55 protein-coding genes and 1 pseudogene (1 of these 56 only partly in view) are annotated in these 55884 nt (G+C 58.1%); 34 read left to right on the top strand and 22 right to left on the bottom strand.

All coding sequences use genetic code 11. The features are described from left to right. The 5 genes in view from HMPREF3096_RS13160 to HMPREF3096_RS13140 are tightly spaced (at most 53 nt apart) and all read right to left on the bottom strand, a layout consistent with a single transcriptional unit that may run on beyond the window. On the bottom strand, window positions 1-658 hold the 5' portion of the coding sequence (locus HMPREF3096_RS13160; RefSeq protein ID WP_012540523.1) for an MIP/aquaporin family protein. It extends 146 nt beyond the left edge of the window; only the first 658 of its 804 coding nucleotides appear in the window; its start codon is at window positions 656-658; its stop codon lies beyond the left edge, outside the window. A 53-nt stretch (window positions 659-711) separates the two neighbouring features. After that, window positions 712-2535 carry a diol dehydratase reactivase subunit alpha gene (locus HMPREF3096_RS13155; protein ID WP_008806552.1) on the bottom strand — a complete coding sequence of 608 codons (1824 nt, stop codon included), beginning with the start codon at window positions 2533-2535 and terminating at the stop codon, window positions 712-714. 12 nt (window positions 2536-2547) lie between these two features. Next, on the bottom strand, window positions 2548-2973 hold the full coding sequence (locus HMPREF3096_RS13150; RefSeq protein ID WP_002917670.1) for a glycerol dehydratase small subunit DhaB3: 426 nt from the start codon (window positions 2971-2973) through the stop codon (window positions 2548-2550). A 2-nt stretch (window positions 2974-2975) separates the two neighbouring features. Beyond that, window positions 2976-3560 (bottom strand): propanediol/glycerol family dehydratase medium subunit, encoded by a 585-nt coding sequence (locus tag HMPREF3096_RS13145; protein WP_070544503.1) that lies wholly within the window; start codon window positions 3558-3560, stop codon window positions 2976-2978. 12 nt (window positions 3561-3572) lie between these two features. Continuing rightward, the gene (locus HMPREF3096_RS13140) at window positions 3573-5240 is read right to left on the bottom strand and encodes a propanediol/glycerol family dehydratase large subunit (protein WP_002917676.1); all 1668 of its coding nucleotides are present in this window, start codon (window positions 5238-5240) and stop codon (window positions 3573-3575) included. A 413-nt stretch (window positions 5241-5653) separates the two neighbouring features. Here HMPREF3096_RS13140 and HMPREF3096_RS13135 point away from each other — a divergent pair, with 413 nt between their 5' ends. From HMPREF3096_RS13135 to HMPREF3096_RS13120, 4 genes are read left to right on the top strand one after another with little or no spacing between them, the layout of a single operon-like run. Then, entirely contained in the window at window positions 5654-6082 is a 429-nt protein-coding gene (locus HMPREF3096_RS13135; RefSeq protein ID WP_022065621.1) for a GlcG/HbpS family heme-binding protein, read from the top strand. A gap of 21 nt (window positions 6083-6103) precedes the next feature. Then, on the top strand, window positions 6104-7267 hold the full coding sequence (gene dhaT / locus HMPREF3096_RS13130) for a 1,3-propanediol dehydrogenase (protein ID WP_032731283.1): 1164 nt from the start codon (window positions 6104-6106) through the stop codon (window positions 7265-7267). Window positions 7268-7287: 20 nt separating this feature from the next. After that, entirely contained in the window at window positions 7288-7641 is a 354-nt protein-coding gene (locus HMPREF3096_RS13125) for a glycerol dehydratase reactivase beta/small subunit family protein (protein ID WP_032731284.1), read from the top strand. Further along, a complete protein-coding gene (locus HMPREF3096_RS13120; protein WP_032731285.1) occupies window positions 7642-8172 on the top strand; it encodes a cob(I)yrinic acid a,c-diamide adenosyltransferase in 531 nt (176 codons plus the stop codon). Here the strand turns inward: HMPREF3096_RS13120 and dhaR are convergent. Further along, entirely contained in the window at window positions 8150-10075 is a 1926-nt protein-coding gene (gene dhaR / locus HMPREF3096_RS13115) for a dihydroxyacetone kinase operon transcriptional regulator DhaR (protein ID WP_032731286.1), read from the bottom strand. The genes HMPREF3096_RS13120 and dhaR overlap by 23 nt on opposite strands. Before the next feature lie 101 nt (window positions 10076-10176). Next, on the bottom strand, window positions 10177-11274 hold the full coding sequence (locus HMPREF3096_RS13110) for a glycerol dehydrogenase (protein ID WP_023298237.1): 1098 nt from the start codon (window positions 11272-11274) through the stop codon (window positions 10177-10179). A gap of 251 nt (window positions 11275-11525) precedes the next feature. Here HMPREF3096_RS13110 and HMPREF3096_RS29255 point away from each other — a divergent pair. The 5 genes and pseudogenes from HMPREF3096_RS29255 (at window position 11526) to HMPREF3096_RS13090 (ending at window position 16754) form a co-directional block, all read left to right on the top strand. Further along, window positions 11526-11728: pseudogene (locus HMPREF3096_RS29255) on the top strand (hypothetical protein). A gap of 155 nt (window positions 11729-11883) precedes the next feature. Further along, entirely contained in the window at window positions 11884-12954 is a 1071-nt protein-coding gene (gene dhaK, locus HMPREF3096_RS13105) for a dihydroxyacetone kinase subunit DhaK (protein ID WP_070544502.1), read from the top strand. Between the two features lie 10 nt (window positions 12955-12964). Then, window positions 12965-13597 carry a dihydroxyacetone kinase subunit DhaL gene (gene dhaL, locus HMPREF3096_RS13100; RefSeq protein ID WP_008806558.1) on the top strand — a complete coding sequence of 211 codons (633 nt, stop codon included), beginning with the start codon at window positions 12965-12967 and terminating at the stop codon, window positions 13595-13597. Between the two features lie 10 nt (window positions 13598-13607). Further along, window positions 13608-15029 carry a dihydroxyacetone kinase phosphoryl donor subunit DhaM gene (gene dhaM, locus HMPREF3096_RS13095; RefSeq protein WP_032731287.1) on the top strand — a complete coding sequence of 474 codons (1422 nt, stop codon included), beginning with the start codon at window positions 13608-13610 and terminating at the stop codon, window positions 15027-15029. 75 nt (window positions 15030-15104) lie between these two features. Next, window positions 15105-16754, top strand: coding sequence for a glycerone kinase (locus HMPREF3096_RS13090; protein WP_070544501.1), 1650 nt, complete (start codon window positions 15105-15107; stop codon window positions 16752-16754). 215 nt (window positions 16755-16969) lie between these two features. On the opposite strand, the gene HMPREF3096_RS13085 is transcribed toward HMPREF3096_RS13090, so the two are convergent. After that, entirely contained in the window at window positions 16970-17746 is a 777-nt protein-coding gene (locus HMPREF3096_RS13085; RefSeq protein ID WP_162822787.1) for a siderophore-interacting protein, read from the bottom strand. Window positions 17747-17983: 237 nt separating this feature from the next. Here HMPREF3096_RS13085 and HMPREF3096_RS13080 point away from each other — a divergent pair, with 237 nt between their 5' ends. Together HMPREF3096_RS13080 and ygjG are read left to right on the top strand one after the other, a co-directional pair. Further along, window positions 17984-18538 (top strand): PadR family transcriptional regulator, encoded by a 555-nt coding sequence (locus HMPREF3096_RS13080; protein ID WP_008806562.1) that lies wholly within the window; start codon window positions 17984-17986, stop codon window positions 18536-18538. Window positions 18539-18795: 257 nt separating this feature from the next. Next, window positions 18796-20175 (top strand): putrescine aminotransferase, encoded by a 1380-nt coding sequence (ygjG, locus tag HMPREF3096_RS13075; RefSeq protein ID WP_012540512.1) that lies wholly within the window; start codon window positions 18796-18798, stop codon window positions 20173-20175. A 47-nt stretch (window positions 20176-20222) separates the two neighbouring features. On the opposite strand, the gene lsrG is transcribed toward ygjG, so the two are convergent. From lsrG to lsrA, 6 genes are read right to left on the bottom strand one after another with little or no spacing between them, the layout of a single operon-like run. Next, window positions 20223-20519 carry a (4S)-4-hydroxy-5-phosphonooxypentane-2,3-dione isomerase gene (gene lsrG, locus HMPREF3096_RS13070; protein WP_002917723.1) on the bottom strand — a complete coding sequence of 99 codons (297 nt, stop codon included), beginning with the start codon at window positions 20517-20519 and terminating at the stop codon, window positions 20223-20225. Continuing rightward, window positions 20516-21403: a 3-hydroxy-5-phosphonooxypentane-2,4-dione thiolase gene (gene lsrF, locus HMPREF3096_RS13065; protein ID WP_012967199.1), complete on the bottom strand. Its 888-nt coding sequence runs from the start codon at window positions 21401-21403 to the stop codon at window positions 20516-20518. The genes lsrG and lsrF overlap by 4 nt, the downstream gene beginning before the upstream one ends. Window positions 21404-21414: 11 nt before the next feature. Beyond that, window positions 21415-22428 carry an autoinducer 2 ABC transporter substrate-binding protein LsrB gene (gene lsrB, locus HMPREF3096_RS13060; protein ID WP_008806564.1) on the bottom strand — a complete coding sequence of 338 codons (1014 nt, stop codon included), beginning with the start codon at window positions 22426-22428 and terminating at the stop codon, window positions 21415-21417. Next, entirely contained in the window at window positions 22425-23429 is a 1005-nt protein-coding gene (gene lsrD / locus HMPREF3096_RS13055) for an autoinducer 2 ABC transporter permease LsrD (protein WP_032731293.1), read from the bottom strand. The genes lsrB and lsrD overlap by 4 nt, the downstream gene beginning before the upstream one ends. Continuing rightward, a complete protein-coding gene (lsrC, locus tag HMPREF3096_RS13050) occupies window positions 23430-24464 on the bottom strand; it encodes an autoinducer 2 ABC transporter permease LsrC (protein ID WP_032731294.1) in 1035 nt (344 codons plus the stop codon). After that, the gene (gene lsrA / locus HMPREF3096_RS13045; protein ID WP_032731295.1) at window positions 24461-25948 is read right to left on the bottom strand and encodes an autoinducer 2 ABC transporter ATP-binding protein LsrA; all 1488 of its coding nucleotides are present in this window, start codon (window positions 25946-25948) and stop codon (window positions 24461-24463) included. Before lsrA ends, lsrC begins: the two co-directional genes overlap by 4 nt. Before the next feature lie 218 nt (window positions 25949-26166). Here lsrA and lsrR point away from each other — a divergent pair, with 218 nt between their 5' ends. The 3 genes from lsrR (at window position 26167) to HMPREF3096_RS13030 (ending at window position 30977) form a co-directional block, all read left to right on the top strand. Further along, the gene (gene lsrR / locus HMPREF3096_RS13040; RefSeq protein WP_012540508.1) at window positions 26167-27138 is read left to right on the top strand and encodes a transcriptional regulator LsrR; all 972 of its coding nucleotides are present in this window, start codon (window positions 26167-26169) and stop codon (window positions 27136-27138) included. A gap of 37 nt (window positions 27139-27175) precedes the next feature. Beyond that, on the top strand, window positions 27176-28774 hold the full coding sequence (gene lsrK, locus HMPREF3096_RS13035; protein ID WP_016161858.1) for an autoinducer-2 kinase: 1599 nt from the start codon (window positions 27176-27178) through the stop codon (window positions 28772-28774). A 181-nt stretch (window positions 28775-28955) separates the two neighbouring features. Then, window positions 28956-30977 carry an NADPH-dependent 2,4-dienoyl-CoA reductase gene (locus tag HMPREF3096_RS13030; protein ID WP_004181395.1) on the top strand — a complete coding sequence of 674 codons (2022 nt, stop codon included), beginning with the start codon at window positions 28956-28958 and terminating at the stop codon, window positions 30975-30977. 225 nt (window positions 30978-31202) lie between these two features. On the opposite strand, the gene rlmG is transcribed toward HMPREF3096_RS13030, so the two are convergent. Next, entirely contained in the window at window positions 31203-32333 is a 1131-nt protein-coding gene (gene rlmG, locus HMPREF3096_RS13025; RefSeq protein ID WP_012967193.1) for a 23S rRNA (guanine(1835)-N(2))-methyltransferase RlmG, read from the bottom strand. Window positions 32334-32409: 76 nt separating this feature from the next. Then, window positions 32410-33750 carry an MFS transporter gene (locus HMPREF3096_RS13020; protein ID WP_008806572.1) on the bottom strand — a complete coding sequence of 447 codons (1341 nt, stop codon included), beginning with the start codon at window positions 33748-33750 and terminating at the stop codon, window positions 32410-32412. Window positions 33751-33858: 108 nt separating this feature from the next. On the opposite strand from HMPREF3096_RS13020, the gene HMPREF3096_RS13015 reads away from it, so the two are divergent. The 6 genes from HMPREF3096_RS13015 to sstT all read left to right on the top strand — a co-directional run bounded on the left by HMPREF3096_RS13015 (window position 33859) and on the right by sstT (window position 40862). Then, window positions 33859-34725 (top strand): helix-turn-helix domain-containing protein, encoded by an 867-nt coding sequence (locus HMPREF3096_RS13015; protein ID WP_012540503.1) that lies wholly within the window; start codon window positions 33859-33861, stop codon window positions 34723-34725. A gap of 129 nt (window positions 34726-34854) precedes the next feature. Beyond that, window positions 34855-36498, top strand: a complete 1644-nt coding sequence (locus HMPREF3096_RS13010) for a glycoside hydrolase family 43 protein (protein ID WP_012967192.1) — start codon at window positions 34855-34857, stop codon at window positions 36496-36498. A gap of 78 nt (window positions 36499-36576) precedes the next feature. After that, window positions 36577-37077 carry a M48 metallopeptidase family protein gene (locus HMPREF3096_RS13005; protein WP_012540501.1) on the top strand — a complete coding sequence of 167 codons (501 nt, stop codon included), beginning with the start codon at window positions 36577-36579 and terminating at the stop codon, window positions 37075-37077. A 73-nt stretch (window positions 37078-37150) separates the two neighbouring features. Continuing rightward, window positions 37151-38140, top strand: a complete 990-nt coding sequence (locus HMPREF3096_RS13000) for a Gfo/Idh/MocA family protein (RefSeq protein ID WP_012967191.1) — start codon at window positions 37151-37153, stop codon at window positions 38138-38140. Between the two features lie 271 nt (window positions 38141-38411). Continuing rightward, entirely contained in the window at window positions 38412-39383 is a 972-nt protein-coding gene (locus HMPREF3096_RS12995; protein ID WP_008806577.1) for a TerC family protein, read from the top strand. A 231-nt stretch (window positions 39384-39614) separates the two neighbouring features. Then, window positions 39615-40862 carry a serine/threonine transporter SstT gene (sstT, locus tag HMPREF3096_RS12990; RefSeq protein ID WP_070544500.1) on the top strand — a complete coding sequence of 416 codons (1248 nt, stop codon included), beginning with the start codon at window positions 39615-39617 and terminating at the stop codon, window positions 40860-40862. A 15-nt stretch (window positions 40863-40877) separates the two neighbouring features. Here sstT and HMPREF3096_RS12985 read toward each other — a convergent pair whose 3' ends face one another. The 3 genes from HMPREF3096_RS12985 to uxaC form a co-directional block, all read right to left on the bottom strand. Then, a complete protein-coding gene (locus HMPREF3096_RS12985; RefSeq protein WP_008806579.1) occupies window positions 40878-41432 on the bottom strand; it encodes a YgjV family protein in 555 nt (184 codons plus the stop codon). A gap of 129 nt (window positions 41433-41561) precedes the next feature. Next, window positions 41562-43049 carry a UxaA family hydrolase gene (locus HMPREF3096_RS12980; RefSeq protein ID WP_008806580.1) on the bottom strand — a complete coding sequence of 496 codons (1488 nt, stop codon included), beginning with the start codon at window positions 43047-43049 and terminating at the stop codon, window positions 41562-41564. A gap of 18 nt (window positions 43050-43067) precedes the next feature. Beyond that, a complete protein-coding gene (uxaC, locus tag HMPREF3096_RS12975; RefSeq protein ID WP_012967190.1) occupies window positions 43068-44480 on the bottom strand; it encodes a glucuronate isomerase in 1413 nt (470 codons plus the stop codon). A 482-nt stretch (window positions 44481-44962) separates the two neighbouring features. Between uxaC and HMPREF3096_RS12970 the strand changes: the two genes are divergently transcribed. The 11 genes from HMPREF3096_RS12970 to HMPREF3096_RS12920 all read left to right on the top strand — a co-directional run bounded on the left by HMPREF3096_RS12970 (window position 44963) and on the right by HMPREF3096_RS12920 (window position 52427). Then, window positions 44963-46264, top strand: coding sequence for an MFS transporter (locus HMPREF3096_RS12970; protein WP_008806582.1), 1302 nt, complete (start codon window positions 44963-44965; stop codon window positions 46262-46264). Between the two features lie 127 nt (window positions 46265-46391). After that, window positions 46392-47168 carry a transcriptional regulator ExuR gene (exuR, locus tag HMPREF3096_RS12965; RefSeq protein WP_012967188.1) on the top strand — a complete coding sequence of 259 codons (777 nt, stop codon included), beginning with the start codon at window positions 46392-46394 and terminating at the stop codon, window positions 47166-47168. 341 nt (window positions 47169-47509) lie between these two features. Further along, window positions 47510-48172, top strand: coding sequence for a DedA family general envelope maintenance protein YqjA (gene yqjA / locus HMPREF3096_RS12960; protein WP_004206121.1), 663 nt, complete (start codon window positions 47510-47512; stop codon window positions 48170-48172). Between the two features lie 8 nt (window positions 48173-48180). After that, window positions 48181-48558, top strand: coding sequence for an EnvZ/OmpR regulon moderator MzrA (gene mzrA / locus HMPREF3096_RS12955; RefSeq protein ID WP_162493301.1), 378 nt, complete (start codon window positions 48181-48183; stop codon window positions 48556-48558). Between the two features lie 149 nt (window positions 48559-48707). Beyond that, window positions 48708-49076: a DUF1090 domain-containing protein gene (locus tag HMPREF3096_RS12950; RefSeq protein WP_008806585.1), complete on the top strand. Its 369-nt coding sequence runs from the start codon at window positions 48708-48710 to the stop codon at window positions 49074-49076. Between the two features lie 45 nt (window positions 49077-49121). Continuing rightward, entirely contained in the window at window positions 49122-49427 is a 306-nt protein-coding gene (locus HMPREF3096_RS12945) for an ElaB/YgaM/YqjD family protein (RefSeq protein ID WP_008806586.1), read from the top strand. 2 nt (window positions 49428-49429) lie between these two features. Further along, a complete protein-coding gene (locus HMPREF3096_RS12940; protein WP_008806587.1) occupies window positions 49430-49828 on the top strand; it encodes a phage holin family protein in 399 nt (132 codons plus the stop codon). Next, entirely contained in the window at window positions 49825-50121 is a 297-nt protein-coding gene (locus tag HMPREF3096_RS12935; protein WP_008806588.1) for a YqjK-like family protein, read from the top strand. Before HMPREF3096_RS12940 ends, HMPREF3096_RS12935 begins: the two co-directional genes overlap by 4 nt. Before the next feature lie 356 nt (window positions 50122-50477). After that, on the top strand, window positions 50478-50870 hold the full coding sequence (locus tag HMPREF3096_RS12930; RefSeq protein ID WP_002917920.1) for a DoxX family protein: 393 nt from the start codon (window positions 50478-50480) through the stop codon (window positions 50868-50870). Between the two features lie 75 nt (window positions 50871-50945). Continuing rightward, a complete protein-coding gene (locus tag HMPREF3096_RS12925) occupies window positions 50946-51932 on the top strand; it encodes a glutathione S-transferase family protein (RefSeq protein WP_008806589.1) in 987 nt (328 codons plus the stop codon). Between the two features lie 126 nt (window positions 51933-52058). After that, window positions 52059-52427 carry a DUF805 domain-containing protein gene (locus tag HMPREF3096_RS12920; protein ID WP_008806590.1) on the top strand — a complete coding sequence of 123 codons (369 nt, stop codon included), beginning with the start codon at window positions 52059-52061 and terminating at the stop codon, window positions 52425-52427. A gap of 41 nt (window positions 52428-52468) precedes the next feature. Here HMPREF3096_RS12920 and HMPREF3096_RS12915 read toward each other — a convergent pair whose 3' ends face one another. After that, window positions 52469-53365 carry a LysR family transcriptional regulator gene (locus HMPREF3096_RS12915; RefSeq protein WP_004144865.1) on the bottom strand — a complete coding sequence of 299 codons (897 nt, stop codon included), beginning with the start codon at window positions 53363-53365 and terminating at the stop codon, window positions 52469-52471. 104 nt (window positions 53366-53469) lie between these two features. Here HMPREF3096_RS12915 and HMPREF3096_RS12910 point away from each other — a divergent pair, with 104 nt between their 5' ends. Both HMPREF3096_RS12910 and HMPREF3096_RS30900 read left to right on the top strand, forming a co-directional pair. Then, complete coding sequence (locus HMPREF3096_RS12910; protein WP_008806591.1) at window positions 53470-54171, top strand: pirin family protein; 702 nt, start codon at window positions 53470-53472, stop codon at window positions 54169-54171. Window positions 54172-54195: 24 nt separating this feature from the next. After that, a complete protein-coding gene (locus HMPREF3096_RS30900) occupies window positions 54196-54363 on the top strand; it encodes a hypothetical protein (RefSeq protein ID WP_008806592.1) in 168 nt (55 codons plus the stop codon). Window positions 54364-54436: 73 nt separating this feature from the next. Here the strand turns inward: HMPREF3096_RS30900 and HMPREF3096_RS12905 are convergent, their stop codons facing one another. Then, entirely contained in the window at window positions 54437-54847 is a 411-nt protein-coding gene (locus HMPREF3096_RS12905; RefSeq protein ID WP_008806593.1) for a Spy/CpxP family protein refolding chaperone, read from the bottom strand. A 311-nt stretch (window positions 54848-55158) separates the two neighbouring features. Here HMPREF3096_RS12905 and HMPREF3096_RS12900 point away from each other — a divergent pair, with 311 nt between their 5' ends. Next, a complete protein-coding gene (locus HMPREF3096_RS12900) occupies window positions 55159-55623 on the top strand; it encodes an OB-fold putative lipoprotein (protein ID WP_012967186.1) in 465 nt (154 codons plus the stop codon). A gap of 53 nt (window positions 55624-55676) precedes the next feature. Here HMPREF3096_RS12900 and HMPREF3096_RS31205 read toward each other — a convergent pair. Beyond that, window positions 55677-55884: hypothetical protein (locus tag HMPREF3096_RS31205; RefSeq protein ID WP_218069937.1), on the bottom strand; the 208-nt coding region annotated here is incomplete at its 5' end.

The raw sequence follows: 55884 nt of genomic DNA, 5'->3' as shown, positions 1-55884 counted from the left end.
CCCAGCCGGCCAGACTGGTAAACAGTTTTGGGCCGAAGTCGCGCGCCGGATTCAGTGCAAAGCCGGTTAGCGGCCCCATCGACGCGCCGATCACGGCGATCAGCAAGCCAATCAGCAACGGCGCCAGCGGCCCGCGCGGAATTCCGTTGCCGTCGTCGGTCAGGGCCATGATCATCGCCATCAGGATTGCCGTGATGGTGGTCTCCACGGCAAACGCCTGTATAAAAGTGATATGTGAATGCGGGTACGTGGAAAAGACCCCGGCCAGGTTAAGGCTGGCGGCAGTGCCGCGCACGATATGCTGACTCTGTTCAAGATCGAGAAACAGCTGGCGATAGAGCCCATACACCAGCGCGGCGGCGCAGAAGGCCCCGGCCGTCTGGGCAACAATAAACGGCAGCACCTTGCGGCGTTCAAAACAGGCGAACAGCCACAGGGCAATGGTCACCGCCGGATTAAGGTGCGCGCCGGAGACACCGGCCGTCAGGTAGATGGCCATGGCGACGCCAAGGCCCCAGATAATACTGATCTCCCACTGACCAAAGCTGGCCCCGGCGACCCGCAGCGCAGCGACGCAGCCCGCGCCGAAGAAAATGAGCAATCCGGTGCCAAGAAACTCGGCCACGCACTGCCCGGTTAAGGTAGAAGTCTGGTTCATTATCGGCATCCTGAAATAGCACGTTAAAGAGAGAGGCTGGCGCGAGCGCCCGTTTAATTCGCCTGACCGGCCAGTACCAGCCCGGTGGCGACCGCATTGCGCGGCCCTTCTGTTCCCCGAATATTGCCCTGCCCGGCGACCACGCCATAGTGCGACAAGGCTTCCGTGATAAGCTGCGGGATCTCAAAGTCCAGCGATGAGCCGCCCACCAGCACCACAAAGGCGATATCGCGAATGGAACCGCCGGGTGAGACCTGGCGCAGCGCGCGCAGGCAGTTGGTGACAAACACTTTCTCTTTCGCCTGCCGGCGCACGAGACGAATTTTTTCCAGCGGGCTGGCGTTATCGATCGGCACCAGTTCGCCCTCCCTGATGTACACCACTTTGGCGAACACCGCCGGGCTGAGGGCTTCCCGAAAGAACTCCACCGCGCCATTCTCATGACGAATACTGAACAGGCTTTCCACTTTGGCCAGCGGGTATTTTTTAATCGCTTCCGCCAGCGAAAGATCCTCGAGGCCTAACTCGGTTTTAATCAACAGGCTGACCATATTCCCCGCCCCGGCGAGATGGACCGCCGTTATCTGCCCCTCCGCGTTGACGATCGCCGCATCCGTCGAGCCGGCACCGAGGTCGAGGATCGCCAGCGGCGCCGCACAGCCGGGAGTGGTTAACGCCCCGGCGATGGCCATGTTGGCCTCCACGCCGCCCACCACCACCTCGGTCTGCAGTCGGGCGCTCAGTTCGCGGGCGATAACCTGCATTTGCAGGCGATCCGCTTTCACCATCGCCGCCATCCCGACGGCATTCTCCATGGCGCACTCGCCGGCCATCCCGCCCTGCACCTTGCGCGGAATAAACGTATCCACTGCCAGCAGATCCTGGATATATATCGCGCTCATCTCATGGCCGGTCAGGGACGCCATTACCTTGCGCACCCGCTCAAGCATGCCGCCGGCGTGGGTGCCCGGTTCGCCGCGGATATCGCGTACCGGAGCGCAGGCGCTCATCGCCTGCATGATGGCTTCCGCGCCCTCGGCGACATCGGCCTCTCCGCGGCGCTTTTCGCCGCTAATGTAGAGGTTGCCCGCCGGGATCACCCGCGACTGTACGTCCCCCTGCGGGGTCTTGAGCACCACCGCTGAACGGTTGCCAATCAGGGCGCGGGCGATGGGGACGATGGCCTGGGTCTCTTCCGGGCTTAGCCCGAAGAAGGTGGCGATCCCGTAGGGATTCGACAGGATCCGCACCACCTGGCCCGGCGCAGCCACTTCCACCGCCGCCATCACCCCCTCGGGGACCTGCTCCAGCAGCGTCACTTCATCCACCACCGGCAGGGTTTTACGTAGGCGGTTGTTCACCAGCACGCCGTCGTCCTTTTTGAGGATCGCCGCCACCACGTTGATCCCCCGGTCGAGCGCCTCATTGAGCCACCACACGGCGTCAAGGAAATCGACGGCGTCGTCAATCAGTACGATCCACCCCTCGGCATACTGCGCCGCCGGCAGCGTCGCCAGCCGCCCGAGGGCGATAGTCGTCCCCACGCCAACGCCCACCCCGCCCGGAGTCTGCGGGTTATGACCGATCATGGTCGATTCGGTGATAATGGTCTCGGTGATGGTTTCCATCGCCACATCGCCAATCACCGGCGCGGCTTCGTTAAGATAGATGCGAGAGACATCGCTCATCGACCACGGTGTTTTCGCCAGGGCCTGCTCCAGCGCGGCGAGGGTCCCGGCGATATTGTCCCGCGTCCCTTTCATGCCCGTCGTCGCGACGATCCCGCTGGCAACAAACGCCCTCGCCTGCGGGTCGTCGGACGCCAGCGCCACCTCAGTGGTGGCGTTGCCGATATCAATCCCGGCTATTAACGGCATGCTGACCTCCGCTTAGCTTCCTTTACGCAGCTTATGCCGCTGCTGATACACTTCCGCCGACTCCCGGACAAAGGCGGCATTCACTGTCGCATGCCAGGTGTGCTCCAGCTCGTCGGCGATCGCCAGCAGCTCCGCCTGCGAGGAGCGGAACGGGCGCAGCGCGTTATAGATAGCCAGAATGCGCTCGTCAGGAATGGCGATAAGCTCCGCCGCGCGGCGAAAATTGCGCGCCACCGCATGGCGCTGCATCTGCTCGGCAATCTGCGCCTGGTACTCAAGGGTCTGGCGGGAGATCCGCACATCCTGCGGGCCCACCTCGCCAGAGAGCACCTTCTCGAGGGTAATATCGGTCAATGGTTTGCCGGTAGGCGTCAGGATATGCTCCGGGCAGCGGGTGGCTAACGGATAATCCTGCACGCGCATGGTTTTCTCGCTCATGGTCACTCCCTTACTAAGTCGACGTGCAGGGTGACGGGCTCGGCGTCCTGCACCATATGTTTGGTCTCTTTGATATGAAATAGCGCGGCTTTGGCCATAAATTTCGGCCGCACCATCTGATCGTTCACCACCGGCACCGGCGAAGGTGACTCTTTGCGCGCATAGCGCGCGGCGTTTTTGCCAATCTGCCGGTAGGTCTCCAGCCTCAGCAGCGGCGCCTGGGAGAACAGCTCCAGGTTGCTGAGCGGCAGCAGATCGCGCTGATGGATGACCGTGGTCCCCTTCGACTGGATACCGATGCCGATCCCCGAGCCGCTCAGGTTGGCCGCATCCCAGGCCATAAAGGAGACGTCGGACGTGCGCAGAATGCGCACCACCCGGGCGTGAAGCCCCTCTTCTTCCACCCCGGCAATCAGCTCTTTGAGGATCGCGCCATGGGGCATATCGATCAGCGTGTGATGCTGGTGTTTATCGAAGGCAGGGCCGACGCCGATCACCACTTCATCGGCACGTTCATCGGCAGAAGCCACCCCGCCCTCGCGGGTTTTCAGGGTAAAAGAGGGCTGAATTTGGGTTGTCTGTTGCACAGGAATACCGCCTTATTCAATGGTGTCAGGCTGAACCACGCCCGGAATATTTTTGATCTCCGCCCAGCGTTCGGCAGAGATGCGATAGCCGGTGCCCGGCCCCTGATAGTCATTGATGTCGTTGACCGCGCTCACCACCTCGAATTGCCGATCGAGAATGGCCGAGGTCTGCAGGTAATCGCCGGTGACCCGCTGGCGCAGCATATTGAGAATATTGCTGGCGATATCCTCAAAGCCGCTGCGGCTCAGCGCGCCGACAATATCGAGGCCGGTGATGTTGCGCTTCATCATCTCTTCCACCGCGCTCAGATCCTCCACCACGTTACGCGGCGGCATCTCGTTGCTGCCGTGCGCGTAGGTGGCGGCCTCCACCTCCTCGTCGGCGATCGGCGGCAGCCCCAGCTCGCGGAAAACCGCCTGGATCGCCCGCGCCGCTTTCTGGCGAATGGCAATGGTTTCCGCCTCGGTCACCGGACGCAGGCCGCCGTCAACCATCAGGTCACGCTGCAGGATGTTGTAATCATCAAAATCTTCCGCATCGAAGTTCGAGCCGGCGAACATGTTGTCGTAGTTCGGCACCGCGCTGTAGCCGGAGAAAATAAAGTCGGTGCCCGGCAACATCTGCATCAGGGTGCGCGCGGTGCGGCGAATATCCGAGTGGGAGAAAGTCTGGTCGTTGGCGGACGCCACTTCGAGGTCGAGCATAGAGGCAATCAGGTTTTCCGCCAGCACCGCCCGAATGCCCGACGGCACAGCACCGGTCATGCCGATACAGCTCACCGCGCCGTTTTGCAGTCCCTGAACCCCGGCGCCTTTGGTAATGAAGATGCAGCGCGATTCGAGGTAGAGCATCGACTTGCTCTCCGAATAGCCCATCAGCGCTTCGGATCCGGTGCCGGAGGTGTAGCGCATTTTCAACCCGCGGGAGGCGTAGGCCGAGGCGAGGAACGCCTTTGACCACGGCGTATCATCGCCGTCGGTAAATACCGCCTCGGTGCCGTAGACCGACACCGTCTCGGCGTAGCTGGTTAAGCCACGCATGCCCAGCTCCAGCTCGGTGGCCTCTTCCACCGAGCACTGCGTCAACACGCCGGGGCGGCCGCACTGCGAACCGACCAACAGCGCCAGGGCGTTAAACGGCGCGTAGCGCGCGATACCGACCGTGGTCTCCTGTTCTGAGAAGCCGCGGATCCCGGCCTCGGCGGCGTCAGCGGCAATCTGCACCGGATTATCTTTGAGATTGGTGACGTGGCACTGGTTGGAGGGGGTCCGGCGGGCACGCATCTTCTGCAGCGCCATCATCATCTCCACCACGTTCATCTGCGCCATCACCTCGACCGCTTTGGCCGGCGTGATGGCGGTAGTGATGGCAATGATCTCCTCCCGGCTGACGTGAATATCCACCAGCATGCGGGCTATTTCCACCGCCTCCAGGCGCATTGCCTGCTCTGTGCGCTCAACGTTGATCGCGTAATCGGCGATAAACCGGTCGATCATGTCAAACTGGTCCCGGCGTTTGCCGTCCAGTTCGACGATCAGACCGTTGTCCACTTTTACTGAAGAGACAGGGTCAAAGGGGCTGTCCATGGCGATCAGCCCCTCTTCAGGCCACTCGCCAATCAGCCCGTCCTGATTGACGGGGCGCTGGGCCAGTACTGCAAATCGTTTTGATCTTTTCATTGTTCATCGGCTCAAAAGGTGAAATCCGCAGACGGTAGCGAATACGCCGGGCCAGCGTCGTTGCCGCCCGGCCATTACCGGCAATAGCGGAACTTTAAATGAGCCAGTGGTGAAAAAAATAAATTTAATTTCGTTTCAATTTGGCACACGAAATCTACCGACAGTTTCACTATGAAACTTTACTCCGGCGGCAAAAATAAAAAATGTGATCGCCCGCAATGATGTAAATCAATTAATAAAAAACGCCCTTAATTACGTTTTGCCGACGCTATTTTAACCCTATTGACTAAATCATGGCGGGCGACAAAATAACGCTGACAAAAATAAAGCAAGCCAACCGAATGGTAATGGTTTTTTACTATCACCCCCTACTGACTATTCGCGCCAGCGTTATCCTGGTGCGGGAGAGAATGATGAACAAGAGCCAACAAGTTCAGACAATCACCCTGGCCGCCGCCCAGCAAATGGCGGCGGCGGTGGAAAAAAAAGCCACTGAGATCAAGGTGGCGGTGGTGTTTTCCGTGGTTGACCGCGGAGGCAACACGCTGCTTATCCAGCGGATGGACGAGGCCTTCGTCTCCAGCTGCGATATTTCCCTGAATAAAGCCTGGAGCGCCTGCAGCCTGAAGCAAGGTACCCATGAAATTACGTCAGCGGTCCAGCCAGGACAATCTCTGTATGGTCTTCAGCTAACCAACCAACAGCGAATTATTATTTTTGGCGGCGGCCTGCCAGTTATTTTTAATGAGCAGGTAATTGGCGCCGTCGGCGTTAGCGGAGGTACGGTCGAGCAGGATAAATTATTAGCCCAGTGCGCCCTGGATTGTTTTTCCGCATTATAACCTGAAGCGAGAAGGTATATTATGAGCTATCGTATGTTTGATTATCTGGTGCCAAACGTTAACTTTTTTGGCCCCAACGCCATTTCCGTAGTCGGCGAACGCTGCCAGCTGCTGGGGGGGAAAAAAGCCCTGCTGGTCACCGACAAAGGCCTGCGGGCAATTAAAGATGGCGCGGTGGACAAAACCCTGCATTATCTGCGGGAGGCCGGGATCGAGGTGGCGATCTTTGACGGCGTCGAGCCGAACCCGAAAGACACCAACGTGCGTGACGGCCTCGCCGTGTTTCGCCGCGAACAGTGCGACATCATCGTCACCGTGGGCGGCGGCAGCCCGCACGACTGCGGTAAAGGCATCGGCATCGCCGCCACCCATGAGGGCGATCTGTACCAGTATGCGGGAATCGAGACCCTGACCAACCCGCTGCCGCCTATCGTCGCGGTCAACACCACTGCCGGCACCGCCAGCGAGGTCACCCGCCACTGCGTCCTGACCAACACCCAAACCAAAGTGAAGTTTGTGATCGTCAGTTGGCGCAACCTGCCATCGGTCTCCATCAACGATCCGCTGCTGATGATCGGTAAACCGGCCGCCCTGACCGCGGCGACCGGGATGGATGCCCTGACCCACGCCGTAGAGGCCTATATCTCCAAAGACGCTAACCCGGTGACGGACGCCGCCGCCATGCAGGCGATCCGCCTCATCGCCCGCAACCTGCGCCAGGCCGTGGCCCTCGGCAGCAATCTGCAGGCGCGGGAAAACATGGCCTATGCCTCTCTGCTGGCCGGGATGGCTTTCAATAACGCCAACCTCGGCTACGTGCACGCCATGGCGCACCAGCTGGGCGGCCTGTACGACATGCCGCACGGCGTGGCCAACGCTGTCCTGCTGCCGCATGTGGCCCGCTACAACCTGATCGCCAATCCGGAGAAATTCGCCGATATCGCTGAACTGATGGGCGAAAATATCACCGGACTGTCCACCCTCGACGCGGCGGAAAAAGCCATCGCCGCTATCACGCGTTTGTCGATGGATATCGGTATTCCGCAGCATCTGCGCGATCTGGGAGTAAAAGAGGCCGACTTCCCCTACATGGCGGAGATGGCTCTGAAAGACGGCAATGCGTTCTCGAACCCGCGTAAAGGCAACGAGCAGGAGATTGCCGCGATTTTCCGCCTGGCATTCTGAGTGTTAACGAGGGGGCCGTCATGTCGCTTTCACCGCCAGGCGTACGCCTGTTTTACGATCCGCGCGGGCACCATGCCGGCGCCATCAATGAGCTGTGCTGGGGGCTGGAGGAGCAGGGGGTCCCCTGCCAGACCATAACCTATGACGGAGGCGGTGACGCCACTGCGCTGGGCGCCCTGGCGGCCAGAAGCTCGCCCCTGCGGGTGGGTATCGGGCTCAGCGCGTCCGGCGAGATAGCCCTCACTCATGCCCAGCTGCCGGCGGACGCGCCGCTGGCTACCGGACACGTCACCGATAGCGACGATCATCTGCGTACGCTCGGCGCCAACGCCGGGCAGCTGGTTAAAGTCCTGCCGTTAAGTGAGAGAAACTGAATGTACCGTATCTATACCCGCACCGGGGATAAAGGCACCACCGCCCTGTACGGCGGCAGCCGCATCGAGAAAGACCATATTCGCGTCGAGGCCTACGGCACCGTCGATGAACTGATATCCCAGCTGGGCGTCTGCTACGCCACGACCCGCGACGCCGGGCTGCGGGAAAGCCTGCACCATATTCAGCAGACGCTGTTTGTGCTGGGGGCTGAACTGGCCAGCGATGCGCGGGGCCTGACCCGCCTGAGCCAGACGATCGGCGAAGAGGAGATCACAGCCCTGGAGCGGCTTATCGACCGCAATATGGCCGAGAGCGGCCCGTTAAAACAGTTCGTGATCCCGGGGAAGAATCTCGCCTCTGCCCAGCTGCACGTGGCGCGCACCCAGTCCCGTCGGCTCGAACGCCTGCTGACGGCCATGGACCGCGTGCATCCGCTGCGCGACGCGCTCAAACGCTACAGCAATCGCCTGTCGGATGCCCTGTTCTCCATGGCGCGTATCGAGGAGACTAGGCCTGATGCTTGCGCTTGAACTGGCTGGCGTCAATATCGTACTGCTTCATTTTGCGCCACAGGGTGGTGCGGCCGATATTGAGCAGCTGCGACATCTCCTGCACCCGCCCGCTGGTCACCCGGGCGGCGTGAATAATAGCTTCCTTTTCGATGGCGCTAAAGGTCAGGCTGGCCGGCAGCAGCGATGACGTGCTATCCCCGCCCGGCCGCTCGGAAAAGAGATATTCCGGCAGATTACTCAGGCGAATGTGGCCGTTGTCGCTGCTGATGGCGATATTCTCAATGACGCTGTTGAGCTCAAAATCATTCCCCGGCCACGAGTAGGCCACCAGCTGCGCCAGCGCGTCATCGTCCACTTTCAGTCGCGAAGAGAAACGCTTCTCCAGGCTTTTCAGGCGGTTATGCACCAGCGACGGAATACTGTTGCGTCGGGCGCGCAGCGGCGGGATGACGATCTCGAACGAGTGCAGCGCATAGTACAGCTGGCGGCTAAAGCGGTTCTGCTCCACCAGGTTGGCCAGATCGACGGTGGTGGTGGCGATCACCTTCACATCCACCGGGATCAGGCGCCGGGCGTCAAGGCGGGTGAGCACTCCCTGCTTAATGACCTGCAGCAGAGCCGACTGCAGCTCCGGCGCCAGATACTCAATCTTTTCCAGAAACAGGGTGCCGCCGTTGGCCAGCTCAAGCCGGCTCAGGCGGCCATTCTCATCATCAGTGGGGGCGCTGCCCATAAAGTCCTGGCCCAACACGCTGTCGGCATACAGCTGGCAGTTGACGGCGATGTAGGGGCCGCCAGCCCGCTCGCTTTCATTGTGGATGGCCTGGCTCAGCAGCTCTTTCCCGACCCCCTCTTCGCCGCACAGCAGCACCGGGAAGCCGCCGCGCGCCGCCTGGCGGCCAAAGTGGATCAGGCGCCGGGTTTCCGGATCGTCAGCAGACATCTGCTCAAAGGTGTGGCTGACTTTACCGAGCTGGCTGGTCATCAGCTGCCGCATCTGCTCCACCGGGTGCAGGAGCAGGATAAAGCTGTTGCCTTGCGCCTCGACAATCGGTTTTAAGGTGATCACCGCGTCGACAAACTGATGCTGACTTTCAAAGGTGACTTCGACGTGATTCAGGCCGCGGGCGTGTTTGATGGCGCGGCGCAGCAGCGCCGGGAGGGTCACCAGATCGGCGATATTTTTCCCCTGGCTGGCCTGGGCATCAAGATGCAGCAGTCTCGCCGCCTGAACATTGAGAAACTGTAGTACGCCCTGTTCGTTCCACGCCATCACCCCATCGTCCATGCTCTCCAGCAGGCCGTACATCTGATTGAGGTGGCGGTTGGATTCCGCCAGCAGGCTGTCGGTGAGCAGTGAATTGCCCACCTCGCGGGCGATGGCCAGCGTCAGGGAAAGGTCGGCGCCGGATTGATTCTCCACCAGGCAACCGAGGGAGATGGAGCCGAATAGCCGCCCGTGATTATCAAACACCGGCGTCGAACAAAAGCTCCATGGCTGCAGGGCCTGCTTAAAATGCCGATCGCCGGCGGTGTTGATCGGCTGCCCCTGCATCGCGGCCAGCGACAGCGCGCAGGTGCCGATAATGCTCTCCGCGCAGTAGCTGCCGTCGCGAAATCCCAGGTCAGCCAGCTGCGCCAGCGTTTGCGGTTCGCCGCAGCGGCACAGGATGCAGGCGGTCTCATCAAGAATAAACAGCGCGCAGGGGCGACCGTCCATAAACTCCCAGGCGTCCTCCAGCGCCGCCTGACCGATGGTCAGCAGCGCGGTTTTACGCCGACAGATGGAGTCGAAGGTCAGGCCCTGGGCCTGGTGCGGCGTTTGCCAGGTTTCACGCTGCATAAACTTGCTGCAGCGATGCCATGACTGGGCGATGACGGCAGAGACCGCCTTCCCGGTATCCTGAGTCTGAACAGTCATACTGTTTTCCGCGTTTTACCATAGAGAACCCCTCCGGCAGCCACTGCCAGAGGGGAGAAAGAAAAACCGCCGACCGGCGCCAGCGGTTTAGCCACCGCGAATTAACGCGCCAGCCACTGCTGGCCTAACAGATCGGCGGTGAGGATAGCGGCGTGCACACTCTCCGGGGTCACCGCGAACGGCATATTGTGGATGGTCTCCCCTTCCGCGCAGGTGGCTTTCGCCACCGCGGCGATTTTCGCGTCGATCCCCTCTTTGACGCCCATCTGCGCGAGGGTCACCGGCAGGCCGACGCGCTGGCAGAAGCCCAGCACCGTTTCAATCTCATCCATCGGGCTGTTCTGCAGCACCAGCTGCGCCAGGGTACCGAAGGCCACTTTCTCACCGTGATACAGGTGGTGGCACTCTTCCAGAATGGTGAAACCGTTGTGGATCGCGTGGGCGGCGGCCAGGCCACTGCTTTCAAAGCCAATGCCGCTGAGGTAGGTGTTCGCCTCGATGATGCGCTCCAGCGCTTCGGTCACCACCCCGGCCTGCGCCGCCAGACGGGCCTTTTCGCCCTCCGCCAGCAGCGTATCATAGCACAGGCGGGCGAGGCTCAGCGCCGCCTCGGTGGACTGCCCCCCGGCCATGCTGGTGGCGCGCGCATCGTAGCAGGCCTTGGCCTCGAACCAGGTGGAGAGCGCATCGCCCATGCCGGAGACCAGCAGGCGTACCGGCGCTTTGGCGATAATCGCCGTGTCCATCACCACCATATCCGGGTTTTTCGGATAGATCAGATACTCTTCAAACTCGCCCGCTTCGGTGTAGATCACCGACAGCGCGCTGGTTGGCGCATCGGTCGAGGCGATGGTCGGGATCACCACCACCGGCAGCTTCTGGTAGTAACCGATCGCCTTCGCGGTATCGAGGGTTTTACCACCGCCGATGCCAACCACGCCGCGGCAGCCCTGTTTTTGCAAAATCGCCATCAGACGGTTAATTTCCGCATGGCTGCATTCACCGTTAAACCGTTCCGCATGGCAGCGAATATCGTGGCTCTGCAGACCATTCACCACTTTCTCTCCCGCCAGCTTCATCACGAAATCGTCGGCGATGACGAAGAAGCTATCCGCCAGGTTTTTGGCGTATTGACCGAACAGGACAGCAGCATCAGGACCCTGAAGATATTTGGCTGGAGATTGAATAACTTTTAGCATTCCTTTCACCCTCAAATAAGTGCGCATGTAGACATGAAGAGCCCTGGCGTTATCCGCGCCGGCCGGAAAACGCGGCCTGAACGGAACGGTACCGGAGCAGTGCGATCACTGTAGGGCCGGCAGGGAACAAAAAAATCTTTCGCCTTTTTGTTCTGATATGAAACACAGCTTAAATTTTTACGTTTCATATTGGAACAAAAAACCCTGTTCTCTGTCAGGATTGCGATCCCGATCCGCTCATCTGCCGCATAATGCCCTTACCATCCCCCCTTTTCGGCCTTTTTTTCTCCCGCAGCCGTCAGAAAATCAGCAAAAATTTTTTCCCACCCGCTTCGCCAGCCATCCTGACCGCCGCTTATGACAGAAGAAAAAAAGCGCGCCAGTTCGCATTTTCACCGTATCCTCGGCAAAAACGTTCCATAAAGAAACAAAATCAGGAAGCAATGTTTCGTAATGAAACCAGATCGTCGGGGCATTCTTTTTTTCGTCCGCTCAGCCAGAATCATCATATCGCCAGGCACGCTCCACCGTCAGACGATACCCCTACGCGATGACCGCCTCCGCTAGCAGAGAGGCCGCATCGAACCTTCTCCAACGGAGCACTGAATAATGAAAAAGCTGATTAACCGTGTTGAAGATGTACTGAATGAACAATTACAGGGGCTGGCTAAAGCCCATCCGCAGCTGACCCTGCATCAGGACCCGCTATATGTGACCCGCACCGACGCGCCGGTGGCCGGCAAGGTGGCCTTGCTCTCCGGCGGCGGCAGCGGACATGAGCCGATGCACTGCGGCTATATCGGCCAGGGCATGCTCTCTGGCGCCTGCCCGGGGGAAATTTTCACCTCGCCGACGCCGGACAAAATGTTCGAATGCGCGATGCAAATTGACGGCGGCGAAGGCGTTCTGCTGATTATCAAAAACTACACCGGCGACATCCTGAACTTCGAAACCGCCACCGAGCTGCTGCATCAGAGCGGCATTAAAGTCACCACCGTGGTGGTCGACGACGACGTGGCGGTGAAAGACAGTCTCTATACCGCTGGTCGCCGCGGCGTCGCCAATACCGTGTTGATCGAAAAACTGGTCGGCGCCGCCGCCGAGCGCGGTGACTCGCTGGAAGCCTGCGCTGAACTGGGCCGCCGCCTGAACAATCTCGGCCACTCGATTGGTATCGCTCTCGGCGCCTGCACCGTACCGGCCGCCGGGCAGCCCTCCTTTACGCTGAAAGATGACGAGATGGAGTTCGGCGTCGGCATTCACGGCGAGCCGGGCATCGACCGCCGCCACTTCAGCTCGCTGGACCAAACCGTCGATGAGATGTTCGATACCCTGCTGGAGAATGGCGCCTACAGCCGCACGCTGCGCCAGTGGGATACCGTCAAGGGCGCGTGGCAGGAAGTGAAGCAGAGCAAAACCGCGCTGCAAAACGGCGACCGGGTCATCGCGCTGGTCAATAACCTCGGTGCCACCCCGCTGTCCGAACTGTACGGCGTGTATCACCGTCTCGCCCAGCGCTGCGAAGCGTCTGGCATCATCATCGAACGTAACCTCATCGGCAGCTACTGCACCTCGCTGGATATGTCGGGCTTCTCCATCACCCTGCTGAAAGTGGATGATGAGACGCTGGCGCTATGGGACGCCCCGGTTCATACCCCGGCGCTGAACTGGGGAAACTAAGGAGCACGACATGTCACTGAACAGAACGCAAATCGTCGACTGGCTGTACCGCTGCGGCGACATTTTCACCAAAGAGAGCGATTTTCTCACCGGCCTCGATAAAGAGATCGGCGACGCCGACCACGGTCTCAATATGCACCGCGGCTTTAGTAAAGTGGTCGAAAAGCTGCCGTCGATCGCCGATAAAGATATTGGCTTTATCCTGAAAAATACCGGCATGACGCTGCTCTCCAACGTTGGCGGCGCCAGCGGCCCGCTGTTCGGCACCTTCTTTATTCGCGCCGCGCAGGTCACTCAGGCCCACCAGAGCCTGACCCTCGACGAACTGTACCTGATGATCCGCGAAGGCGCGGACGGGGTGGTCAACCGCGGCAAAGCGGAGCCAGGGGATAAAACCATGTGCGACGTCTGGCTGCCGGTGGCGGACTCCCTGCGCCAGTCCAGCGAGCAGCACCTGTCGATCGCCGCCGCGCTGGATGCCGCCTGCGAAGTGGCCGAGCGTGCGGCCCACGCCACCATCACCATGCAGGCGCGTAAAGGCCGCGCCAGCTATCTCGGCGAGCGCAGCATCGGACATCAGGATCCCGGCGCAACCTCGGTGCTATTTATGGTTCAGATGCTGGCCGCCGCCGCCAAAGAGTAAGGAAATCGCGATGGTAAACCTGGTTATTGTTTCTCATAGCGCCCGGCTGGGCGAAGGTGTCGGAGAACTGGCCCGGCAGATGTTAATCAACGATGGCTGCAAACTGGCGATCGCCGCCGGGATCGACGATCCCGACAGCCCGATCGGCACCGATCCGCTTAAAGTCATGGAGGCGATCGAATCTGTCGCCGATACCGATCACGTGCTGGTGATGATGGATATCGGCAGCGCGTTGCTCAGCGCCGAAACCGCCCTCGATCTGCTCGATCCGACGATTGCCGCGAAGGTGCGGCTGTGCGCCGCGCCGCTGGTGGAGGGGACGCTGGCGGCCACCGTCAGCGCCGCCTCCGGCGCCGGGATCGACAAGGTGATCGCCGATGCCATGAGCGCTCTGGAAGCCAAGCGGATCCAGCTGGGTTTACCTTCGCCAACCCCTGACGCCGCCCCGGCGCCGACGCTTGCCGACGACGGCGACACAAAATCGGTTTCAGTTATTATTAACAACCACAACGGCCTGCACGTGCGACCGGCGTCGAAGCTGGTCGCCGCGCTGGCGGGTTTTAACGCCGATCTGCTGCTGGAGAAAAACGGGAAGTGCGTCAAACCGGACAGCCTCAACCAAATCGCGCTATTGCAGGTCCGCCGCAACGATAAGCTGCGCCTGCTGGCCCGCGGTCCGGATGCCGACGCGGCGCTGGCGGCGTTTCAGACGCTGGCCGCCGATAACTTCGGTGAATCGCCTGCGGGGCAACCGGCAGCGGCTCCGGCAACGCCCGAGCGCGTCGAAGGCGCAGCCCTGCGCTATCCGCTGGCCCTGATCCAGCCGCTCCGCCCGGCTGCCGCCGATGCCGCCCGCGAGCAGCAGCGCCTGCGCCAGGCCATCGACCAGACGCTGGCGGATCTTATCGCCCTGACCGAGCTGGCGGAAAATAAATTTAACGCCGATATCGCGGCGATCTTCGCCGGGCACCACACCCTGCTCGACGATGACGATCTGTTTGATGCCGCCAACGATCGTCTGCTCACCGAACAATGCTCGGCGGAATGGGCGTGGCATCAGGTGCTAATGGAGCTCAGCCAGCAGTATCGCCAGCTGGATGACCCCTACCTGCAGGCGCGCTATATCGATATCGAAGATATTCTGCAGCGCACCCTGCGCCATCTGCAGGGTATTCAGGAGACGCTGCCGACGCCCGGCGAGCCAACAATTATTATTGCCGACAACATTTATCCCTCAACCGTCTTACAACTGGATGCCAGCCTCATTAAAGGCCTGTGCCTGCGCGATGGCAGCGAACAGGCTCACGGCGCGATTATCGCCCGCGCCGCGGGGATCGTCTGGCTGTGCCAGCAGGGCGAGGCGCTGAAGGATATTCAGCCTGGCGAAGCCATCGCGCTCGATATGCGTAACCAACGCCTTATCCGTGACTAAAATTCACGTTGACCGTTACCGCTCCGGAGGCCTGCCTCCGGAGGGTGAGTTTTCGCTTACTCTTCAGGAACCACTATGTCTCAATTCTTTTTTAACCAGCGCGCCAGCCTCGTCAACGATGTGATTGAGGGTACCATTATCGCCAGCCCGTGGAATAACCTCGCCCGTCTGGAGAGCGACCCGGCGATCCGGGTGGTGGTCCGTCGCGATCTGAATAAAAACAACGTGGCGGTGATCTCCGGCGGCGGCGCCGGCCATGAACCGGCGCACGTCGGCTTTATTGGTAAAGGCATGCTGACCGCCGCGGTCTGCGGCGATCTGTTCGCCTCGCCGAGCGTCGACGCGGTGCTTACCGCCATTCAGGCGGTGACCGGCGAGGCGGGCTGCCTGCTGATCGTCAAAAACTACACCGGCGATCGGCTTAACTTCGGCCTGGCGGCGGAGAAAGCGCGCCGTCTCGGCTACAACGTGGAGATGCTGATCGTCGGCGACGACATTTCGCTGCCGGATAACAAGCAGCCGCGCGGCATCGCCGGGACCATTCTGGTGCATAAAGTGGCGGGCTATTTCGCCGAGCGCGGCTTCAACCTCGCCACCGTCCAGCGTGAAGCGCAATACGCCGCCAGCCATACCGCCAGCATCGGGGTGGCGCTGGCCAGCTGCCACCTGCCGCAGGAAGCCGACAGCGCGCCGCGCCATCAGGCCGGTCATGCCGAGCTGGGAATGGGCATCCACGGTGAGCCAGGCGCCTCGACGATCGCCACGCAAAACAGTGCGGAAATCGTCAACCTGATGGTGGAAAAACTGACTGCCGCCCTGCCGGAAACCGGCCGCCTGGCGGTGATGCTTAATAACCTCGGCGGCGTGTCGGAGGCTGAGATGGCGATCCTGACCCGCGAGCTGGCCAACACCCCGCTGCAGGCGCGCGTTGACTGGTTAATAGGCCCGGCCTCGCTGGTGACGGCGCTGGATATGAAAGGCTTCTCGCTGAGCGCCATCGTGCTGGAGGAGGGTATTGAAAAAGCGCTGCTGTCGGACGTGGAAACCGCCGGCTGGCAGACGCCGGTGCAGCCGCGGGCAGTTAACATCATGCCGTCCACTCTCGCCAGCGCGCGCGTCGACTTTATACCATCGGGCAATCCACTGGTGGGCGATTACGTCGCGCAGGTGACCGGCACCCTCTCCGACCTTGAAGCCCATCTCAACGCGCTGGACGCCAAAGTGGGCGACGGCGATACCGGCTCCACCTTCGCCGCCGGGGCGCGCGAGATTGCCGACCTGCTGCAGCGCCAGCAGCTGCCGCTAAACGATCTGCCAACGCTCTTTGCGCTGATCGGCGAACGTCTGACGGTGGTGATGGGCGGCTCCAGCGGGGTATTGACGTCTATCTTCTTCACCGCTGCCGGGCAGAAGCTGGGACAAGGCGCCAGCGTGGCCGAGGCGCTGAACGCCGGTCTGGAACAGATGAAGTTTTACGGCGGCGCCGATGAGGGAGACCGGACGATGATCGACGCTCTGCAGCCGGCGCTGGCGGCGCTGCTGGCCGAACCGGAGAATCTGCAGGCCGCTTTTGCCGCGGCGCAGGCCGGGGCGGATCGCACCTGCCAGTCGGGCAAAGCTGGCGCCGGACGAGCGTCCTATCTCAACAGCGATAGCCTGCTCGGCAACATGGACCCCGGCGCCCATGCGGTAGCGATGGTGTTTAAGGCCCTGGCGGAACGATAAGCCTTCCCCGGTGGCGCAGCGCTTACCGGGGCTACAAATCGGCGCCAACCGTAGCCCGGATAAGGCGCAAGCCGCTATCCGGGTTTTACTGGGGCGACGTCACACCGCCGAAGAGAAGGTCGGGTAAGGCGTAAGCCGCCACCCGACAAAAAACGGCGCCAACCGTAGCCCGGATAAGGCGCAAGCCGCTATCCGGGTTTTACCACGATGGCTTTTTACTTGCTGTGCCAGTACGCCTGGGAACGCACCAGTTGCTGTTCGATGCTCTCGTCTTCAAAGCGCGCCAGCAGCGATTTCACCACCGCGCCTTCGCCGGTCAGCCAGATGAAATAATCCTCCGCCGGCACCTTCACCTGGGCCAGACGCTCGGCGACGAAGGCCGGGTTGTGGCCCACCACCCACTCGATGTTAAAGCCGTCGAGATCCGCCAGATAATCTTTATACGACGCATCGGCGATAGTAACGATGACCGTCACCTGCGGCCTTGCCGGCAGCTGGCGTAATCCCAGCAGACGACGGCGCAGCGCCGGCATGCCGGACTCATCGCAAACATACAGCTGCCAGGCATAATCTTCCGGCACCACCAGCGAGCCGCGCGGGCCGCCGATCACCAGCTTATCGCCCACTTTTGCTTCCAGCGCCCAGCGGCTGGCGATACCGCCATCGTGGATATAGAAATCGTAAGTCAGCTCGTGACGTTCGGCATCGTACAACGGCGTATAGTCACGAGTGGCAGGCCGCACGCCCTCGCCCCAGTCAATCCCCTCCTCGGTCACCTGCGGCGGGGTAAATGCCGCGCCCGGCTCGGGGAAAAAAAGCTTGGTATGATCGTCAAAGCCGTGAGAAGCGAAGCCTTCCAGCGCCTCGCCTCCCAGCACGATACGCTGGAACGCCGCGCCTGCGCGCTCCACGCGCAGCACCGTCAGCTCACGGAAACGCAGCTCATTGCGGACACGCTGCGGGTACTTGTCTGCTTTGGTTTTTGTCATCATCGATTGCCTTCGTGAACGGTAAATAGATATATCTAAACTTGATGCAAATGATAATGATTGCCAACTAAAAAGAATGCAAGTCTTTTTTTGATATAGTCAAAACAAACCGCATCAAAATCCACAGCCAGAAAATAATTACATATATATCAATATATTAAAAAATAAATAGCAACCAGCATTGCGAACATTCATTTTTTAGATATAAATTAGATATATCAAAAACAGCAGGAGGTAACCATGCGACATCATCATGAAGAGGGGCGTGGGCCACGCGGGCGCCACGGTGATCCCAGCGAACACGGCGACCATGGCCGCCGCGGCGGCGGACGTCGCCAGCGTTTCTTTGGCCACGGTGAACTGCGGCTGATCATTCTGGATATCCTCAGCCGCAACGCCAGCCATGGCTATGAGCTGATCAAAGAGATCGAAACGCTTACCCAGGGGAACTACAGCCCCAGCCCGGGGGTGATCTACCCGACGCTGGATCTGCTCCAGGACCAGGGCCTTATCAGCGTGGAAGATGACAACGGACGTAAAAAAATCGTTATCAGCGAGGAAGGAAAACAGCTGCACGCCGAGAACCAGGAGCACCTGGCCCATATCCAGGAGCGTCTGCAGGCGCGGATGGTCGGCTGCGAGCTGCGCCGGGATCCGCAGATGAAGCGCGCGCTGGAAAACTTCAAAGCGGTCCTCGACCTGAAAGTGAACCAACAGGCCAGCAGTGCCGCCCAGCTCAAGCAGATCATCGGCATTATCGACCGGGCGGCGATGGAGATCTCTCAGCTCGACTAAGCCTCTTTTGTTACCACCGGCTGCCCCGCCCTGGGGCAGCTCGCACCACGACGGATCGCCCCGTTCATCGCCGCCAGGCAGAAAATCTCGTCAGCTCAGGAATAAAACGTGCCAATAGTGGCGCAATGAGATTAAATTTTACACATTTCGTCTTTTACTTTGCATTTATCCCGATTTTCACCGCTTCTGCCGAACTGGCGTAATCCCTGCAATACTTAATCCAGTATCGTGTGATACGTCCGCCCCAGGAGCACATTTTGAACAGGTTACCTTCCAGCGCATCGGCTCTGGCCTGCAGCGCACACGCACTGAATCTCATTGAAAAGCGCACGCTTGATCATGAGGAAATGAAAGCACTTAACCAGGAGGTCAGGGAATACTTTAAAGAGCATGTGAATCCGGGGTTTTTAGAGTATCGAAAATCGGTCACAGCCGGCGGGGATTACGGAGCCGTAGAGTGGCAAGCGGGAGGGTTAAATACGCTTGTCGACACCCAGGGACAGGAATTTATCGACTGCCTTGGTGGGTTTGGCATCTTCAATGTAGGGCACCGTAATCCAGTTGTGGTATCCGCCGTCGAGAATCAACTCGCGAAACAACCGCTTCACAGTCAGGAACTGCTGGATCCGCTACGCGCGATGCTGGCGAAAACCCTGGCAGCCTTAACGCCCGGCAAACTAAAGTACAGTTTCTTCTGCAACAGCGGTACCGAATCGGTAGAGGCGGCCATCAAGCTGGCGAAAGCCTATCAGTCGCCGCGCGGTAAATTTACCTTCATCGCCACCAGCGGCGCCTTCCACGGTAAATCGCTGGGCGCGCTGTCGGCCACCGCCAAGTCGACCTTCCGCAAACCCTTTATGCCGCTGCTGCCGGGCTTCCGCCACGTGCCGTTCGGCGATATCAACGCCATGCGCACCATGCTGAGCGAGTGCAAGAAAACCGGCGACGACGTCGCGGCGGTGATCCTCGAGCCGATTCAGGGCGAAGGGGGCGTGATCCTCCCGCCGCAGGGGTATTTGCCGGCGGTGCGTAAGCTGTGCGATGAGTTTGGCGCCCTGCTGATCCTCGACGAAGTGCAGACCGGCATGGGCCGCACCGGCAAGATGTTCGCCTGCGAGCATGAGAACGTTCAGCCCGATATTCTGTGTCTGGCGAAAGCGCTCGGCGGCGGTGTGATGCCGATCGGCGCGACGGTGGCGACGGAAGAGGTCTTCTCGGTGCTGTTCGACAACCCGTTCCTGCACACCACCACCTTCGGCGGCAACCCGTTGGCCTGTGCGGCGGCGCTGGCGACGATCAACGTGCTGTTGACGCAAAACCTGCCGGCGCAGGCGGCGCAGAAAGGCGATATGCTGCTGGACGGGTTCCGCCTGCTGGCGCAGGAGTATCCGGACCTGGTGAATGAAGTGCGCGGGAAAGGCATGCTGATGGCCATCGAGTTTGTCGATAACGAGATTGGCTACGACTTTGCCAGCGAGATGTTCAGACAGCGGGTGCTGGTCGCCGGGACGTTAAACAACGCCAAGACGATCCGCGTTGAACCGCCGCTGACCCTCACCCTGGAGCAGTGTGAGCAGGTGCTGAAAGCGGCGCGTAAGGCGCTGGCGGCCCTGCGCGTCTCGGTTGAAGAAGCGTAATAAGTGCCCTTCCCCCTCTCCCACAGGGAGAGGGGGAAGGAAAATCCTCATACCTGCGGCAACAGGCCGATAAAGCTGCGTTTCTGCCGCGGCTGCGACATCATCTCCTCCAGCTTTTCGACGCAGGCTAAATAGTGCGGCGTCTTCTTATGCGCCAGCACCGCCTCATCGTCTTTATAGGCTTCGTAGATAAAAAAGCGGGTTTTCACCTCGGGATCCTGCAGGACATCAAAGCGCAGGTTGCCCGGCTCCTGCAGCGCGCCTTCGTGGTTGGCGCGAAACACCTCAAGAAACTCATCCACCCGCTCGGGTTTAATATTGATCTCCACCAGCGTCACATTCATTTCAGCTCTCCCTGTTTCTCTTCCTGCCAGAACTGATACGCTTCGCGCGCGTTCAGATTCTCATGCACCACCTTTTTCACCGCCTTCAGCATCGCGCGCGGGGCGCTGGACTGGAAAATATTGCGCCCCATATCCACCCCGGACGCCCCCTGATCGATCGCCCGCCAGCACATCTCCAGCGCCTCATGCTCCGGCAGTTTTTTACCGCCGGCAATCACGATCGGCACCGGACAGCTGGCGGTCACTTTTTCAAAGCCTTCCTCAACGAAATAGGTCTTCACAAACTGCGCCCCCATTTCGGCGGCAATCCGGCTGGCCAGCGAGAAGTAGCGCGCATCGCGGGTCATCTCTTTGCCGACGCCGGTAACCGCCAGGACCGGCATACCGTAGCGATTGCCGGCATCCACCAGTTTGATGATGTTATTGATCGACTGATGTTCGTATTCGCTGCCGATATAGACCTGCGCCGCCACCGCGCAAACGTTGAGACGCAGCGCGTCTTCCATCGCCACCGCCACGCATTCGTTGGAGAGTTCGCTCAAAATCGAATTGCCGCCGGAGGCGCGGAGCACCACCGGCTTATTGGTGGCCGCCGGTACCTGGCTGCGCAGTACGCCGCGGGTGCACATCAGCACATCGGTGTCGGCAAACAGCGGCGCAATCGACAGGTCGATACGCTCCAGCCCGGTGGTTGGCCCCTGGAAGTAGCCATGATCGAAGGCCAGCATCACCGTGCGGTTGCTGTGCGGATTAAAGATGCGCGCCATCCGCGACTGCATGCCCCAGTCCAGCGAGCCGCAGCCTTTCAGGGTATACAGCGTATTCTGCTGCGGGCGGTCGATACCGAAGTCCTTACCTTCTTTGATGTCGTCTAAATCAGCCATCTCATCCTCCGTCAGAAGTCGTAGTTATTGATGTTCTCTTTGCTGAACACCACGCGCTCCGGCAGCAGCACGATACCGTTGCCCTTCGCCTCATACTGGTAGCCCTGCACGCTATTCGGTTCGACCTTCAGCGAGCCGATATCTTTCACCTCAACGCTATCGCCTACGTTAAGATCGCCCTTTTTCAGCAATCGATCGGCGACGTTAACCGCAATTTTGCCCTGCTGAACCACATCCCACAGGCCGAACGCTTTTACCGTGCCGCGCTCAACGTACGGGCGCATCACGTTCGGCGTACTAAAGCCGACGATCGCCACGCCCTGACGCTTGAGGTTCTCCGCCGCCTGCGCCGCCGCCGGCAGCGCATTGGCATCCGGCGCGATAATGGCGTCGAGATCCGGATACGCTTTTAAGATCCCCTCGGCGGTTTGCAGCGATTTGGTGGCATCGTTATAGCCAAACTGGGTGGTGACGATTTGCCACTGCGGATGCTCTTTTTCGATTTTGGCTTTGGCTTCCTTCACCCACTGGTTCTGGTCGGTCACCGTCGGGCTGGAGTAGAAAAACGCGACTTTGGCGGCAGGTTTGCTGACCTGCTTTTCCGCCATCTCCACCAGCAGGCCGCCGAGCTGCTGCGGCGTGCCCTGGTTGATATAGATGCTGCGGCACTCCGGTTTGGTATCGGAATCCCAGGTCAGGACTTTCACCCCGCGCTGCATCGCCCGCTTCAGCGCCGGGCACAGGCCGTCCGGCGAAACGGCGGAGACGATAATCGCGTTGTAGCCCTGGTTGACGAAGTTGTTGATAAGCTGCACCTGACCGGAGACGCTGGGCTCGGTGGGGCCGTCATAGGTGACATCCACGCCCAGCGCTTTCCCCGCCTCTTTCGCGCCGTTGCCGCCGCTGGTAAAGAAGCCGACGCCGACCAGCTTAGGAATAAAGGCGATGCGGTCCGCCGCTTGCGCGGTAACCACGCTCATCGCCAGCGCCAGCGCGCTGACCTGCAGGATACGTTTTGTTTTCATTGTTGTGCTCCGATTGTTCTATGCGAGAAAAGACGCCGCCAGGTCGCGCGCACCCATTCACGGTGCAGGCTCAGCGAACGCCCCATCACCACCACAACCAACAGCGCCCCTGACAGCGCGCTCGACACCTGGTTGGGGATGCCGACCATCTGTAAACCCTGTTGCAGATACCCCACCAGCAATGCCGCCAGCGCGGTACCCAGTATCGATCCCGAGCCGCCGTAAATATTGGCCCCGCCGAGCACCGCCGCGGTCAGCGCCGGCATCAGCAGGTCGCGGCCTAAATCCGAACGCGCCGAGCCGAAATAGGAGACCATCACCAGCGCCGCGACCGCCGAGGCGACGCCCACCAGGCCATACAGCACGTACGGGATGCCGTTCACCGACAGCGCGGCATAGCGCGCGGCGCGCGGGTTTTGCCCGAGTAAAAAGAGATGGCGGCCAAAGCGCCCGCGATGGGTCAGCAGCCAGAAGAAAAAGGTGATAATCGCGAACAGCACCAGCGGCAGCGGCAGTCCGGCGAGGGTTAAATTGGCGATGGCGGTGAAGCTATCGGGAAAACCGCCAATCCCCTCGTAACCGGTCGCGCCGGCCATCCCGGAAAGCAGCAGCGCGCCGCCGCCGTACAGATACAGCGTACCAAGCGTGATCACCAGCGGGCTGATGCCGGTGTAGTGGATCAGTGCGGCGTTGAATAACCCGCACAGCAGTCCCAAGAGCAACGTCAGCGATACCGCCAGCCACAGCGGCCAGGCCGCCTGGGTCATCACCCCGAGGGCGATGGCGCACAGGCCGATGGTCGAGCCCAGCGAAATATCGATCCCGCCGCTGATGATGACCAGCGTCAGCGGCAGCGCGACGATACCGATGCAGATAAAGTCGCTGGTGCTAAAGAGCAGCATATTGAGATCCAGCATGCGCGGATTCAAGGCGCCGAATAGCAGGATTTCCGCGATCAGCAACGCCAGCAGCGCGCTTTCCCAGTTAAGCTTCAGCTTCATTTAAGCCACCTCTTTACTTTTGCGTTCGGGAAAGCGGGCAACCTGTTTGCTTCCTTTGTTACCTGGCTGAAAACGGCTGTACTTCAGCGCCCGCTGATGGCGGGCCAGCGCCTGACGCAGGCGGCCATCGAGCACCAGCACCCCGAGCAGCACCAGGCCGGCGATAAAGTCATTCCACCAGGCTGGAAGGCGGAACAGCACCAGCACGGTGTCAATTTGGGTGAGGAAAAAGGCGCCGAGAAACGCGCCGAGCAGCGTACCGGTACCGCCGAGCAACGAGATCCCGCCCAGTACGCAGGCGGCGATGGCTTTCATCTCCAGCCCGCTGCCGGTCTGATTAGGCACAAAACCAATCTGCGCGGCGAAGACAATCCCGGCGCAGGCCGCCAGCATGCCGTTGAGGGTAAAGGCCAGCATCCGCGTACGGTTGACTGCCACGCCCAGCTGACGCGCGGCGGCGAGATTATCGCCAACGGCGTAAAAATCACGACCAAAGGCGGTGCGCGATAGCAGCCAGCCGCCCGCCAGCAGCAGCGCCAGCACCAGCCAGCCCAGCGGCGACACGCCAATAAACGCGGGCTCCGAGAGCGATTTCAGGCTGTCGGGCAAACCCTCGATCCATTTCCCGCCGGTCCACAGCAACATCACTCCGCGATACAACCCCAGCGTACCGAGCGTCGCGACGATCGCCGGAATGCGCAGCCCCACCACCAGCAGGCCGTTAAAAGCCCCGGCCAGCGCGCCAATCGTCAGCGCGAAGGCGATAGCCGTCGCCAGCCCGTAACCGTTGTTCAGCGCCACGCCGACGGCGATGGCGCACAGCCCAACGGTCGAGCCTACCGACACATCAATATTGCGGGTCAGCATCACCAGCGTCGCGCCCAATGCCAGCAGGCAGAGGATCTGCGAGCTGGCGAAAATCATCGCCAGGGTCTGCAGGCTGAAATAGGCTGGATTGAGCGCCACCAGCACGACAAAGAGCGCCACGATGGCAAAGAAGGCGCTCAGTTCGCGATTCTTCAGTAACGTTTTCATGCCTGTCCTCCGAAGGCCAGGGTCATCATGCGATCGACGGTCACCGCCTGCCGCGCCAGCTCACCGCTGTAGCGGCCCTGATGCATCACCAACACCCGGTCGGCAAGATCGACGAACTCATCCACATCGGAAGAGATCATCAGCACCGCCACGTTTTGCGCGGCAACGCTTTTTAGCAGTTGATAGATATCGGCGCGGGCGGAGACATCCACGCCGCGCGTCGGCTCATCGACAATCAGCAGCAACGGATTAGCTTCCAGACAGCGCGCCAGCAGCACCTTCTGCTGGTTGCCGCCAGAGAGAGTGCGCACGGGCTGATCGCCATCGGCCAGCTTGATCCCCAGCGCCCGGTGATAGCGTTCAACCACCGCCGCCTCCCGTTTCCCCTGCTGCCACCACGACGGCTGATTGAACATCACCGTGTTCCAGCGCACCGGCGCATCGAGAAACAGCCCCGAGACCTGACGGTCTTCCGGGAGATAGACCAGCCCGCTGGCCAGCCGGGCGCGGGTACTGTCGCGGCTAATCTCGCGGTTCTCCAGCCAGATCCGCCCGGCGCGCGGAGGACGCAGGCCGTATAAGGTTTCGGCAAATTCGGTGCGCCCGGATCCCACCAGTCCGGCCAGACCGACGATCTCTCCGGCGCGGATCTCCAGATTGAGATCGATAAAGCCTTCTCCGGTAAGATCCTCCACTCGCAGCACGGGAAAGTCCTGCGGTTGCGTACGGCGGTTGCCCGGTAGCGACAGCCACAGCTTTTGCGTGTCGCTCAGCGCATGGTCGCGGCTGACCGGCGTCATCGCGTTAATCAGTTGCTCGTCGCGGTATGCCGCGGTCTCGCCGCTCAGCACCACCGCGCCGTCGCGCATCACCGAAATATGGCTGGCAAGCTGGCGGATTTCGGGCAATTTGTGTGAGATAAAGACGATCCCAACGTCCAGTGCCTGTAACGCGCGGATCTGGCTAAACAGTCTCTCGGTTTCACCCGGCGTTAAAGAGGCGGTGGGTTCATCCAGGATCAGGATCCGCGCCTCGCGCATCAGCCCGCGCAGGATCTCGACCATCTGTTGATCGGCTACCTCGAGCGTGCTGGCGCTGGCATCGAGGTTGATCTGGCAGTTCAGCTGCCGCAGTTTTTCCTGCAACCGCGGGGCGGTATCCGCCCGCTTCGGCAAACGAAAGAGAATGTTCTCGCGCACGCTGAGGTTGGGAAACAGCATCGGCTCCTGTGGCACCAGATAGATGCCCAGCTGGTGCGCCAGCGCCGGATTGAGGCGCGCAAACGCGCGTTCGCCGATCGTCAGTTCACCGCTATCCGGCGTTTCAACGCCGGCGATGATCTTCATCAACGTCGATTTACCCGCGCCGTTGCCGCCCATCAGCGCATGCACCTGGCCCGCGCCTAGTGTGAAATCAATGCCCTTGAGCACCGCAACGCCGGAGAACTGTTTGCAAATCTGGCGAGCTTCAAGCAGTGGCTTCATCATCGCGCCTCGATTGAACAAATGATTTTTAAATTTAATAATGTTCAAAAGCGTAGACGGTGAACTATATTTACAACCGTGCGAAGATCACAGTTTGGCGCTTTAGATCATCAGGAAAAAATGGGCCAGCGATGAAAGATCCGTTTTGCCAGTCGGCTCACACTTTCCGACCGCGCAATAGCGAACATATGATCTAAATTTTTATAAGAGTTCAATTTATGAGCGAAAAACGCATTACGGAAGAGAACCGCTACGCCGGGCTGGCGTTAGCCGAGGAAGAGCTGGTGGCGCGGGTGGCGTGGTGCTACTACCACGACGGCCTGACGCAAAATGACATCGGCGAGCGTTTGGGGCTGCCGCGGCTGAAGATTTCCCGTCTGCTGGAGAAAGGCCGCCAGTCCGGGGTGATCCGCGTGCAGATTAACTCGCGCTATGAGGGCTGTCTGGCGCTGGAAAGTGAACTCCAGCAGCGCTTTGGCCTCAAGATTGCCCGCGTGCTGCCGGCGCTCAACACCCCGCCGATGAATACCCGGTTGGGGATCGGCGCGGCGCAATCGCTGATGGGCATTCTGCAGCCGGGACAGCTGCTGGCGGTCGGCTTCGGTGAGGCCACCATGAGCTGCCTGCAGCATCTCAGCGGCTTTATCGGCTCGCAGCAGGTGCGGCTGGTGACCCTCTCCGGCGGCGTCGGCCCCTATATGACCGGCATCGGCCAGCTTGATGCCGCCTGCAGCGTCAGCATTATTCCGGCGCCGCTGCGGGTCTCTTCAGCGGAGGTCGCCGAGATCCTGCGCCGTGAGTCGAGCGTGCGCGACGTGATCCTCGCGGCAACGGCGGCGGACGCGGCGGTGGTCGGCATTGGCGCCATCGATCAGCGGCGCGACGCCACGATTTTACGCTCCGGCTATATCAGCGAGGGCGAACAGCTGATGTACGCGCGCAAAGGCGCGGTCGGCGACATTTTAGGTTATTTCCTGCAGGCCGACGGCCGGCCGGTAGAAGGACTGGAGATCCATCGGGAACTGCTCGGCGTAACCCTGGATGAGCTGGCGCAGCTGCCAACCATCGTCGGCGTCGCCGGGGGAGAAGAAAAAGCGCAGGCGATTTATGCCGCTCTGACTGGAAAGCGCATTAATGGCCTGGTAACGGAAGAGACAACAGCACGCGCGGTACTCGCGCTGGCCTCCTGACGGCCAGGCGCCGCGCGACAACAGCGAGGCGCATGTCATGAGTTACCTGTTAGCGTTAGATGCCGGGACCGGCAGCATTCGGGCGGTCATTTTCGATCTTAATGGCCGCCAGCTGGCGGTAGGCCAGGCCGAATGGAAACACCTGAGCGTCGATAACGTCCCCGGCTCGATGGAGTTCGACCTTACCACCAACTGGCAGCTGGCCTGCCAGTGTATTCGCCAGGCGCTCAACGCCGCCGGGCTCTCTGCCGCCGATATTCAATCCGTCGCCTGCTGTTCGATGCGCGAAGGGATCGTCCTCTATGACCGCGACGGCGAGGCCATCTGGGCCTGCGCCAACGTCGATGCCCGCGCCAGCCGCGAAGTGGCGGAGCTTAAGGAGATCCACGACTATCGTTTTGAATCCGAGGTATACGAGGTCTCGGGACAAACCCTGGCGCTTAGCGCCATGCCGCGCCTGCTGTGGCTGGCGCACCACCGCCCCGATATCTACCGCAAAGCGGCAACCATCACCATGATCAGCGACTGGCTGGCGGCGAAGCTATCCGGCGAGCTGGCGGTCGACCCGTCAAACGCCGGCACCACCGGCATGCTCGACCTGTTTAGCCGCGACTGGCGTCCGGCGCTGCTGGATATGGCCGGGCTGCGCGCCGATATGCTGTCGCCGGTCAAAGAGACCGGTACCCTGCTGGGCGCCGTCACCGAAGCGGCGGCGCATGAGAGCGGCCTGCGCGCCGGGACGCCGGTGGTGATGGGCGGCGGCGACGTCCAGCTCGGCTGCCTGGGCCTTGGGGTGGTGCGCGCCGGGCAAACTGCGGTACTCGGCGGCACTTTCTGGCAGCAGGTGGTCAACCTGCCGCAGGTGCGTACCGATCCGCAGATGAATATTCGTGTTAATCCTCATGTCATTCCCGGCATGGCGCAGGCGGAATCGATCAGCTTCTTTACCGGCCTGACCATGCGCTGGTTTCGCGACGCCTTTTGCGCTGAAGAAAAACTGATTGCCGAGCGGCTCGGCGTCGATGCCTATTCGCTGCTGGAGGAGATGGCCAGCCGCGTCCCCGCCGGTTCCCACGGCGTGATGCCTATTTTTTCTGACGCCATGCACTTTAAGCAGTGGTACCACGCCGCGCCGTCGTTTATTAACCTCTCCATCGATCCGGAGAAGTGCAACAAAGCGACCCTGTTCCGCGCGCTGGAGGAGAACGCGGCGATTGTCTCCGCCTGCAACCTGGCGCAGATTTCGCAGTTCTCCGGGGTGACATTCGAGAGCCTGGTGTTTGCCGGCGGCGGCTCTAAAGGCGCGCTGTGGAGCCAAATCCTCAGCGACGTCACCGGCCTGCCGGTGCGGGTGCCGGTGGTTCGCGAAGCCACCGCGCTGGGCTGTGCTATCGCCGCCGGAACCGGCGCCGGACTGTATGGCGATATGGCCAGTACAGGAGAACGGTTAGTGAGCTGGCACCGCGAGTTCACCCCAAATCCGCAGCATCGCGAGCTGTATCAGGAGATGATGAGCAAATGGCAGACGGTGTATGCCGATCAGCTTGGCCTTGTCGATAGCGGGCTGACAACGTCGATGTGGCAGGCACCGGGCCTGGAGCGCCGCCAGCGCGTAGCGTCTTCCCCGTCACCCTAACCACCGGTACCGATCCGCCTTTCCCCCTCTCCCTTTGGGAGAGGGCCGGGGTGAGGGACAACGATTTCCGTTATTTGAATCCCATCACAATCACCGCACTCCCCTTTTCCCTTTTTCTCCGCGACGGCTAAATTAGTAACTCATCCGACCACATAACAATAATTTTACATTGGAAGCCACTATGAGCCGCTATCCGTCGCTTTTCGCCCCGCTTGAGCTGGGCTTCACAACGCTCAAAAACCGCGTGTTGATGGGCTCAATGCACACCGGGCTGGAAGAGCTGCCGGACGGCGCGCAGCGGCTGGCGGCCTTTTACGCCGAACGCGCCCGTCACGGCGTGGCGCTGATCGTCACCGGCGGCATCGCTCCGGCGCCCTCTGGCGTCACCATGGCCGGCGGCGCGGTACTCAACGATGCCAGCCATCTGGCGCACCATCGCCATATTACCGACGCGGTACATCAGGAAGGCGGCAAAATCGCCCTGCAGATCCTGCACACCGGGCGCTACAGCTACCAGCCCGCGCTAGTGGCCCCTTCGGCGCTACAGGCGCCGATTAACCGTTTTACACCCCATGAACTGAGCCACGATGAGATCCTGACGCTGATCGATGATTTTGCCCACTGCGCCCAGCTGGCGCGCGAAGCGGGCTATGACGGCGTCGAGGTGATGGGCTCTGAGGGCTATCTGATTAACGAATTTCTCGCCGCGCGCACCAACCAGCGCGACGACCAATGGGGCGGCGATTATGCCAGGCGCATGCGTTTCGCCGTAGAGGTGGTTAAGGCGGTGCGCCAGCGCGCCGGCCACGATTTCATTATCATTTACCGTCTGTCGATGCTCGATCTGGTCAACGACGGCAGCACGCTGGCGGAAGTCACTGAACTGGCCAAAGCGATTGAAGCGGCGGGAGCGACCATCATCAACACCGGGATTGGCTGGCACGAAGCGCGCATTCCGACCATCGCCACGCCGGTACCGCGCGGAGCTTTCAGCTGGGTCACCCGCAAGCTGAAGGGCGCGGTGTCGATCCCGTTGATCACCACCAACCGCATTAACGATCCGCAGGTCGCGGAGGATATTCTCGCCCGCGGCGATGCCGATATGGTATCGATGGCCCGCCCGTTCCTTGCCGACGCCGAATTTATATCAAAAGCGCAGGACGATCGCGCCGATCAGATCAACACCTGCATCGGCTGCAATCAGGCGTGTCTCGATCGGATCTTCGTCGGCAAAGTCACCTCCTGTCTGGTCAACCCGCGCGCGTGTCATGAAACCCTGATGCCGGTCCTGCCGGCCAACGCGCCTAAACGGCTGGCGGTGGTCGGCGCCGGGCCTGCCGGTCTGGCCTTCGCCGTAAACGCTGCCGCCCGCGGTCATCACGTCACGTTGTTTGATGCGCTCCCGGAGATCGGCGGTCAGTTTAATATCGCCAAACAGATCCCCGGCAAAGAGGAGTTTCACGAGACGCTGCGTTACTACCGCACCATGCTCGATCTTCATGGTGTCGATCTACGCCTGAACACCCGCGTCACGACAGACGATCTGCTGGCATTCGATGAGACGATCCTCGCCACCGGTATCGCCCCGCGCCTGCCGGCGATCGACGGGATCGATCATCCAAAAGTGCTGAGCTACCTTGATGTCTTGCGCGATAAAGCGCCGGTTGGCGCGAAGGTGGCGATTATCGGCTGCGGCGGCATCGGCTTCGACACCGCGATGTTTTTAAGCCAGTCGGGCGCGGCCACCAGCCAGGATATCGGCGAGTTCTGCCGCGAATGGGGTATCGATACCAGCCTGCAAACGGCGGGAGGGCTGAGTGCTGAAGGCCCGCAACTGAGTAAAAGCCCGCGACAGATTGTGATGCTGCAGCGCAAAGCCAGCAAACCGGGCGAAGGGCTCGGCAAAACCACCGGCTGGATCCACCGCGCGACGCTGCTGGCGCGCGGCGTGAAAATGATCCCGGCGGTCAGCTATGAAAAGATCGATGATGAAGGGCTACATGTGACTATCGGCGGCGAGCGCCAGTTGCTGGCGGTCGATCAGGTGGTGATCTGCGCCGGTCAGGAACCGCGCCGCGAGCTGGCGGATCCGCTGCGCGCGGCGGGGAAAACGGTGCATCTCATCGGCGGTTGCGACGTGGCGGCGGAGCTGGATGCGCGTCGGGCGATTGCCCAGGGCACTAAACTGGCGCTGGCGATTTAGCCCTGTCCCGGGGGCGGCGCGATGCGCCTTCCCCGGGCTACCACGATAATCCCGGACGGTAGCCCGGCTAAGGCGACAGTCGGTAGCCGGGGGGAAACAACAAAAGGAATCAGCGCTGCTCACGCACCTTCGTTGCTTTCAAAACTACGAACTTATTGTTCGTCGCAATCGTCGGTAGCCCGGCTAAGGCGACAGCCGCAAGCCGGGGGGAAACAACAAAATGAATCAGCGCTGTTTACGCACCTTGGTTGCTTTCAAAATGACAAACTTATTGTTCGTCGCAATCGTCGTGCAATTACCAAAAGCGCGCTTCAGCTTACGGAAGTAATCGAGGTGGCGGTTGCCGACGACGTACAGCTCGCCGCCATATTTCAGGCTGCGGCGGGCATCGTTAAACATCTGCCAGGCAATATGGTCGGTAATCGCGTGCTGCTGATGGAACGGCGGATTACACAGGATCGCCGTAAAGCGGTCAGGCTCAATGCCGGAGAGCGAGTTATTGACCATAAATTCACAGCGTGCGATATCGTCCGGCAGGTTGCGCTCGACGTTCAACCGGCTGGAAGCCACCGCCATGTGCGACTCATCGGTGAACATCACGCTGGCGTTTGGGTTTTGCGCCAGCGCCTGCAGGCCAATCACCCCATTGCCGCAGCCGAGATCGGCGATCTCGCCTTCTAGATCAGACGGTAAATGCTGCAGGAAGAAACGCGCGCCGATATCCAGTCCGCTGCGGGCAAAAACGTTGGCGTGGTTATGGATGGTCCACGGCGTGCCGTCCAGCTTCCAGCTGTAGGTTTGCGGCGCATCGGCAAGCTTGGGGGCGGTGAAAACGCAGTGGATCAGACGCGCTTTTTTCCACGCCAGCGAGGTGGTGGTGGTGCCGAGGATTTTTTCAAACAGCGCCAGCGTCGAGTTGTGCACATCACGGGCTTTCGCCGCGGCGATGATGCGGGTTTCCGGCGTGACCACTTCGCGCAGGGCGCGCAGTTGCTGTTCCAGCAGCGCCAGCTGTTTTGGCACCTTAATCAGCACCAGCGCCGGCGCGGCCGGTAGCGGGCTCAGGCTATCCTGAAAGCGCACGCTCTCTTCATCGATACCGTTCATCCGCAGGTTGTGGCGGGTCGCCAGCTCGGAAATAAAGGAATCATTGATGCTGACCGGGTTGCGCGCCGCCAGCGCGCAGGCGAGCGCGCCGAAGCCGTCGTTGAAGATGAGCGTCAGGCCGTCGACGTCATTCACCTGTTGCAGCAGATATTCATCCGCCGCTTCCCATGCCTGTAGCGCTTCTTCTTCAGCGTTAGGTGGGAACCGCTCTAATGTGAATAACTCACCGTTTAACTCTGCCTGGCTCATCGCCTCTCCGCCTCCGGAATACTAAAACCCGCGAGTTTATACGCAAACTTCGCCCAGTTGAATAGAGATCGGTCGATTATCTCCCGCTTTCCTGCGCCATATGCGACAGACGTTTATCATCCAGACTGTAGCGATTCATTATCACTATCAACAGCGCCACCAGCACACCCGGGAAGAGAGTGAACAACAATTTAATCATCTGCAGCGCTGAAGCCGATTGCTGCGCGGCGCCGCCGACGTAGTCCCCCCACGCCAGCAGATAACCCACCAGCGCGCCGCCGATGGCAATCCCTAATTTGATTGCAAACAGGTTGGTTGAGAAGACAATTCCGCTGAGCTTCTTGCCGCTGCGCTTTTCTTCCGCATCAATGATATCTGAGAGCATGCTCCACTGTAGCGGTGTTGCCGCCAGCTGAATGATATTGATGATTATCACCAACGTGAAGATGGCGGCGACGTTGCCCGCCGGGACGAAATACATCGCGATTAACAGCACCGCCTCCAGCGCCATTGACAGCTTGAAGCCCTTCACTTTATCGATGTTCTTAAATATGAACGGCGACAGCATGGCTCCCACCACTCCGGAAGCCAGCGTGGTGGTCAGCAACAAGCTGCCAAGATCCGCGCGCCCCATAATGTTATTGACGTAGTAGAGCGTGGTACCGCCTTTGAACAGCACGGCGATCAGGTTCACCACGTTCAGCGTAAATAAAATGCGCCAGTCTTTGTTCGCCAGCAGGGTTTTCAGGTCATCAAGGATGCTGCTCTGATTATTGGCCGTAATGTCTGTAGAGTAGCGCTCTTTAGTCAGGCCAAAACAGATAAAGAACAGCACGATGCTCAAGGCGCCCATCACCATCATGGTGTAGAAATACCCGTTTTGCAGATTGCCTTTCCCCAGCCAGGCTACCAACGGTAGCGCAGTCAGCGACACAATCAGGCCGCCTAAGGTACTTAGCGCAAACCGCCACGACTGCAGCGATACTCGCTCGCGGGAGTCATTGGAAATATTATTAATCATCGCGCAGTACGGGACGTTAATAGCGGTATACACTAACGATAATAAAGTATAAGAAACATAAGCATAAATTAACTTACCGCTATAACCTAAATCCGGGGTATAAAACGTTAAGCAGCACAATACGCCAAACGGAATGGCAAACCATAAAATATAGGGCCGGAATTGACCATATTTAGTGCGGGTTCTATCAGCCACCGCCCCCATTAATACATCAGTCACCGCATCTAATACTCTGACGGCTAAAAACATGGTTCCCATATGCGCGGGGCTTAAACCAAATACGTCGGTATAAAACCAGGCCATGAACAGCATCACTGTTTGCCATACTAAATTACAACCGGTGTCGCCTAAGCCATAGCTGAATTTTTCTTTGATACTAATACGAGCAGTATTCATCGCGCCTCCGCAATAAGAGCACTGTTAGATTTGATAGGCATACGTTATTGCTAAGGGCAATCCGGTTATGTATAAATTATCCTGTTAAATATAAGAAGAGTGTACCCGATGAGTGACGAATCTCCCGTTTTCGAAAAGATCCCCGTTGGCGCAGGTGAACTCTTTACGCTGCGAGCAGATAACATAAATGATTTCAATGGGATAAATGTAGTTCCACATTTCCATATGATGGACGAACTGATGTGGTTCAGAGAATCAGGGGGAAGCTATTCCATTGGCGACGAAAAATTTACCATTAAAAACAACACGCTGGTATATGTCCCTGCCCTACTCATTCATGAAATGACGCTACCGCCCGCTGCCAGCCACAAGCGTTATCTTATGCAATTCGAAAAAGAGTGGCTGGAAGGATATGATCTGTCGCTACCTGCGGCCCACTGCGGCGCGGTAGTTTATCTTTCCGGCGAGGAGGCTGAGCGCCTTGAGCTGCTGCTGAGCTGGTGCAGTGAGTTCAGCGACTTCTCCGATTCGCTGTTCCGTTCCCTGATGCAAAGCGTACTACTGCATGCTTTTAATCGCCTTAAAGATTCCGTTCCTGTTACCGAACGAACCCATCATCGCTACCTGAGCGAACTTATCGAACTACTACAAGTCATTAATGCCAATGAAAATTTTGAAATGACAACAGAGGAAGCCGCCCGACGCTGTCAGTGGTCAAAATCCTGGTTTTCCCGCACCTTTAAATCCGCCTTTGGCATCAGCTTTAAGAAATTCATGCTGCTGCGCAAACTCAATATCGCTGTCAATCTGCTGACAAACACCGACCTGAAGATCAGCGATATCTCGCAAAGTGCCGGCTTTACTGACAGCGCCTACTTCTGCCTCAAGTTTAAAGAGATGATGAACGATACTCCGCAATCTTTCCGCCACAAAATCAGAAGCACCGATGCCGTAGGCAGTCGGGCGGAGAAATAAATCGTTTTTTGTGAGCAGCATCACCAGATAAGTGGACGTTTATTATATAAATGGAAACAGTCTATATATCTCCTGAGTCATCCTCCACTTAAAATTATTGCTATATTTTGAGCATTAAGGATAAATACGATGATTCAGAATCCTGTCTTTAGAGGTTTTAATCCTGACCCCTGTATATGCCGCCGCGGCGATGATTATTATGTGGCGGTATCATCATTTGAATGGTTTCCCGGACTACCGGTTTATCATTCAAGGGATCTTAAACATTGGCAATTGCTCACCCATGTGCTTACCGATGATAATAACCCAGACTTAAAAAAACTGCCTTCTGCCAAAGGTATTTGGGCCCCAAGCCTGACCTGGTGCGAAGAAGAAAAGCTGTTTTATGTCATTTATGGCGTTATGAATTCAATGAACTCCCGTTATTTTGACGTTGATAATTATCTTATTACCGCCGAGGAGATCACTGGCCCGTGGAGCGCCCCCGTTTATCTCCATTCTGCTGGATTCGATGCCTCAATTTTGCACGACCACGATGGCAGAAAATGGATCGTCTCACTGGAGTGGGAAACTCGCGAAGGCTATGAAAAACCGGGAGCGATCTGCCTGGTGGAATATTCGCCGCAGACGCACAGCGTCATCGGCTACCCGCAGCGCATCTGGCACGGCGGTACCGACCGCGGCTGCATTGAAGCGCCGCATCTGACGAGACGCGGCGACTATTACTACCTGATGGTCGCCGAAGGCGGCACCGGTTACGGGCATTCTGTCACCATGGCCCGCGCCACCGAGGTCGCTGGCCCCTATCAAGGCGATCCGCTCAATCCAATCGTCACATCCTGGCCAGAGAATTTTAACGAACGCAAAGATACAGGCCATCTCAAGCCCCACTATTTCAATCCGGAAACCTACCTGCAAAAGGCCGGGCACGGTAGCTATGTCGAGACCCCAACGGGTGAAGTCTGGCTAACCCACCTTTGCAGTCGTCCGTTTCGCCAGGAGCTACGCTGCCCGCTGGGTCGCGAAACGGCGATCCAAAGGATGGAATGGAGCGAGGATGGCTGGCTGCGCCTGGCCGCTGGGGGTCATCTCGCACAGCATCAGGTAGAAGGATCCCGTCTGCCGCCGCACCCGTTTCCACCAAAAGCGGACCTTGATGATTTTGATGAGCCAAGGGTGGATAACGCGTTTTATGCGCCGAGGATCCATTTCCAGCGTTTTACCTGCCTGACGCGTAAAGCAGGCTATCTTGCTCTACGCGGTCAGGAGTCGCTGAGCTCGCTCAATAAAGTCAGTCTGCTGGCGAAAAAGCTGACCTCGGTATACGCCAACATCAGTACGAAGATGGATTTTAACCCGGAGATTTATCAGCACAGCGCTGGACTGGTGCTCTATTACGACAACATGAACTATCTGTTTTTACATAAAACCTGGGATGAAACCTCTGGCGCGGCGCAACTGGCTATTATCTACATGGATAACGGTGAGCGTCACGACGATCCACAGAAAATTCGCCTTGCCGAGGGAGAAATCTATCTCGCGATTGCTATTAATGGCCGAGAGGTACAGTGTTCATGGTCTGTCGACGGTGAGCACTATCACCCCATCGGAGCGGTCTACGACACATCGCATTTCTCCGATGAATACAGCCGCTACGGCGAGTTTACCGGGGCGTTTGTCGGCATGGCCTGCGTGGATAGTATGCTGCATCGCAAAGAGGCGCTGTTTGATTTCTTCTGCTACCGGGCGGATGAAGACGCGATAATCGAGTAACGATGCCTTTCTGGCATCCTGTCCGCACAGGGTGCTAGAATCCCCGGCTGTTGTCGCTTAATTACGCAAACGGGCTACATGAGCACATTACCTTATCTCCATGGCTATCCTGAATCGCTGTTGTCGCAGGTCACGGCTTTAATCGAGCAAGACCGCCTCGGCGAGGTGCTGCAAAAGCGTTATCCGCAGGGGCATGACGTTAACAGCGATAAAGCGCTGTATCAGTACACCCAGGATCTGAAGGCCCGCTTTCTGCGCGGAGCGGCGCCGATCAACAAAGTGATGTACGACAGTAAAATCCACGTGCTGAACAATGCGCTCGGCCTGCATACCGCGATTTCCCGCGTTCAGGGCGGTAAGCTGAAAGCCAAAGCGGAAATTCGCGTGGCGACGGTGTTTCGCGACGCGCCGGAGGCCTTTCTGCGGATGATCGTGGTCCATGAACTGGCGCATTTGAAAGAGAAAGATCACAACAAAGCCTTTTATCAACTGTGCTGCCATATGGAGCCACAGTACCATCAACTGGAATTCGATACCCGCCTGTGGCTGACGCACCTTTCGTTAAATCGTTCTGCGTAGTGACGCACTGGTTTTGTCATGATGGCATGATAGAGTGACGACAGGTTCCCTTTAATGGAGTTCGTCAACGTTTATGATACGTTTCGCAGTTGTTGGCACAAACTGGATCACCAAGCAGTTTGTCGATGCCGCCCATGAAACCGGCAAATATAAACTTACCGCCATCTACTCCCGCAGCCTCGAACAGGCGCAAGCCTTCGCCAATGACTATCCGGTCGAGCATCTGTTTACCTCGCTCGATGAGCTGGCACAGAGCCCTGACGTTGACGCGGTCTATATTGCCAGCCCGAACTCGCTGCACTTCCCGCAGACCCGGCTGTTCCTGAGCCACAAAAAGCACGTCATTTGCGAAAAGCCGCTGGCATCGAACCTGCAGGAAGTCGAGGCGGCGATAGCGCTGGCGAAAGAAAATAACGTTGTGCTGTTTGAAGCCTTTAAAACCGCCAGTCTGCCTAACTTTCTGCTACTGAAAGAGACGCTTCCTAAAGCGGGCAAACTGCGCAAAGCCTTCATCAACTACTGTCAGTACTCCTCGCGCTATCAGCGCTACCTTGACGGCGAAAACCCCAACACCTTTAACCCGGCGTTCTCTAACGGTTCGATTATGGATATCGGCTTCTATTGCCTGGCGTCCGCTGTGGCGTTATGGGGCGAACCGCGGGCCGTTCTTGCCACCGCCAGCCTGCTGGACAGCGGCGTAGACGCCCAGGGCACCGTGGTGCTGAGCTATGGCGACTTCGACGTGACGCTGCATCACTCCAAAGTTAGCGATTCCGCGATCCCCAGTGAAATCCAGGGCGAAGACGGCACATTAGTGATCGAAAAAATCTCCGAATGCCAGAAGCTGGCGTTTGTGCCGCGCGGCGGCAAAGCCCAGGACCTGACGCAGCCCCAGCACATTAATACTATGCTGTATGAGGCGGAGACCTTTGCGCGCCTGGTGGAGACACAGGATGTCAATCACCCGGGTCTGACCGTGAGCCGTATTACGGCAAAACTGTCGAGCGAAATTCGTCGCCAGACCGGAGTGATCTTCCCGGCCGATACGCAGCCGCTGGCGTAAAAGAGTGTAAAGGCCGGACCGGCCGCCATTGACGAAAACCGCCCTGTGACATATTTTGTTACGTGCAAAGGGGAGTAACTTCCTTGCCGGTTGATCGTCATTACGATGCGTGCAATACCGCATCCGGTCGCCGGGCAATAACCAAAGCCCATCGCGATGTACTTTGGTTGTTGTAAGTGAGACCTTGCCGGAAGGCGAGGTCTATGCATAAAAGCGCAGCGGCTGCCGTCTTCCGACGTCAGCCGTTTTGTTTTTATGTAAGGAATATCAAATGAATACTGTCGGCACGCCGTTGCTATGGGGTGGATTCGCTGTCGTCGTCGCGATCATGTTGGCAATCGATCTGCTGCTTCAGGGACGACGCGGTTCGCATAGCATGACCATGAAGCAGGCCGCGGGCTGGTCAATCCTCTGGGTCACGCTTTCTCTGCTGTTCAACGCCGCCTTCTGGTGGTATCTGGTACAAACCCAGGGCCGGGCCGTCGCTGACCCGCAGGCCTTAGCCTTCCTCACCGGTTATCTGATTGAGAAAGCGCTGGCGGTCGATAACGTCTTCGTCTGGTTGATGCTGTTCAGCTATTTCGCCGTACCGCCTGCTCTGCAGCGCCGGGTACTGGTGTATGGCGTGCTGGGCGCAATTGTTCTGCGTACCATCATGATCTTCGCCGGCAGCTGGCTGATTTCCCAGTTTGACTGGCTGCTGTACGTCTTCGGCGCCTTCCTGCTTTTTACCGGCGTGAAGATGGCGCTGGCGAAAGAAGATGACTCCGGCATCGGCGATAAACCACTGGTGCGCTGGATCCGCAGCCATCTGCGAATGACGGATAAAATCGAGAGCGAGCGCTTCTTCACCCGTAAAAACGGGGTGCTGTTCGCCACGCCGCTGCTGCTGGTGCTGATCCTGGTGGAACTGAGCGATGTGATTTTCGCCGTCGACAGTATCCCGGCGATCTTCGCGGTCACCACCGATCCGTTTATCGTCCTGACCTCAAACCTGTTCGCGATCCTCGGCCTGCGCGCCATGTACTTCCTGCTGGCGGGGGTCGCCGAGCGCTTCTCGATGCTCAAATACGGTCTGTCGGTGATCCTGGTGTTTATTGGCGTGAAGATGCTGATCGTCGACTTCTACCATATCCCGGTCGCCATCTCGCTGGGCGTAGTAGGAGGCATCCTGGCCGTCACGCTGCTGATTAACGCCTGGGTCAACAAGCAACACGACAAGCAGCGCAAACTGCCTGAGTAATCTGCACAACGCGCCGTCGGCCATCGCCGACGGCAATCTCTGCTCATGTCACAGTTATGTTACTACATAGTTAAAAAACAAGATCCAGATTAAAATCACAGCATTTTACGCTTCCCGCCCGCCATTCTTTCCGTATACTCGACTATGCAAACATCTACTTACATCCTGACATAAACGTAACAAATAATACGTGGCTGGGATGGCTTGCTACATCACTGGAAGGAATGAATTATGACCACACGCACTCCCCCATCGGGGTGGATCTCACGCCTGGCGCAAGGCAGCCTGGTGAAACAAATTTTAATCGGTCTGGTGCTTGGCGTGCTGCTGGCGCTGGTCTCTAAGCCAGCGGCTATCGCTGTTGGCCTGCTGGGGACTCTGTTCGTCGGCGCGTTAAAGGCGGTGGCGCCGGTGCTGGTATTGATGCTGGTGATGGCCTCCATCGCTAACCATCAGCACGGACAAAAAACCAGTATTCGCCCCATTCTGTTTCTCTATCTGCTGGGCACCTTCAGCGCGGCGCTGACCGCGGTGTTGTTTAGTTTTGTCTTTCCGTCGACTCTGCATTTAACCACCGCCGCCGACAGCATCACGCCGCCGTCGGGGATTGTCGAAGTGCTGCGCGGCCTGCTGATGAGCATGGTATCCAACCCGATCGACGCCCTGCTGAACGCCAACTATATCGGCATTCTGGTGTGGGCGGTGGGGCTGGGCTTCGCCCTGCGTCACGGTAACGACACCACCAAAAACCTGATCAACGATGTCTCCCACGCGGTGACCTTCATCGTCAAAGTGGTGATCCGTTTTGCACCGCTGGGGATCTTCGGTCTGGTCTCTTCCACCCTGGCGACCACCGGTTTCGAGACCCTGTGGGGCTACGCCCAGCTACTGCTGGTGCTGGTCGGCTGTATGCTGCTGGTAGCGCTGGTGATTAACCCGCTGCTGGTGTTCTGGAAAATCCGCCGTAACCCCTATCCGCTGGTGCTGACCTGCCTGCGCGAAAGCGGCGTCTACGCGTTCTTCACCCGCAGCTCCGCCGCCAATATTCCGGTGAATATGGCGCTGTGTGAAAAGCTGAATCTGGATCGCGATACCTATTCGGTCTCCATTCCACTGGGGGCGACCATCAATATGGCGGGCGCGGCGATCACGATCACCGTGCTGACGCTGGCGGCGGTGCATACGCTGAATGTTCCGGTGGATCTGCCGACGGCGCTGCTGCTGAGCGTGGTCGCTTCGCTGTGCGCCTGCGGCGCCTCCGGCGTGGCGGGCGGTTCGCTGCTGCTGATCCCGCTGGCCTGTAATATGTTTGGGATCCCGAACGATGTGGCGATGCAGGTGGTTGCCGTCGGCTTTATTATCGGCGTGCTGCAGGATTCCTGCGAAACGGCGCTCAACTCCTCAACCGACGCCCTGTTTACCGCCGCGGCCTGCATAGCAGAAGATGACCAGCTGGCGAAAAACGCCCTGCGCAGCTAATGCCTTTCCCCTCCGCTATCGGGCGGAGGGGCTCTCTTCCTGGACTGCGTTTTCAACCTTAAACGGATCGATACCGCGCTTTTGCATCCGGCGGAAGCGAATGATATTCAGCCCGTTGACGATCAGAAAACTGCCTTCAATCAGCGTCCCACCAATCGAACCCAACCACAGATTATGCGTGACCCAGCAGGCGGTGGAGCACCACATCACGCAGCGGACGGTCAGCCCTTTGCAACGAAACAGCGCCCAGGTGCTGGCGACGGTGCCAATGATCGGCAGCAGCTCCATGGCATGCTGCAGTTTGCCCAAGCCGAGGATCAGCGTCAGGAGGATAAAGACGGTCATCACCCACAGGCTACGGGTGCGTAAGGAAATGACCGTACGTAGCGCATTGAGCCCGGCGCTCATTCCGGCCGACCCGGCGCCCATCAGGAAAAAATGGACGCCGATAATAGCGCTATAGACCGCCAGCTGTAGCCTGAAACGGCGTTCATCGCGGTTGATAAAGGTGGTAATGCCGATAAGAAAGGCGATGACGCCGACCCCCTGGGCCAGCCAATACGCGGTCATGAAAGCTCCCTGACTGAAAAAAACAAACGGCGCTTCACTGGCTGAAACGCCGCTGTTACGAGCCCGATGGCGTTACGCTATCAGGCCGATACACGTTCTACGCCCCTGGGCGCCAATGTGAATACACCTTTACAGGGTAACACCGCTTTTAAAGATGGCCAGTTCGCGGAAGTCATTCTGTTCATTACAGGTCGGTTTACCGTTAGCGAAAGCCACAATGGCATCCACAAACTCCTCCAGCAGCTGCGGCATCGCTTTGCCATGGATCAGCTGCCCGGCATCAAAGTCGATCCAGTGCTTTTTCTTCGCCGCCAGTTCGCTGTTGGTGGCGATCTTCACCGTCGGCACAAAGCCGCCGTACGGCGTGCCGCGTCCGGTGCTAAACAACACCATATGACAGCCGGCGCCGGCCAGCGCGCTGGTGGCGACCGCATCGTTGCCCGGCGCGCTCAGCAAATTCAGACCATGAACCTTCAGGCGCTCGCCGTAGCGCAGGACATCCACCACCTGGCTGGAACCCGCTTTCTGAGTACAGCCCAGCGACTTATCTTCCAGGGTGGTGATCCCCCCGGCTTTGTTACCCGGGGAAGGGTTTTCGTAAATAGGCTGGTCGTGTGCGATAAAGTACTGCTTAAAGTCATTGACCATGGTCACCAGCTTGTCGAAGGTCGCTTCGTCACGGCAGTGACTCATCAGCAGCTGTTCAGCACCGAACATCTCCGGCACTTCGGTCAGCACGGTGGTGCCGCCGTTGGCGATCACATAGTCTGAGAAGCGGCCCAGCATCGGGTTAGCGGTAATGCCCGACAGGCCGTCCGATCCCCCGCACTCGAGACCAAACTTCAGCTCGCTCAATTTACCCGGCTGGCGTTTATCCTGACGCATCACTTCATACAGCTGATGCAGATGCGCAACCCCCGCTTCCACTTCATCGTCCTGGTGCTGGCAAACCATAAAGTGCACACGCTGCGGGTCAAACTCGCCCAGCGTTTCGCGAAAGGCATCCACCTGGTTGTTTTCACAGCCAAGGCCAACCACCAGTACCGCCCCGGCGTTCGGGTGACGAACCATATTTTGCAGCATGGTGCGAGTGTTGATGTGGTCATCCCCAAGCTGCGAGCAGCCATAGGTGTGGCTGAAGAGATGCACCCCATCGATATCCTCAGCGCCATACGTCTCTTTCAGGAAACGGTTCTGCATTTGTCTGGCCATCGCGTTGACGCAGCCGACGGTCGGCAGGATCCACAGCTCATTGCGCACGCCGACGTCACCGTTGGCGCGACGATAAATCTGCACTTCGCGATCCGCAGGCTGTGGCGGTTGGGCAACACGGTCCGGTTGATAGCGATACGCGTCAAGGTCGCTGAGATTGGTGCGCGTATTGTGCGCATGAACATGCTCGCCCGGCGCGATATCCGCCAGCGCATGGCCAATCGGCAATCCGTACTTAACGACGTTTTCCCCTTTCGCGATAGCGCGCAGTGCAAACTTGTGGCCGCGAACGATATCCTGGCCGAGGGTGACCGAATCCTTATCAATCGTCACCACACTACCGGCAGCGATATCCGCCAGCGCGACCGCGACGTTATCCTGCGAATGGATTTTAATGTATTGCATATCAACCGACCTCTGGCCTTAGTTCAGTTCAATGGCGAAATAGTCACGCGCATTGTTAAAGCAAATGTTTTTCACCATCTCGCCCAGCAGCGCGATATCCGCAGGCGCTTCGCCGGCAGCCACCCAGCGGCCGATCATCTGGCACAGAATGCGGCGGAAGTATTCGTGGCGCGTGTAGGAGAGGAAGCTGCGGCTGTCGGTCAGCATCCCGACGAAGCGGCTCAGCAGGCCGAGCTGCGCCAGCTGGGTCATCTGCCGCTCCATGCCGTCTTTCTGATCGTTGAACCACCAGCCGGAGCCGAACTGCATCTTGCCTGGCATGCCTTCACCCTGGAAGTTACCGATCATGGTGCCCAGCACTTCGTTATCGCGCGGGTTCAGGCAGTAGAGAATGGTTTTCGGCAGCAGGTTTTCTTCGTTCTGCTTGCTCAGCAGCTTAGACAGCTCTTCCGCCATCGGGCGATCGTTGATCGAATCGAAGCCCACATCCGGGCCTAACAGTTTGAACTGACGCAGGTTGTTGTTACGCAGCGCACCGATATGGTACTGCTGTACCCAACCGCGACGGGCATATTCTGCGCCGAGGAACACCAGCACCGCGGTTTTGAACTGCGCCACTTCGTGTTCGCTGAGGGTCTCGCCAGCCAGACGGCGCGCCAGAATGGCGTCCAGCTCGGCGTCGGTCGCTTCCGCAAACAGCACCACGTCCAGCGCGTGGTCGGAGACCTTGCAGCCGTGTGCGGCAAAGTGGTCCAGACGTTTGGTCAGAGCGCTTTGCAGGTCCGCAAAACGGCGAATATCGGTATCGGACACCTCACCCAGCTTCGCCATGTAGTCATTAAAGGTCGCCTGTTCAATGTTGAATGCTTTATCCGGGCGCCAGCTCGGCAGCACTTTGATATCAAAGGAGGTATCTTTGGCGACAACCGCATGGTGCTCGAGAGAATCAATCGGATCGTCGGTGGTACCGACCATCTTCACATTCATCTGCTTCATGATCCCGCGGGCGGAGAAGGCGTCCTGAGCCAGTAAATCATTGCACTGGTCCCAGATCTCATCGGCGGTGGATGGAGACAACAGCTTACCTGTAATACCAAAAGGGCGACGCAGCTCTAAATGGGTCCAGTGGTATAACGGGTTGCCAATAGTGTGCGGCACCGTTGCCGCCCAGGCGTCAAATTTCTCGCGATCGGACGCATCACCGGTACACAGACGCTCCGGTACGCCGTTAGTGCGCATTGCGCGCCATTTGTAGTGATCGCCTTTCAGCCAGATGTCATACAGATTTTTGAAGCGATAGTTTTCGGCAACCTGCTGCGGCGGAAGGTGGCAATGGTAGTCGAAAATCGGCTGATCTTTGGCGTAATCGTGGTACAGACGGCGAGCAAATTCGGTATCGAGTAGAAAATCTTCAGTCATAAACGGTGTCATTCGCGTGTCCTCTTCGCTCCGTAGCGGGAGCCTTTCAGATGATTGACTACAATGCTGACAAAGTTATCACACCAATTTCTACAGACCGAGCTGTTTTTCGTGAGTTAGATCAATAAACGTCGATAAAAAAACGACCGCCTCATTGGAAAACACCCCGGCAGGGCGCGCCATCTCTGGCTTTCCCGGTAAGGGCTAAAGACCACACTAACTTTCCCACTTTTGTGACAGCACTCAACTTTTAAAGTTGTATGACAAGTTATCTTTCTGCCGTCGCAACATATAAACCGACGGAATGCATTACCGGTGTTTATGGCATCGGCTTATACGGAATGGACACCGACTTTCAACATAACAACTGATGGTAAGGTTCGGGCCAGAGGGGGATCCCCCCTCCTGAACCCTCCGTTTCGCTTTCCCGACCGCGTATTGCCGTCAGGAAAGGCCGCACCTGATGCGGAAAGATAACAGACGATGAGGTTTACATGCGTAAAATTAAAGGGTTACGTTGGTACATGATTGCGCTGGTGACGCTAGGCACCGTGCTGGGCTACCTGACCCGTAACACCGTGGCGGCGGCCGCGCCGACGCTGATGGAAGAGTTACACATCTCGACTCAACAGTACTCCTATATCATTGCAGCCTATTCCGCTGCCTACACCGTCATGCAGCCTGTCGCGGGTTACGTCCTCGATATTCTCGGGACCAAAATCGGCTATGCCTTCTTTGCTATCGCCTGGGCGATATTCTGCGGCTCAACCGCGCTGGCAGGCAGCTGGGGCGGCCTGGCGCTGGCTCGCGGCGCAGTCGGCGCAGCGGAAGCCGCGATGATCCCTGCCGGGCTGAAAGCCAGTTCTGAATGGTTCCCGGCAAAAGAGCGCTCTATCGCGGTGGGCTACTTCAACGTCGGTTCCTCTATTGGCGCCATGATCGCGCCGCCGTTGGTGGTGTGGGCGATTGTCATGCACAGCTGGCAGATGGCGTTCATCATCTCCGGGGTATTGAGCTTCGCCTGGGCCATCGCCTGGCTTATCTTCTACAAACACCCGCGCGACCAGAAAAAATTATCTGACGAAGAACGCGACTACATCATTGGCGGTCAGGAGTCTCAGCATCAGACCAATAACGCGAAGAAAATGTCGCCGTGGCAGATCCTGCGCAACCGTCAGTTCTGGGGTATCGCCCTGCCGCGCTTCCTCGCCGAGCCGGCCTGGGGGACCTTTAACGCCTGGATCCCGCTGTTCATGTTTAAGGTTTACGGCTTTAACCTGAAAGAGATCGCGATGTTCGCCTGGATGCCGATGCTGTTCGCCGACCTCGGCTGCATCGTGGGCGGTTACCTGCCGCCGCTGTTCCAGCGCTGGTTTGGCGTCAACCTGATCGTGTCGCGTAAAATGGTGGTCACCATGGGCGCCCTGCTGATGATTGGCCCGGGGATGATCGGCCTGTTCACCAGCCCGTACGTGGCGATTGCCCTGCTGTGCATCGGCGGGTTCGCTCACCAGGCGCTGTCCGGGGCGCTGATCACCCTCTCTTCCGACGTCTTTGGCCGTAACGAAGTCGCTACCGCCAACGGTCTGACCGGGATGGCCGCCTGGCTGGCGAGCACCATGTTCGCCCTGGTTGTCGGCGCGCTGGCAGACACCATCGGCTTCAGCCCGCTGTTTGCGGTACTGGCCGTCTTTGACCTGCTGGGCGCGCTGGTTATCTGGACGGTGCTGAAAAACAAACCGGCTGACGATGACTCGACGCCGCTTAGCAGCCGCAAACCCGCCACGCAGAGTTAGATCATGTGCTGATATGACCACTTATCGAGCCGCCTTCTCAGGCGGCTTTTTCATGCCTGCCAGTGGTGGAAAGCGTGTAAAAGTGGTATAACAAATCGAATATTGTCGCCATCTTGCGGGAGCGAATATGGAAATCATTGAACCACGCCGTCTGTATCAGCAGCTTGCCGCTGAGCTGAAGACGCGCATCGAACAAGGTGTCTACCTTGTAGGGGATAAGCTGCCCGCCGAGCGCTTTATCGCCGATGAAAAAAACGTCAGCCGCACCGTGGTTCGTGAAGCCATTATCATGCTGGAAGTGGAAGGGTATGTCGAAGTCCGCAAAGGGTCGGGTATTCATGTCATCTCCAACCATCCCAAGTACCAGCAGGTGGCCGATGAAAGCCTTGAATTCGCCAACTATGGCCCTTTTGAACTCCTGCAGGCGCGGCAGCTAATTGAAAGCAATATTGCTGAATTCGCGGCGACTCAGGTGACCAAACAGGACATCATGAAGCTGATGGAGATTCAGGAGAAAGCGCGCAACGAGAAGTGTTTCCGCGACTCCGAGTGGGATCTCCAGTTCCACGTCCAGGTGGCGCTGGCCACGCAGAACAGTGCGCTGGCGGCGATCGTGGAAAAAATGTGGACCCAGCGCGTGCATAACCCGTACTGGAAAAAGCTGCATGAGCATATCGACCTGCGCACGGTCGATAACTGGTGCGACGATCACGATCAGATCCTGAAAGCCCTGCTGCGTAAAGATCCCAACGCCGCCAAGCTGGCGATGTGGCAGCATCTGGAAAATACCAAGCAAATGCTGTTTAACGAAACCAGCGATGACTTTGAATTTAATGCCGATCGCTACTTATTTGCCGATAATCCGGTAGTTCATCTCGATACGGCGGCCAACAGCGCGAAATAAGCGCTTATCCTGACGGCGCGCGGCCCCTGCGCGCCTGCCCCCCAGGCCGGCTGGAGTAAGTAAAACATATATAGTGTCAGCCTGTGTAAATCCTCTCGCCTCCCACCGCCGCAATCAGCAAAATCAACGAGCAACACCTTGCAATTTCTCTGACGTAAAGTCAGCTGATTTGTTACAATTAGATGCATTTTGCCGTTCTGGGGGTAAGTGTTTACTTACTTCAGTCTTATACAGGGAAGCGTTCAGAGCGCCTAAGCAGCGACCAAAATCTCATAAAAATCTTGTCGCCCAACATGCCACGCGCTCAGACGTGCCGTTAACCGATGTACCAGGAATCGTGAATGGAACTTTTAACCCAGTTATTGAATGCCTTGTGGGCTCAGGATTACGAAACGCTCGCGAATCCCTCCATGATTGGCATGCTGTATTTTGTCTTGTTTATGATTTTGTTCCTTGAGAACGGGTTACTGCCTGCCGCGTTTTTACCGGGGGATAGTCTGCTTGTGCTCGTGGGCGTGCTGATCGCCAAAGGGGCGATGGGCTTTCCGGAAACCTTGCTGCTGCTTACCGCCGCCGCCAGCCTCGGCTGCTGGCTGAGCTACATTCAGGGGCGCTGGCTGGGCAATACGCGGATCGTGCAAAACTGGCTGTCGCATCTGCCCTCTCACTATCATCAACGCGCGCATCACCTGTTTCATAAGCATGGGCTCTCCGCGCTGCTGATCGGCCGCTTTATCGCCTTCGTGCGTACGCTGTTGCCGACGATTGCCGGCCTTTCAGGCCTCAATAACGCTCGCTTTCAGTTCTTTAACTGGATGAGCGGCCTGCTGTGGGTGCTCATCCTGACCTCGCTGGGCTATCTGCTGGGCAAAACCCCGGTATTCCTCAAGTATGAAGATCAGCTGATGTCCTGCCTGATGCTCCTTCCGGTCGCGCTGCTGGTCTTCGGACTGATCGGCTCGCTGGTGGTGCTGTGGAAGAAAAAATACAGAAGCCGGGGCTAATGATGGTCATTAAACGCCCCTCCCTGCGCCAGCTGAGCTGGCTGCTGGGTGGCTCTCTTGTGCTCTGCGCGCTGTTCTGGCTCTGGCTGGCAGTGCAGCAGCAGGAGGCCACGCTGGCGATCCGTCCGGTTGGCCAGGGCGTCAGCATGCCGGACGGCTTCTCCGTCTGGCATCATCTCGACGCCAACGGTATCCGCTTTAAGAGCATTACGCCGCAAAAAGATGGCCTGCTGATTAAGTTCGACTCCACCGCCCAGGGCGCGGCGGCGAAAGAGGTTCTCGGTCGCGCTCTGCCACATGGTTATATTATTGCCCTGCTGGAGGACGATAACTCGGCCACCGCCTGGTTATCCCGTCTGCGCGACGCGCCTCACCGGCTCGGGTAAACTACCGCCTTACTGCGTTTTTTACGCAGTCTGGTGGTTTCCTGCATTTGTTACTATGCTTAAACCTGCGGGAATCAACGCATTCCCGTTCACCATCGGGAACGGGTATATCCTCCGGGTATACCCTCAGACAATGGAAGGTACTATCCATGAAACACCGCATCGCTCTGCTTCTGGCCCTGACTTCACTTAGCGCCAGCGCCATAGCAGCCTCTCCCTGCCAGGAAAAAGAGCAGGATATTCAACGAGAGATCAGCTATGCCGAAAAGCATCATAATCAAAGTCGCATTGATGGGCTAAATACCGCGCTACGTCAGGTACGGGAAAACTGCAGCGACAGTAAACTCAAAGCCGATCATCAGCAAAAAATTGCCAAACAGCGGGAAGAGATCGCTGAACGTCAGCGCGATCTGCAGGAAGCCCGGAAGAAAGGCGATGCGGACAAAATCAACAAACGCCAGCATAAACTCAATGAAGCGCAACAGGAGTTAAAAACGCTGGAGTCTCGGGACTACTAATAACAGTTAACTTTCGCAACACGGACCACGCTACAGGAGAACGACATGGCTAAAGAGAATGTGACTGACGACCTTCGTGCAGAACTGAAAACGCTGGCGGATACCCTGGAGGAAGTTCTGAATTCCTCAGCGGACAAGTCGAAAGAAGAGATTGGTAAACTGCGTAGTAAAGCAGAGAGCGCGCTAAAAGAGAGTCGTGCCCGCCTGGGTGAAACCAGCGATGCGATTTTGCGTCAAACGCGCGAGACCGCCGCGCGGGCGGATGATTATGTTCGCGAAAATCCGTGGACAGGAGTCGGGATTGGTGCCGCCGTCGGGCTGGTGCTGGGTGTCCTGCTGTCGCGTCGCTGATTATGGCGAATACTCAACACACGCAGGGGCCAGGCCAGCGCGTGTTCTCCATTGGCCAGCGTATCGTCACGCTGCTGGCCGAAATGGTGGAAACACGGCTGCGCCTGGTCGTCGTGGAGCTGGAGGAGGAGAAAGCCAACCTCTTCCAGCTGCTGATCATGACCGGACTGACGCTGCTGTTTGCCGCGTTTGGCCTCATGAGTCTGCTGGTGCTGGTTATCTGGGCCGTTGACGCCCAGTACCGCCTGCACGTCATGATCGCCACCACCGTCGTTCTGCTCCTCGCCGCCGCGATCGTGGGTATCCTTACCCTACGTAAGGCGCGCCGCTCCACGCTGCTGCGCCTGACGCGTAAAGAGCTGGAGAACGACCGTGCCCTTCTGGAGGACGATAAACCGTGAATGGCCGACAGGAGCGTGAACGGCAAAAGGCGCTGCTGCTGCGCCAGATCCAGCAGCAACGACTGGAGCTTAGCGCCTGTCGTCGCCACTGGCTGGAGGCGACAGCGCCCCTCGATCGCGGCTGGCATACGCTGCTGAGTTTACGTTCGTGGCTGATGGTTGGCAGCGGTTTGATGGCCGTCTGGTCCATACGACACCCGCACTTTTTGATGCGCTGGACCAAACGCGGTCTCGGACTGTGGAGCACCTGGCGGATGGTCCGCGGGATCCTGCGCCAGTCGTCAACACACTAGCAGCCCGGAGCGCGGGCGCTTATCCCGGCGCCCCGCTCTGCCATTTCCCCGTCCGATACAATACGCCGTTCGCGGCAGACGGGGCCTTCGCCGCAACCCGCGGTTAGCCCCCCTCAGATCTCAATTCATTCCGCTCAGCCACCCGATATCGGGACGGGTAGTTCCCCTCGTCGCCAGAAAATTTCTCCTCACCGCACTTATTGCTCAGAAACTTTGAAGAAGATCTACAGTTTTCCTTGCTAACAATTCCCTCTCCGCCTCGTTACTATCCTCTCCATCGACAGCAACACCGTGTAACCACGCGGGATTGCGCTAAAAAACAAAACTGCCGCCCTTTGGGTTTTCTGGAGTAAGAAATGAAAAAATTAGAAGATGTTGGTGTACTGGTAGCGCGTATTCTGATGCCGATTCTGTTTATCACTGCAGGATGGGGCAAAATCACTGGTTACGCCGGAACCCAGCAGTATATGGAAGCCATGGGCGTGCCGGGAGCACTGCTGCCGTTGACCATTCTCCTTGAATTCGGCGGCGGTCTGGCGATTCTGTTCGGTTTCCTGACCCGTACCACCGCGTTGTTCACCGCAGGCTTTACGCTGCTGACCGCGTTCCTGTTCCACAGCAACTTTGCGGAAGGCGTGAACTCGCTGATGTTCATGAAAAACCTGACCATTGCTGGCGGTTATCTGCTGCTGGCCATTACCGGACCGGGCGCATTCAGCATCGACCGCGTACTGAATAAAAAGTGGTAAGCGCACTATACTGAGTAAAAATCTAAAAAAAGCGAGGGGATATCTCCTCGCTTTTGCTATCTGCAGGAGGAAGTAATGGGACAATTAGTCGACGGCGTCTGGCAAGATACCTGGTATGACACCAAATCCACCGGAGGACGATTCAAGCGTTCCGTTTCGGCCTTCCGTAACTGGCTCACGGCCGATGGCGCGCCGGGGCCTGCGGGCGAAGGTGGCTTTGCCGCGGAAAAAGACCGTTATCATCTGTATGTTTCTTTAGCCTGCCCGTGGGCGCACCGCACGTTAATTCTGCGCAAGCTGAAAGGACTGGAACCCTTTATATCCGTCTCCGTGGTCAATCCGCTGATGCTGGAAAACGGCTGGACCTTCGCCGATGATTTCCCTGGTGCTACCGGCGACCAGCTCTATCATCATCAGTTCCTCTATCAGCTCTATCTGCAGGCTGACCCGCACTATACCGGTCGCGTCACGGTCCCGGTATTGTGGGACAAAAAGCAGCAGACCATCGTCAGCAATGAGTCGGCAGAAATCATCCGCATGTTTAATACCGCCTTCGATGGTCTGGGCGCCAGAGCCGGGGATTACTATCCGCCGGCGCTGCGGGAAAAAATCGATGAACTGAACGGCTGGATCTACGACAACGTCAACAACGGCGTGTATAAGGCCGGCTTTGCCACCAGCCAGCAGGCTTACGACGAAGCGGTCGAGGCGGTCTTTACTTCACTGGAGCGGCTGGAGCAGATCCTCGGTCAGCATCGTTACCTGACGGGAAATCAGCTGACGGAAGCCGATATTCGCCTGTGGACCACGCTGGTACGGTTCGACCCGGTATATGTGACGCATTTTAAATGCGACAAACGGCGCATTAGCGATTATCTCAACCTGTACGGTTTTCTGCGCGACATCTACCAGATGCCCGGCATCGCGGAGACGGTGAGTATTCCGCATATCCGCCACCACTATTACCGCAGCCATAAAACCATTAATCCAACCGGCATTATCTCCATTGGACCGCAACAGGATCTCAACGAACCCCACGGCCGCGATCAGCGCTTCCGTTGATCTTTCGGGCGCCAGTGATGGCGCCCAATAATTCAGAAAACAGATATTTACCCACCATTCATTCACGTCTATTCTTATTGCGATCGCTTAAAAAACAAGTGATTGACGGTTAATTGAGGCGTAGAAATGGACTGGTATCTCAAGGCATTAAAAAACTATATAGGATTTGGCGGCCGTGCGCGGCGCAAAGAGTACTGGATGTTTATTCTGGTCAACCTCATCCTGACCGGCGTATTGAGCATCATCGATAAAATGCTGGGCTGGCAGCGGGCGGGCGGCGAAGGCATTCTGACGACCATCTATGGCGTACTGGTCTTTTTACCGTGGTGGGCGGTGCAGTTTCGGCGTCTGCATGACACCGACCGCTCAGCCTGGTGGCTGCTGCTGCTGTTGATCCCGGTCATCGGCTGGCTGGTGATCCTGATCTTTAACTGCCAGCGCGGCACCGAAGGCAACAATCGCTTCGGACCCGATCCGAAACCCTTCTCCTATTAATCTTCCCGCTCCTCCCGCTAGCGGGAGGAGCGTCTTCTCGACTAGCGTCCCGCAAACAGCTTAGGGATTTCGCGCAGACACCAGGACTTCGCCTCGCCCATACTGTCCCGCCGCCAGGCCATGATTATGTCAATTTCATTGGTGTATTCCGGGCTGACGACCCGCAGACGCCCTTCGGCAATATCCTTCTCCACCAGCGGATAGGGCATGGTCGCCACGCCTAGCCCGGCCAGCAGTGCCTGGCGCTTATCTTCAATGGTACTCACCGTTAAGCGCGGCTGTTTATCCAGCAGCTGAACGGTAAGGACGGGCCGCTCGCGTGCGGTATCCGCTACTGCGACGCCGCGGTATTTCACGCGGGTCACTTCCGAGAGCGGTTCCGGCTCCTGGTGGATCGGGTGATCCGGCGCCGCGACGTACACACTGAGCACCGAATAGAGTTTGCGCGAGTTAATCTCCGAGGAGGAACGAAAATGCATATCCGGCGCGACAACAATATCCGCCCGCCCCTGCTCCAGCCGCTCCCAGGCGCCGGCCAGCACCTCGGTGATAATCGACAACTGCGTATTAGATTTGGTCGCCAGTTTTTCAATTAGCGGAAACAGATCCGGGGTGGGCACCAGCGCTTCGGTGACGATCGTCAGGTGGGTTTCCCAACCGCGCGACAACGCTTCCGCATCGGTGGTGAGTTTATCCGCCGCTTCGAGCAGCACGCGCCCGCGTTCCAGGAGCATCCGTCCAACGTTGGTGAACTTCGTGCGATGACCTGAGCGGTCAAACAGCACCACGTCCAGCTCCTCTTCCAGTTTTTGCATGGTATAGCTCAGGGCGGAAGGCACGCGTCCCAGCTCATCAGCCGCGGCAGCAAAGCTCCCACGGCGGTCGATCGCATCCATCACACGCAACGCTTCCAGCGTTAATGCTCTCTCTTTGGCCATCGCTTTCTCATTCAGGAAATTTGAACATACCGGGCAGAATATCTGGCTAACAATACAGCGTCCATACCTTTACCATTGATTTAGTGTAAAGAGAGGTCAAGAACATGATTACTACCCGAACAGCCAAACAATGCGGACAAGCAGACTTCGGCTGGCTGCAGGCCCGCTACACCTTCTCCTTTGGCCACTACTTCGACCCGAAATTACTGGGCTTCGCGTCCTTGCGCGTCCTCAACCAGGAAGTGCTGGCGCCCGGCGCTTCCTTCCAGGCCAGGACGTACCCAAAAGTCGATATCCTGAACCTGATTCTGGAAGGCGAAGCGGAATATCGCGACAGCGACGGCAACCACGTGCAGGCCAAAGCCGGTGAAGCGCTGCTTATCGCCACCCAGCCTGGCGTGAGCTATAGCGAGCATAATCTGAGCAAAGAGCAGTCGTTAACGCGAATGCAGCTGTGGCTCGACGCTTGCCCGCAGCGGGAAAACCCGCTACAGCAGAAAACCGAAGTGGTGAGCGCACCGCTGCAGCTGCTGGCCTCGCCGGAGGGAGAGAACGGCAGTCTCCAGCTTCGCCAGCAGGCCTGGGTCTACCATATCGCACTGGAGAAAGGAGAGCAGATTAGCGTGCAGCTACATGGTCCACGGGCTTATCTACAGTCGATTCACGGCACCGTCCATGCCGTCGCGCAGGAACAACAAAAACAGGCTCTCACCTGTGGTGACGGCGCATTTATTCGTGACGAAGCTAACATTACCCTCGTCGCCGATACGCCGCTGCGCGCTTTGCTGATAGATTTACCGGTGTAACAACGGAAGGGATGGAGTCTGTCAGTGAGTAAAAAGAAAAACAGAAAAAAGGCGTCCCCGACGCCATCAGCCCCGACGCAGCCGGAAACCGCCGGCGTCGTCAGCTTTGGTTATGATGAGATGCTGAGCGAACTGGAAGCCATTGTTGTCGAAGCGGAGATTCGTCTGCGGGATGAAGAAAGTCTCGCCTGAAAAGGCAATATCAATGATTCGATTTTCGTTTATAGCCTGAAGATAATATCGGCCCCGAAAGGGGCCGATGGCATTATTCGCTCAGCGCGTCGGCAAGATCTTTTTTCACCTGGGTACGCTGCTCCGGCGTCAGGACCTGATTCACATCGAAATAATACTTCACGCGGTAATAACGCACCTGCTGATCGATCTTACTGAAGGCAGCCAGCTGATCCTTGACCGCCTTTTCATCCCATTTTCCGGAATCAATCACGTTAATCAGGGCGCCATCTTTAATGTCTTGCTGCGAAATCTGTTGAACATTATTTTCCAGTTGCTGATGCAGGCTTTTAATTTTCGCAACCTGATCGCTGGTGAGTTTTAAGTGCTGGACAATAGGGTCCTGCGCTGGCGCTGGCGCCGCCTGCACGTCCGCGGCTTGCGCAGACAGAGAGAAACCGGTAGTCAGAAGGGCTGCAAACGCAATACGGGTCATTAATTTCATTGTTTTATCCTGAAGTGAAAGTGTCTGAAATAGCGGTTTATTATTTTACAGTTGGTAGTGAATAAATGTAAAAAATAATACCTAAAGATTATTCACAGCGTGCACCTGATCACAAACCATTCAATACATAAGAAATTCAAATGTTCTCACCAAATGAATTCATATGAAAAATACCACGTTTATATAAAATGACTTTAGCGCTTATCACGGAAATTAATTGACAGTAGCCACGGTTGCTTTATTTAATTAGCGAGAAAGATGTCATACATAAAAGCAGGGATATCATTTTTAAAATATATAAGGAGATAGTTATGTTATTACGCACTCGCGTATTACCGCTGTTTTTTGTCATCTCGCTGTTAAGCGGCTGCGGCCTGGCTTCTAAAGCCTTTTATTCCGCGGGAGACAAATTATTTCAACCGGGAGATGACGCCGTCGCTTCGATGCAGACGTATTCAGTCGCCCAGTTCCTGCAGCCGTTTACCCTCAACCCGGCGAAGGCCAGCAGCGATTATCTGGGCAAATGGGTCAAGGTGCGCGGCGTGATTGTCGACATTCGCCGAATGAGCGGTATCGCCGGCAGCTACTATTTTACCGTGACCATGCGAGATGAACAGAATAAAACGGATAAACGTCTGACCTTCAATTTTGGCTCACATAACAGCGCAGACGTTGAGGCGTTAAGCAACGGCAGCATCGCCACGATCGTCGGTCAGGTTCATCAGGTGCAAGATTCCACGATCCCGACGCTACAGAATCCTAAGGTGGTTAAATAACGGTAACTGACCAATAAGCCGCGTTCTTTTGGTATAGCGTCGTGGACAGTCATTCATCCTGCTTCCGGTATTCGAATAGCAAAAACCCCGCCGGAGCGGGGTTTTTGCATAAAGAGGTGAAACTGACCGATAAGCCGCGTTCTTTTGGTATAGCGTCGTGGACAGTCATTCATCCTGTTCCCGCTATCCGAATAGTCAAAACCCCGCCGGAGCAGGGTTTTAGCGTAAAAGGTGAAACTGACCGATAAGCCGCGTTCTTTT

The sequence above is a fragment of the Klebsiella sp. HMSC25G12 genome (assembly GCF_001807705.1).
Classification (GTDB): domain Bacteria; phylum Pseudomonadota; class Gammaproteobacteria; order Enterobacterales; family Enterobacteriaceae; genus Klebsiella; species Klebsiella variicola.
Note: the sequence above shows the minus strand (reverse complement) of the source record. Positions and strands in the feature narration are given on the sequence as shown.

Bases quoted from the DNA above. Each gene is read 5' to 3' on its own strand.
- HMPREF3096_RS13155 (WP_008806552.1), bottom strand. From the start codon at position 2,535: ATGCCGTTAATAGCCGGGATTGATATCGGCAACGCCACCACTGAGGTG.
- HMPREF3096_RS13150 (WP_002917670.1), bottom strand. From the start codon at position 2,973: ATGAGCGAGAAAACCATGCGCGTGCAGGATTATCCGTTAGCCACCCGC.
- HMPREF3096_RS13140 (WP_002917676.1), bottom strand. From the start codon at position 5,240: ATGAAAAGATCAAAACGATTTGCAGTACTGGCCCAGCGCCCCGTCAAT.
- HMPREF3096_RS13135 (WP_022065621.1), top strand. From the start codon at position 5,654: ATGAACAAGAGCCAACAAGTTCAGACAATCACCCTGGCCGCCGCCCAG.
- dhaT (WP_032731283.1), top strand. From the start codon at position 6,104: ATGAGCTATCGTATGTTTGATTATCTGGTGCCAAACGTTAACTTTTTT.
- HMPREF3096_RS13125 (WP_032731284.1), top strand. From the start codon at position 7,288: ATGTCGCTTTCACCGCCAGGCGTACGCCTGTTTTACGATCCGCGCGGG.
- HMPREF3096_RS13120 (WP_032731285.1), top strand. From the start codon at position 7,642: ATGTACCGTATCTATACCCGCACCGGGGATAAAGGCACCACCGCCCTG.
- dhaR (WP_032731286.1), bottom strand. From the start codon at position 10,075: ATGACTGTTCAGACTCAGGATACCGGGAAGGCGGTCTCTGCCGTCATC.
- HMPREF3096_RS13110 (WP_023298237.1), bottom strand. From the start codon at position 11,274: ATGCTAAAAGTTATTCAATCTCCAGCCAAATATCTTCAGGGTCCTGAT.
- dhaK (WP_070544502.1), top strand. From the start codon at position 11,884: ATGAAAAAGCTGATTAACCGTGTTGAAGATGTACTGAATGAACAATTA.
- dhaL (WP_008806558.1), top strand. From the start codon at position 12,965: ATGTCACTGAACAGAACGCAAATCGTCGACTGGCTGTACCGCTGCGGC.
- dhaM (WP_032731287.1), top strand. From the start codon at position 13,608: ATGGTAAACCTGGTTATTGTTTCTCATAGCGCCCGGCTGGGCGAAGGT.
- HMPREF3096_RS13090 (WP_070544501.1), top strand. From the start codon at position 15,105: ATGTCTCAATTCTTTTTTAACCAGCGCGCCAGCCTCGTCAACGATGTG.
- HMPREF3096_RS13085 (WP_162822787.1), bottom strand. From the start codon at position 17,746: ATGATGACAAAAACCAAAGCAGACAAGTACCCGCAGCGTGTCCGCAAT.
- HMPREF3096_RS13080 (WP_008806562.1), top strand. From the start codon at position 17,984: ATGCGACATCATCATGAAGAGGGGCGTGGGCCACGCGGGCGCCACGGT.
- lsrG (WP_002917723.1), bottom strand. From the start codon at position 20,519: ATGAATGTGACGCTGGTGGAGATCAATATTAAACCCGAGCGGGTGGAT.
- lsrF (WP_012967199.1), bottom strand. From the start codon at position 21,403: ATGGCTGATTTAGACGACATCAAAGAAGGTAAGGACTTCGGTATCGAC.
- lsrB (WP_008806564.1), bottom strand. From the start codon at position 22,428: ATGAAAACAAAACGTATCCTGCAGGTCAGCGCGCTGGCGCTGGCGATG.
- lsrD (WP_032731293.1), bottom strand. From the start codon at position 23,429: ATGAAGCTGAAGCTTAACTGGGAAAGCGCGCTGCTGGCGTTGCTGATC.
- lsrC (WP_032731294.1), bottom strand. From the start codon at position 24,464: ATGAAAACGTTACTGAAGAATCGCGAACTGAGCGCCTTCTTTGCCATC.
- lsrA (WP_032731295.1), bottom strand. From the start codon at position 25,948: ATGAAGCCACTGCTTGAAGCTCGCCAGATTTGCAAACAGTTCTCCGGC.
- lsrR (WP_012540508.1), top strand. From the start codon at position 26,167: ATGAGCGAAAAACGCATTACGGAAGAGAACCGCTACGCCGGGCTGGCG.
- lsrK (WP_016161858.1), top strand. From the start codon at position 27,176: ATGAGTTACCTGTTAGCGTTAGATGCCGGGACCGGCAGCATTCGGGCG.
- HMPREF3096_RS13030 (WP_004181395.1), top strand. From the start codon at position 28,956: ATGAGCCGCTATCCGTCGCTTTTCGCCCCGCTTGAGCTGGGCTTCACA.
- rlmG (WP_012967193.1), bottom strand. From the start codon at position 32,333: ATGAGCCAGGCAGAGTTAAACGGTGAGTTATTCACATTAGAGCGGTTC.
- HMPREF3096_RS13020 (WP_008806572.1), bottom strand. From the start codon at position 33,750: ATGAATACTGCTCGTATTAGTATCAAAGAAAAATTCAGCTATGGCTTA.
- HMPREF3096_RS13015 (WP_012540503.1), top strand. From the start codon at position 33,859: ATGAGTGACGAATCTCCCGTTTTCGAAAAGATCCCCGTTGGCGCAGGT.
- HMPREF3096_RS13010 (WP_012967192.1), top strand. From the start codon at position 34,855: ATGATTCAGAATCCTGTCTTTAGAGGTTTTAATCCTGACCCCTGTATA.
- HMPREF3096_RS13005 (WP_012540501.1), top strand. From the start codon at position 36,577: ATGAGCACATTACCTTATCTCCATGGCTATCCTGAATCGCTGTTGTCG.
- HMPREF3096_RS13000 (WP_012967191.1), top strand. From the start codon at position 37,151: ATGATACGTTTCGCAGTTGTTGGCACAAACTGGATCACCAAGCAGTTT.
- HMPREF3096_RS12995 (WP_008806577.1), top strand. From the start codon at position 38,412: ATGAATACTGTCGGCACGCCGTTGCTATGGGGTGGATTCGCTGTCGTC.
- sstT (WP_070544500.1), top strand. From the start codon at position 39,615: ATGACCACACGCACTCCCCCATCGGGGTGGATCTCACGCCTGGCGCAA.
- HMPREF3096_RS12985 (WP_008806579.1), bottom strand. From the start codon at position 41,432: ATGACCGCGTATTGGCTGGCCCAGGGGGTCGGCGTCATCGCCTTTCTT.
- HMPREF3096_RS12980 (WP_008806580.1), bottom strand. From the start codon at position 43,049: ATGCAATACATTAAAATCCATTCGCAGGATAACGTCGCGGTCGCGCTG.
- uxaC (WP_012967190.1), bottom strand. From the start codon at position 44,480: ATGACACCGTTTATGACTGAAGATTTTCTACTCGATACCGAATTTGCT.
- HMPREF3096_RS12970 (WP_008806582.1), top strand. From the start codon at position 44,963: ATGCGTAAAATTAAAGGGTTACGTTGGTACATGATTGCGCTGGTGACG.
- exuR (WP_012967188.1), top strand. From the start codon at position 46,392: ATGGAAATCATTGAACCACGCCGTCTGTATCAGCAGCTTGCCGCTGAG.
- yqjA (WP_004206121.1), top strand. From the start codon at position 47,510: ATGGAACTTTTAACCCAGTTATTGAATGCCTTGTGGGCTCAGGATTAC.
- HMPREF3096_RS12950 (WP_008806585.1), top strand. From the start codon at position 48,708: ATGAAACACCGCATCGCTCTGCTTCTGGCCCTGACTTCACTTAGCGCC.
- HMPREF3096_RS12945 (WP_008806586.1), top strand. From the start codon at position 49,122: ATGGCTAAAGAGAATGTGACTGACGACCTTCGTGCAGAACTGAAAACG.
- HMPREF3096_RS12940 (WP_008806587.1), top strand. From the start codon at position 49,430: ATGGCGAATACTCAACACACGCAGGGGCCAGGCCAGCGCGTGTTCTCC.
- HMPREF3096_RS12930 (WP_002917920.1), top strand. From the start codon at position 50,478: ATGAAAAAATTAGAAGATGTTGGTGTACTGGTAGCGCGTATTCTGATG.
- HMPREF3096_RS12925 (WP_008806589.1), top strand. From the start codon at position 50,946: ATGGGACAATTAGTCGACGGCGTCTGGCAAGATACCTGGTATGACACC.
- HMPREF3096_RS12920 (WP_008806590.1), top strand. From the start codon at position 52,059: ATGGACTGGTATCTCAAGGCATTAAAAAACTATATAGGATTTGGCGGC.
- HMPREF3096_RS12915 (WP_004144865.1), bottom strand. From the start codon at position 53,365: ATGGCCAAAGAGAGAGCATTAACGCTGGAAGCGTTGCGTGTGATGGAT.
- HMPREF3096_RS12910 (WP_008806591.1), top strand. From the start codon at position 53,470: ATGATTACTACCCGAACAGCCAAACAATGCGGACAAGCAGACTTCGGC.
- HMPREF3096_RS12905 (WP_008806593.1), bottom strand. From the start codon at position 54,847: ATGAAATTAATGACCCGTATTGCGTTTGCAGCCCTTCTGACTACCGGT.
- HMPREF3096_RS12900 (WP_012967186.1), top strand. From the start codon at position 55,159: ATGTTATTACGCACTCGCGTATTACCGCTGTTTTTTGTCATCTCGCTG.